Source organism: Pseudoalteromonas sp. BSi20652 (genome assembly GCF_000239855.1).
Lineage (GTDB): Bacteria > Pseudomonadota > Gammaproteobacteria > Enterobacterales > Alteromonadaceae > Pseudoalteromonas.
Genome location: NZ_BADT01000073.1, coordinates 1 through 46,863, shown reverse-complemented (window position 1 = coordinate 46,863; position 46,863 = coordinate 1). Strand labels below are relative to the sequence as shown.

Here is a 46,863-nt window from a genome sequence, read left to right as displayed (position 1 = left end):
CCCCCCCTTAAAATAGAACAAATATTAATCCAAAAATATCAACAAGCCCTAGTAACAAATCAGTCATTTCGAGATGCTGTTTTTATTGCTATGATTGAATAAATTTTTCAAATGGATTAATTCCCCTATGTGGTTTAGTAACCTTATTTGTTACCGCTTTAAGCAAGACGTTTCATATACTCAAGAAGCTTTTGATAAAGCACTAGAGCAAGATTTATTTCGCCCATGTACTGGCCAAGAACTAACTACATTTGGTTGGACGAAGGCGTTTGGAAAGCATGGTGAAACGTTATCGCACTTTTCTCAAAAAAGTATTTTAGTGTGTGCTAAGCGTGAAGAAAAAGTATTGCCTGCTTCTGTTATTAATGAACTTGTTGCTGAAAAAGTTGATTTAATTGAAGCCGAAGAAAATCGTCCAGTTAAAAAGAAAGAAAAAGATGAACTAAAAGAGAATATTCTTCACACTCTTCTTCCTCAAGCATTTAAAAAATCAAGTTTACAATTTGCATTTATTGACCAAGAAAATGGTTGGGTTGTTGTAAATAGTGGTAGCTTTAACAAAGCTGAAGAGTTACTCGCATTACTTCGTAAATCATTGGGAACATTACCCGTTGTACCTGCGTTTGCTAACTACGACCTAGATGTATTTTTAACTGATTGGTTAACTAACTTTAGTACGCCAGAGGGTTTTGCAATCGGCTCAGACGCAGAACTTGAAGAAGCAGACGACAGTGGCGCTCAAGTTAAGCTAAAAGGCCATGATCTATCATGTGACGAAGTTAAATCACACCTAGAAAGTGGTAAACGTGTTACTAAACTTGCCCTTGATTGGCAAGAACGCCTTAAATTTATGTTGCAAAACGATGGTTCAATTAAACGTTTGAGCTACTCAGAAACACTAAAAGAAGAAAATGCTGACATACCTAAAGAAGATATGGCAGTAAAATTAGATGCAGACTTTATTTTAGCTTCTGAAGAAATTAAGCAATTGCTTGAAGAACTAACTGCTGGCTTAGGTGATATTGAAGACTTAGCTAAATCATAACGTTAATCTTGTTTTAAGCATAAAAAAAGCACGATTAAATCGTGCTTTTTTTTAATTCATTTTAGGGGATATTCAGCTAAACATATCTTTTACATCTGTTAGCATTTCATTGTACTCATCACTTGTGAATAACTGCATAGAAGGAATAACCCCTTTATCTATGTATGTTTGCAACGCTGCTGACTTATCAGAAACTTGTAACGTCCCCTCTAATATTGCCCCTACGCGAATAAAGTCAACGTAACTTACTTGCTCTGGTTTATAGCTAGCATCAGCCCAGCTTTGAGCAACATCAACAAACTCTTTAGGAAACTCCCACGCAAACATAATTGAAGAGCCTATTTTGCCACTCAACTTTTGAATCGCATGAGCTAGAAAACTTGGATTAGCAAATACCTCAGGGTGGCGCTCAGCTTCTGTTAAAATTGGTAATACACCAATATTATAAACAAGCGCAGTAAGTGTAATTGAATCACGATTTAATGAAGTGTGTTTATTGTTTTTTAAATAAAACTCCATTAATGATATTGAATGACTAGCAACGATTAATGTTTTTTGCCACGCCTTGCCCATGTAGCCTTTAATCAGCTCATTGTTTGATACAAATAATTGCTCCATAGCCATAGCCGTTGCAATATTTTTAATTTGGCGCAACCCAATGCGAGTCACTGCTTGTTGTAAATTAGATACTTTTATAGAGCGTCCCATAATTGCACTATTAGCCACTTTAATCATACGAGCAGATAAAGCAGGATCTTGTGATATAACATCTGACATTTGCATTAAATTCACATCAGGGTTATCTGCAGCTTGTCGAACCTTAATCGCTACCTCTGGTAGCGTTGGTAAAACTAACGTATCGTTATTTATTCTATCAACTAAAATCGTTAATAAAGCATTTTCTGTAGACATAAAGCTGCCATCCTTTTGTGTTTAGTCTGTAAATTAACTATAAATTTGAGCAGTTAATTTTTGTATTATTAATAGAGTTAGTATTGCCTAACTTACCGATAAAGTTAATAAAATTATAGAAGTTTATTTTTATCTATCTTCCTTTGCCTCATCCATGTGCTTTACAACGCCAAATACTTGCTATTTACCATTCAGTTTTGCTTTAATGCAACCACAATAAGGAAGCGTTTGTGCCTTTTTTAGTGTTTTTCTAGCCAGTACAAATTATTAAACTTACTTTTTTAACGGGCAATATGATGATCTTAAATAAAATTAGCCAAGCAATTATGCTATCTGGTGTCGTTTTTCTTAGTGCATGTTCTGAACAAGCGCCGTCTTCTAGCGACAACACAGCCACAGAGCTTCCTCAAAAAAGCAATCCACAATCAGGCTCTGAGCCTATTAATGCAGATCAACAACGTTTAGATATTTACACCGACTTTAGCTTAAAAAGTGATTTATCACACTTAAGCGACAACCAACGAGCGATGGTTGCAAAGCTTATTGATGCTTCAAAAATAATGGACGCGTTATTTTGGAAGCAATCTTTTGGTGAAAATAAAGATGCTTTTTTAGCAAAACTAAACGACGACAAAGTACGTAAATTTGCCGATATTAACTACGGTCCATGGGATCGTTTGAATGGCGATGAAGCGTTTTTATCTGGTTATAAAGAAAAACCCCTTGGCGCACAGTTTTACCCTGCTGATATAACCAAAGAAGAGTTAAACAATGCAGATGTTGAAGACAAAACAGGCCTTTACTCTGTAATTAAGCGTGATGAGCAAGGTAAGCTTTACAGCGTGCCATACTCAAAAGAATACGCTAATAGGCTTTCAAAAGCCGCAGACCTTTTACGTCAAGCAAGTAAACTTGCTGATGACAAAGAGTTTGCTAATTACTTAAACCTGCGTGCTGATGCACTACAAAAAGATGACTTCCAAGCTTCTGACTTTGCTTGGATGGATATGAAAAATAACCCAGTAGATGTGGTTATTGGTCCTATTGAGACTTATGAAGATCAATTATTTGGTTACCGTGCAGCGTATGAATCTTACGTACTTATTAAAGATTTAAAATGGAGCGAGCGCTTAGCTAAATTTGCAGCATTTTTACCTGATCTTCAAAAAGACTTACCCGTTGATGCTAAGTACAAACAAGAAGTACCAGGCTCTGACGCCGACCTAAATGCATATGATGTCGTTTACTACGCAGGGCATTCAAACGCCGGCAGCAAAACAATTGCAATTAACTTACCAAACGATGAGCAAGTACAGCTAGAAAAAGGAACTCGTCGCCTGCAACTTAAAAATGCGATGCGCGCTAAGTTTGATAAAATTTTAGTACCAATTTCAGAGCAGTTAATCGTACCTGAGCAGCGTAAACACATTACTTTTGATGCATTTTTTGCCAACACCATGTTCCACGAAGTGGCTCACGGTTTAGGTATTAAAAATACAATCACTGGTAAAGGCACAGTTCGCCAATCACTACAAGAACACGCCAGTGCGCTTGAAGAAGGTAAAGCCGACATTTTAGGCCTGTATATGATTGAGCAATTGCTTAAAAAGGGCGAAATTACAGAAGGAACTATTGAAGATTATTACACGACCTTTATGGCGGGTATATTCCGCTCAGTTCGTTTTGGAGCATCAAGCGCGCATGGTAAAGCAAATATGATCCGCTTTAACTTTTTTGCTCAAGAAGGCGCTTTTTCTAAAAATGAAGAAGGCCTGTACCGCGTTAATATGGAAAAAATGAGCATTGCAATGGCCAAGCTTTCTCGCTTAATTTTAACCTTACAAGGTGATGGCGATTACGAAAAGGTAGATCAGCTAATTGCAACACATGGCGATATCAAAGAAGAACTTGCTGAAGACTTAGAAAAACTAAGCAAAGCAAATATCCCTGTAGATGTAACGTTTAAACAAGGTAAAGAAGTGCTAGGGCTCAAATAAGCTTAGTTAAACTTAGCTAAACCCTAAAAAAGCGTTGCAGTTTAAAACTGCAGCGCTTTTTTTAACTCTGTAATTTGTACATCTGTATAAGGCACTGCTGGATACTTACCCCAAATTGGCGCAGGCCAGGCAGCATCAGTCGTAAAACGTGCTATATGATGAATATGTAATTGCGGCACCATATTACCCAAAGCCGCTATGTTTAATTTATCCGGGCTAAACACATCCATTAATAATTTACTTAGCTTGGCTGACTCTTTTAAATACACAATTTGATCATCCTCAGATAAATCAATTATCTCTTTTAAGTTAGCCTGCCTAGGCACTAATACAAACCACGGATATTGGCTGTCGTTCAATAAAAGTACTTTACACAGTGGCCAATCGGCAAGCTCTATACAGTCGCGTTTAAGTTCTGGCGCTAGTTTAAATTCAGGGTGAGTCATTGTTATGTCCTACTTTGTCTTTAATAATCGCCACTTTATAGCATTTAGTTGCAGTTGCACACGCTTGGCTTTACCATCAAAGCAATATTTATAATAAGCTAAGGCAACCTTGTGCTAAAAAAAATAAAACACCTCTCACTAGCCCTACCATTAATGGTTGGCGCTATTAGTGTTCAAGCAAAACCTTTATCGTTGGAGCGTATTTTTGACGATCCGAGCCTTTCTGGTAAATCGCCTGTACAACTTAAATTTTCGCCTGACGGCAGCCGTGTAACTTATTTACAAGGCAAAAGCGATGACTACAACCGCTACGATTTATGGGAATACAATCTAAAAGATAACACCAACCGTGTACTAGTTGATTCGGCAAAGTTATTTTCAGGCCCAGAAAACCTATCTGATGAAGAAAAAGCACGCCGCGAACGCCAACGTATTTTTGGTAAAGGCATATTAGAATACAAATGGTCTAAAGACGGTAAAGCACTTTTATTCCCACTTAACGGCGACCTTTACTATTACGATTTAGCCTCTGCTAAAAGTAAAAAACTAACCGACACTGAAACATTTGAAACCGATGCACGCTTTTCACCTAAAGGTAACTACGTATCGTTTATTCGAGAGCAAAACCTATTCGCTTTAGAGCTTGAATCAGGTAAAGAGATTCAGCTTAGTAAAGATGGCGGCGGCGTAATTAAAAACGGCATGGCCGAATTTGTAGCTCAAGAAGAAATGAGCCGCATGACCGGTTACTGGTGGTCAGGTGATGAAACTAAAATTGCCTATACCCGCGTTGACGAAACCCCAGTTAAAGAAGCTATCCGTAACGAAATTTACGCTGACGAAGTTAAATTATTTAACCAACGCTACCCGTTTACTGGTACCGATAACGTAAAAATTCAACTCGGTGTGGTTAAGCTAAACGACCAAAAAGTAGATTGGATTGATTTAGGTAAAGATGAAGACATTTATATCGCGCGTGCAAAATGGCTAAATGACGGCAATACACTGTCGTACCAATGGCAAAATCGCTCGCAACATAAACTAGAACTGCGTTTTTATAACAGCGAAACTAAAGCCCAAAAAGTTGCGCTGACCGAAAACAGCGAAACGTGGATAAACCTACATTTTGATCTTGAGTTTTTTAAAAGACAAAAAACACTTTGTATGGGCATCTGAGCGTGACGGTTTTAAACACTTATATCTGTATCGCACAAACGGTCAACTTGTTCGCCAAATTACCTCAGGTGATTGGGCTGTTGATAGCTTAAAAGGTATTGATGAGAAAAAAGGCATTATTTACTTTGCCGGTCGAAAAGATACACCGCTTGAAAGCCATTTATACAGCGCGCCTTTATTTAAAAAAGGCGATGCCAAACGTATCACCGAAAAAGGCCAGTACCATAATGTTGTGCTAGCAAAAGACAGTAAAACCTTTATCGATAATAGCTCATCTGATAATAAACCAAACTCAGCAGCACTTCGTAAAGTAAACGGCGAATTTATTACCTGGCTTGAAGAAAACAAGCTTGATAGCAGCCACCCGCTTACCCCTTATTTAAGCGACTTAACAAAACCAGAATACGGCACAATTCAAGCCGATGATGGTCAAGTTATGCATTACCGTTTATTTAAGCCGAGCAACATTACTAATGACAAAAAGCACCCTGTTATTGTTAACGTATACGGCGGGCCGCATGCCCAACGAGTGACGAATAGCTGGCGCAGTAAAAACTTGTACTTTCAGTACATGGCGCAACAAGGTTACGTAATTTTTCAACTGGATAACCGTGGTTCGTACAACCGTGGTAAAAAGTTTGAAGATGCTATTTATAAAAACCTAGGTGTGGTTGAAGTTGCCGATCAAATTAAAGGCGTAGAGTTTTTACGTACACTTGATTACGTAGACCCACAACGCATTGGTGTTTATGGCCACAGCTACGGCGGCTACATGGCACTTATGACTATGTTTAAAGCAGGCGATTACTTTCAAGCCGGCGTATCGGGTGCTCCAGTAACCGATTGGGCTCTATACGATACGCATTACACAGAGCGTTATTTAGGTCACCCTGATACGAATGCTAAAGGCTACGAAGACAGCGCAGTATTTCCATATGCAGATGGCTTAAAAGGCCCATTAATGATTTATCATGGCATGGCTGACGACAATGTATTGTTTACGCATTCAACTAAATTGTTCAAACAACTGCAAGATAACGAAAAACAGTTTGAAATGATGACCTACCCAGGCTCTAAACACAGCCTACGTGGAAAACAGGTTCAAACACACTTACATCAAACAATTACAAACTTCTTTAATCGTCATTTTGATGTTAAATAGTTAAACGGTGTTAAAAAATAAACTAAAGGCTGATTGAGAAATCAGCCTTTTTTTTGCATTAATGAGTGGCAAACCTAGATTAAATTCTTTTTTTAGCTACGCTTATCCTATGCACTTTTTAGTGCAAACTTATAAAGGATAAATGTATGCTCAACCTTCGTCGTTTTAGTATCTTTCAACGTTTCGCTATTTTGGTAGGTATTGTTGTTTTTGGTTTGATCGTATTAAGTATTTCAAGCTTAACTCATCAATATGATGCACTTAAAAACGAGCAATACCTCAAAACACAAAATGTAGTAGAGACCGCATATAGCGTTATTGATCATTTTTATACGCTTGAAAAAAATAAAGAACTCACACAACAACAAGCACAATTACAAGCAATGCAAGCCATTCGCGCACTGAGGTATGACAACACCAATTATTTTTGGATTAATAGCTACCAACCAAAAATGCTAATGCATCCTATAAAACCAGCGCTCGAAGGCAAAGACTTAACCAATAACAAAGATCCCGACGGAAAGGCCCTCTTTGTTGATATGGTAAATATTGTCAAAAGCACTGGTGAAGGCTTTATCCCCTATAAATGGCCAAAAACCTGGAAATGATAACCCAGTCGATAAAATTGCATTTGTTAAAGGGTTTAATCAATGGCAATGGATTATTGGCTCTGGTGTTTATCTTGATTCAATCGATGTTGCGTTTGAGGAACAACGTAATTTAATAATTATAAATGCAATTATAATGATACTTGCCGTTATCTTACTTTGTTACTTTATAGGTAAGAGCGTTATTGTACCTACACGACTTGCAGCTGATATGATGAAAGATATTTCGCAAGGTGAGGGGGATTTAACACGCAGCTTAAACGAAGAAGGGAATGACGAAATTTCAGAACTATCTCACTCATTTAATTCTTTTATATCAAAAATGCGTAAATCTTTAATTGATGTATCGCAAAGCGCGACTGACGTAAATGAGCATGCATATACAGTGGATGAATCAAGCAAAACAAGTCATTCATTTATTGAACTACAAAATGACAGCTCAACACAAGTAGCAGCTGCTATGGAGCAAATGACCCACCAAATACATGACGTGAGCCAAAATGCAGAAGCCGCTGAACAAGCTGCAATTGATGCAGCGAAAAACGCTTCCACAGGTAAAAATGTAGTGGCTCAAACAATTACAGCCATAGAGACGCTTTCTAGCAACATAGAAACAGTAAGCCGGGTAACGGAAGATTTAGCCAACGAGAGCCATAATATAGGGTCAGTGCTTGATGTAATTAGGAGTATTTCGGAGCAAACTAACTTGCTGGCTTTAAACGCTGCGATTGAGGCTGCGCGCGCAGGTGAGCATGGTCGTGGCTTTGCTGTTGTTGCCGATGAAGTGCGTACTTTAGCAAGCCGTACAGGCCAAAGTACGGATGAAATACAAGCTATGATAACCAAACTACAAGACGGAACTAAAGCCGCTGTTGAAGCTGTAAAAGCCAGCCAAGCGCTCTCTATATCGACCGTAGAGCAGGCATCATTGGCTAATACCTCTCTTGATGAAATAGAAAGACTGGTGTCTATAATTACCGAAATGAATAGTCAAATAGCGCGCGCCACAGAACAACAAACACAAGCCGCTGATGAAGTTAATTTACGGATAAATGACCTATCACACTCCACAGAAAAATCATTAAATAATACGACGCAACTTACAGATGCAAGTGAAAAACTAAAACTAAGTAGCTCAGAGCTATCTAGTGTTGTTAAGCGTTTTAAATTAGACTAACTAACCTAAACTCTGGGTAATAAATCGCTTAAAAAACTCAGTTTAGATAGATATTTAGCAAAAAGCCCTGAAAATTCAGGGCTTTTTATTTACTTATAAGCAGTAACGTGCAAACAAGCTCGTTACTGATGCAGCTGTTGGCTTGCCATGTTGCCAATCACCGCCTTCTACACCGCTACCAGCAATATCCATATGCACATAGGGTAAAGGCTGTACAGAATCGTTACCATGCTTATCTAGCCCACCAACAATAGCCATAAACGCCATTGGGAACTGATGCCCACGAGCAGTAACTGCAGATGCCGCATTATTACTAGAGAGTACATCGTCAGCTAGCGTGCGTGGTTTAATAAAATCGTAATCTTCACGGCGAGAACGCGATACTTCTGCACCATCAGCCCATAAGTCACCCAAATCGGCTATTTGACGTGAAATACCAGCGCTACGAGCTGGACCATTTTCAACATACGCACCGTAAGGACCCATAGCACGAGCAGCATGTCCCGTTAATGTAGCAACAGTAAACAACGTTGGGTTTATTTCAGTTTTAGCTAAATCTTTCATTTCGCTTAGCAGGTCGCCCATTGCCAAGCGCCCTTCTGCATCAGTATTACCAATACGTACACGGATACCTTCGCGGCTAGTAATAATTTCATCTGGCACAAAACAATCTGAGCCAATAGAGTTACGAACAACGGCTAAGTACGATACCACTTTAACGCCTTTAGGCTGGTAATCAGCAACCGCTTTCATAAACCCCGCAACAGATGCTGCACCGCCTTTATCGCGACTCATGCCTGCCATATGACCACCCACTTTTAAATCAGCACCGCCTGTATCGTATACAAGACCCTTACCTACAAACATAAGTGTGCGAGTAATTTCGCCCTCAGGTACATATTCAAGCTTAACAACACGAGGGTGATGGCGCTCAACTGCATACGATGCGCGAGCAACCGTGCTTAACATTGGGTAATTTTTATCAATAGCTGCAATATCATCGATTACATCAACCGCAATGTTTGAGCCTTTAAATAAATCAACGCAGTAATCAGCAAACCGTGGTGGAGCCATGCGTTCAGGTTCAGTACCGCATAAATCACGCGCAGCATATTGACCAGCAGCAATTGCATTAACGGCTTTAATTGTTTGCCCACTTGCGCCAACTAAACCAATGCTTGTTATAGGTTCAATACTCTCGCCATGAAATTCACGTGCTTCTAACGGCTGCCACAATGCTTGGCAAGCACCTAAATAAGCAACTTCCAGCGCATGTTGGTAACGGCTATCACCATTTAAATTAGGTAAAAATAATGCAGGATTAACACTGCCCGATGCTTTAGCTTCATTAATAGCGAGTTTTGCCGCATCAAAATAACGGCGTACATCGTCATAATCTCTATTTAGCGGACCGGTTGGCGCAAGCACTACACGCTTATTTTCAATCACTAATAAAGTAACTTGTTTACCAATGCGAGAATCTACTTTTGCCTGCGCTAAAACAGCATCACGTAGCGAGTTATTTGGTAATTTAGAAAAGTCGTCACTAATAATGATTAATGCATCATGAGATGTGCAGTCAAGGCTAGCACTTACTGGCTGAGCCAACACGGCTTGTGGATATGCCATAAATAAAGGTCCTGTTAAAAAACATAAGCCCCTATTATCGTCGATTTGAATATTGAAGACCAGCAAGCAGGAATAAGTGTTTAGTTTAATTGGTTGTTTAATGGCAACTTGTGGTTACAGACTTTACAGTCTTAATCGAGAATACTAAGTTGGAAATTTTGATCTGGTTGGTTTTTAATACCCACCCCAATACCTAAAAGCCTGACCGGTTGCGATACACCTCGCTGATAAGCTTTAGTAAGTAGTTGTGCAAAAACCTCGGTATTTAATTGGTGGTATGCCTGATCGGCTGAGGTCACTATAAAATTAGCAAATTTAACTTTAACGCTCAGTTTATTAATCCGGTTTTGTAATTGCTGTTTATTAAGTCTTAAAACTAATTCGTCTAATAACTTTGGCAGCTCATCTAGGCACTCTTGCAAACTTGTTTTATTGTATTCGTAAGTATGCTCAACACTCAGCGACTTTCTGATGCGATCTGTTGATACTTTACCAACATATTCACCTGCACACTTTTGGTAAAGCGACACACCAAAATTACCCACATGTTGCTGCATCCAATTTACGCCTTTTTCACGTACATCTTTACCTGTATATAAGCCTTTTAAATTGAGTTTTTCGAGCGTTACTTTACCCACACCCGGAATTTTACCCAGAGGTAATTGTGCTAAAAAATCATCGACCTCATTAGGTAATACTACAAATTGCCCATTGGGCTTATTTTCGTCACTGGCTATTTTGGCAATAAACTTTATAGGCGCAATTCCTGCTGATGCAGTGAGTCCCGTTGCATTAAAAATATCAGCTCTTATTTGTTGTGCAATAAGCGTGGCACTGCCTTTACAAATATTGCTATTAGTTACATCAAGGTAGGCTTCGTCAAGGGAAAGAGGCTCTATTAAGTCTGTATAGCTGTTAAATACTTCGCGTATTTGATTTGAAGCTTCTTTATAAACAGACATACGCCCAGGTACAATAACTAAATCAGGGCACAATTGTTTAGCATGATAGTTCGACATAGCCGAGCGCACGCCATACTCTCTAGCTATATAGTTAGCGGTTGAGAGCACGCCTCGTCGGCTATTGCCTCCAATCGCAAGCGGTAAATGTGCAAGTTTTGGGTTATCCCGCATTTCTACCGCTGCGTAAAAGCAATCCATGTCTATGTGAATAAACTTTTTCATCACTGCAATTAAAACTGTTTATTTATACAGTTATTATTATAGAATCGGTTGTGATAAGCAAGCTTAGTTAACTATTAAAAAAAGCGTTTATTCTCTCCTGACTCTTTACAACTTCGAAGCCAGAAAATAACCTCAAAGAAAAATCCCGCTAAAATTAATATTATAGCGCCAGACTCATTACCCATTGCGTAACAGGTAAAAGAGGCTATAAAAACCAGACAAGCTAAAAGCCAATTAATTATATTCTGCATGTGTACCTCTTGTGTGTGTGTGTTTGTCATGTGTATTTTTTCTGTGTTTGCTAACTGTAGACCTAAAATTAATTCGGTACAATCATCTTATAAAAAACATGGAATTAATTACCTTGAGCTCATAACCCCATATTGATAATCTAAGTGTTTTAAAATTAAGGGCTAATAATGCAAACGTTTAAAGATCAGCACCTCATTCATACCGACATCACCGTAGCATGGGCTGATATGGACGCACTACAACACGTGAACAATGTAGTATATTTACGTTACTTTGAAATAGCCCGAATCGACTTTTTAAATAAAATAAATCTGTTCGACACAATAAGCCCTACTGGCGTGGGTCCGGTAATAAGCGAAAATAACATTCGCTACAAACGCCCAGTAACGTTCCCAGATACGCTTACAGTCGGTGTTACTATTTCCGATATAAAAACAGACCGATTTGTTATGAATTACACCGTATTTAGTCACGCACAAAACGCTATAACAACAACAGGCACTTCAAAAGTGGTTATGTTTGATTTTGAAACAGGCCAAAAAGCACTAATTGCAGAGCCTCTTTTATCAGCGTTAGTTAGCTACTCTCAAGACGAACAATAAGGAATTCTCATGCAATACAGCCCACTTGGCAGCAGTGGTATTAACGTTTCAAGAGCATGTTTAGGCAGTATGACTTGGGGTAAACAAAATACTCAAAGCGATGCTGATGAGCAAATAAGCTATGCACTTGAGCAAGGCGTAAACTTTATTGATACAGCCGAAATGTATGCTGTGCCTCCATCTCCAGATACCTATGGTAAAACAGAGGAAATTATTGGTAACTGGCTATCGCGTAATCAGCAAAGACGCAGCGATATCGTACTTGCTACTAAAATTGCAGGAAATGGGTTGTCGTGGGTACGCGATGGCGGCAATATTACTCGCCAAACAGTAGTAGAAGCCGTGGATGGCTCGCTTAAGCGCCTTCAAACCGACTACATTGATTTATACCAGCTGCATTGGCCAAACCGCTCTACGCCACATTTTGGCAGACAGTGGCCTGGTACACTTAAATTTACCGACGTAAATACACAAGAGCAGCAAGCCAGTATGCTTGATATTCTAGAAGGCCTTAATGAATGTGTTAAAGCAGGTAAAATTAAGCACTGCGGCTTATCTGACGACACACCTTGGGGTATAAGCCAGTTTTTAAGTTTAGCCAAAGAGCATAACTTACCGCGTATGGTATCTATTCAAAATGAGTTTAGCCTTGCGCATGCTAAAGATTGGCCGTATTTAATAGAACAATGTGTACACGAAGATATTGCCTACTTACCGTGGTCGCCTTTAGCTGCTGGTTTGTTAACAGGTAAATACTTAAACGGCGCTCGCCCAGAAGGTTCTCGTTGGACCTTTATGCAGCGCAACGGTATTTTTAGAGATACACCTAATGCAGAGCAAGCTACTAAGCAGTATGTTGAACTGGCTAATGCAAACAATATTACTCCAGCACAACTAGCACTAGCATGGTGTAACCAAGTAGATGGAGTAACCTCTTCAATTATTGGTGCAACAAGCATAGCCCAATTAAAAGAAGATATTGATGCGTTTAACCTAACGTTAAGTGACGAAATTTTAGCTGATATAAACACTATTTTTAAAAGTTACCCAATGCCTTATTAAGCATGTACCAGTTAAAAGCACCCTTAAATAAGGCTGCTTTTAACTAAAATATTGACCCTACTACAACCAATACTATACTTTAAATTCCTGTTATCAATTCAACGAATACTTATCAATGCTGAAAAACAGATACTATGCATTTTGCCTATTAGCTGTATTTAACACATATGCCAGTGAGCAGAAAGTGCAACCTATAGAAGAAATTACTTGGCTGCAAAGTTATACACCTCCATTTCACATAAGCAAAAGCGAAAATGCGCCACAGGGCGGCCTGTGCGATAACTTAACTGAACAACTAATTAGCACTATTACTGATGTAAAACATACTCGCTTAATTGTACCTCAGCAGCGTATAAATAAATATTTAAGTGAAGGAAAAAACGTATGTTTTCCATGTGTTATTTATAAAAAACACAATAACCAATTACTCAGCTACTCAAACCCAACAACGGTATATCCACCGTTTTCAATTATCACGACTAAAGAGCTAAAACCGCAAATAGAGAAAAAGCACGGCTCGCCTATTCACCTTATTAATTTATTAACCGACCCGCAATACGTATACGGGCAAGCGGCTGCACGTAAATTTACAACTAAAATTAATACAATTATCGATAATATAAAAAGAGACACTGATTCATCACTAAGTTGGAGCAGCGAAAATGAAAGTCAGGCTGTTATAGCGCGTTTAAACCATGGCTTTTTAGACTACTCAATTGATTACCCATTTATGGCCGATTATTTTAATCAACAAGAAAAGTTTACAAATATAGTCAGTGTGCCAATTGCAGGAAATAATGAGCAATTTATACGTGGGGCAATAGGTTGTGCGGCTAACGCACCTAATAATTTTGCACAGCAAGCGCTTAAAAAAATTAACCGCGCACTAAAAAATAATGTACTACAATCGCCTGAGTACCAACAAAGTCAGCATAATTGGCTTAAAACTACCTTTGCCGACTTCGATAAACACTACCAACAGCAAGTTATTAATTTTTACTTACTTGCCACTGACGCTCAAGCAAGCACTGATCGTTAGCATAAAGTGCGACAGCAAAAATACTTTTAGCTGTTACCTCACCTACGCCCGACGGTGTGCCTGTCATTACTACGTCACCATCTTCTAAGCTCATAAATTCACTAATTTCTTGTAAAATCGAGTCAGGGTTATGCAGCATAAAGTGAGTATCGCCTTGCTGAACTACTTCATTATTAATTTTAAGTTCAAACGTAAAGTGCTTCATTGCATCGGTCATCGCTACAAAATCAGTTAAAATAACAGAGCCGTCGAACGCTTTAGCGCGCTCCCATGGAAGCCCTTTATTTTTTAATTTACTTTGCACAGTACGCTTAGTTAAATCAAGGCCGAGCCCAACACCTACAAATTTTTTATTTTTAACTACAAAACATAGCTCGGTTTCATAATGCAGCGTATCGCCGTTGTGAGCTGCAAATAACGTATTAGTAAGTGCGCTATTTGGTTTGTTAAATAAAACCATTTGATCTGGCGTTTCGTTATTTAGCTCTGCAATGTGCGCGGTATAGTTTCGACCAACACAGACTACTTTTGATGGTGTTAATTCTTCCGATACTAACTTTATTGAATGCATATAAATAATGTCTCAGTTATTGGACCTGTTGACCTTTCAGGATTAAAATTTGTTCAATCTAGGGGCTATTTAATCGCGGCACGAGGTTTGTAGCCTAGTGGGCTAAGTAAAAACCGAGCAACAAAGAGTAAATAGCCCCTGGGCAGAACCCTTCGGGCAGCGCATGTTTGGCATTTGTGCTACGTTATCGCCTATTTATGGGGAATAACCACACTACACAGGCTCTGCCTTGCCTAAATACCAAACATACTGCTGCAAATTTAACCTCGAAAGATAAACAGGCCCTAGCTAATAAGCGTTTCAAGTAAGCTCAAATTAATAGGTTTAAGTAAAACTCGGTCAATATTTAAATCTTTTATTTCTCTAGGATCTGGCTCTGCCCCACTTACAATCACCAAGCGTAGCTCTGGATATCGCTCATAAATTTGCTGTCCCAAGTCAGTGCCACGCCCATCGGGTAAATGCATATCTAACAATACCTTATTAAATTGCTGGTCGTGATTAAGTATCTGCAAACATTGTGCGCAGCTAGACGCAATGACGGTTTCAACGCCTAAACTTTCTAAAAGTAGCTGCGTAATTTGCGCTGCATCGTGATCGTCTTCTACAAGTAAAAAACGCTGTTTTTTCTCGGTTAAGTCCTTACTGCAATTTATATCTTTAGCTTGCGGTGCATGCTCTGGCGCGACCAAGTAATCTTGCAAACATTGATATAAAGCCGCGCTATCAACAGGCTTTGGTATTACATCGTTAAAACCAAGTGCAGCAAGCTCCTCATGTATACCTTTCATAGTAGCGGCAGTAAGCGCGATTATTGGACCTTTATAGCCCATTTTTCTAAGCTCAATGGTCGCTTCCTTGCCGCCCATTACAGGCATATGAATATCAATAAAAATAATATCGTAAGGCGCTTTATATGCATCTGCAATACGTACTTTTTCAAGTGCTTGCTGACCATGTTCGGCGTAATCTACGCGCGCACCGCAAGAGCTGATCATGTGCCCTACTAGCATGCGTAAATCACGTAAATCATCAACTACTAATACTCGTCCATGCACTTTGCATGGAGCCGATTTATTTTGTAGATGCGGGGCACTACTAAAATTAAGTACTTGTCGTTCTACTTCGCTAATATCACCCGGGTAAACAGAAATCGTAAATGTAGAACCTTTGCCTATTTCAGAGTGCAAACTAATATCACCGTGCATACGCGCTAACAATTCAGCACATATTGCCAAACCTAAGCCTGCGCCACCTACTGAGCGTGATTCTACATCGGCTATTTGTTCAAATGGCTTAAATATGAGTTCTTGTTTTTCAGGGGCAATGCCCATACCTGAATCTTTAATGCTAAAAAATAGCATTTCGCGATCATCAACCCATTGCGTCCACGCATTAACAACAATTTCGCCTTTATCGGTAAATTTAACCGCATTGTTTATTAGATTTATTAAAATTTGGCGAACTCTTGTTGCATCCAGTCGTGCAACCAAAGGTAATGGCTGGTGAGATTCAAAGCGCAGCATGAGCCCCTTATCAAGCACCGATACGCGCATTAGCGTGTATACGTCGGCAAGCATGCTATCAAGGTTAACTTCGCTCAAGGTCAGCTCTAGTTTATCGGCCGCTATTTTAGATAAATCGAGCACATCGTTTAACAGGCTCAATAAATGCTTACCGTTTCGATAAATAACACCCAATTCATTTTCTGCTTGCTGACTAAAGTCGCTCTGCATTAATAGTTCGGTGTAACCTAAAATAGACGATAAAGGGGTACGTAATTCGTGGCTCAAATGAGCTAAAAAGCGGTCTTTTGAGCGATTTTCGGCTTCGGCTTTTAAACGCTCTACTCTCTCGCCTTCTACATCTTTACGCGCTAAAGCATAACGAATAGCGCGCGCAAAGCGGCTCGAACTCATTTCTGTTTTTATTAGGTAATCTACTGCACCAGCATCAAGCGCCGCCGAGTCTAACTCGTCGTTTGACTGCCCGGTAAGCATAATTATGGGGCCGCTAAAGCCATTAGCAATCGCTTCTTTTAATACATCTAAACCATTAGATGCACCCAAGCGGTAATCAAGCAAACAAATGTCGTGCTCATTTTTGCTAAGCGTTGCAATGGCCTGCTCTGGCGAGCTTATCCATTGAATGTTAAACGTGTGTGAATCCAATTGCTCCAAATAGTCACAGGTGAGTATATAATCATCTTCATCATCTTCTACAAGCAGCAACTGAGTCACTTTGTCTAACATAAAATCTCCATTAGTCGTTAAATGTGCTTGGTAGCTCTACAAATTCTACCCAATATTTGCCTAACGTTTTCATCAAATCGACTAAGCCATCAAACGTCACAGGTTTTGTTATGTATGATGCAGCACCTAAGTTATACCCTTTAACCATATCTTCTTCTTGCTTAGACGTAGTTAAAATAACAACCGGAATCCCCTTTAAATTAGGGTTTGCTTTTATAGCTTCAAGCGCTTCACGACCATCCATTCTTGGCATATTTAAATCGAGTAATATTAACCCTGGTCGAGGCGACACCGCTTTATCTTCAAATTTCCCTCTACGCTCTAGGTATTCTAGTAACTCAACACCATCTTCAACGAAATGAAGTTCGTTGAGCACACGACTTTCGGCAAGGGCATCTTGTGTTAACAAACGATCATCTTCATCATCGTCAGCCATTAAAATAGTAATTGGTTTTACTTTTGAATAGGGCATTTAAGCCTCTCCTTGCAATGTGAAAAGCGCAGCTTCCACAGGTAGTTTTATGATGAAGGCTGCACCTTCACCGTCTTTACTCTGGGCTGTAATTGTTCCACCGTGACGCTCTACAATACGTCTACAAACAGAAAGGCCAATACCGGTGCCTTTATATTGGGAGCGTCCATGTAATCGTTGAAACGGTACGAATATTTTATCGGCATAGTCTTGTGAAAAACCAATACCGTTGTCTTCTATTGTAATAACTTGAAAACTTAAATGTGCATTATGATCATCACTAAAAATGTCTTCATTTTGATAGCTAATTTTTATATGAGGGCTTATATCTGGACGCCTAAATTTAACCGCGTTCGACAACAAATTTAAAAAAGTTGCTGCATTTGGCTTTTGTCGGCTTGAATAATTGGGAGGTCTTCGACATCAAATTGTGCATTTGATTCATTTATAGCAATTTCTAAATCACTTAATATATCAGTTACCACTTCGTTTAAATTTGTATCATCAAAATCTTTACCGCGTGTAGTAATACGCGAAAATTCTAGTAAATCATTAATTAGGTTAGACATACGTTGCGCCGCATTTTTCATACGCCCAATGTAATCTATCCCTTTTTCACCGAGATCATCTTTAAACATTGTTTCGAGACGGTCACTAAATGCTTGAATTTTCCTAAGTGGTTCTTGTAAATCATGGCTTGCAACAAAAGCAAACTCTTCAAGCTCTCTATTACTTCGACTTAACTCATCAGAGTATAAAGTCAGCTCTTGCGTACGCTCAGAAACTTTGATTGCTAAACTCTCGTTTTGTTTTTCAAGCTCAAAACGATACTGTGCGGCATTTCTTAAATTTAGACGGGTCACCACAAACATACCAATAATAAGTAATGCACTTGTTACTGCCGTAATTGCAAAGGTAATCTTAGCCTCGTTTTTAATCTTAGCTAACTTAGAAAAATGGCTCACTTTAAAGAGCAATTCACGGTCTTGTATTTCATTAACACTCTCGCGAATTTGCTTATAGAGCTCCCTTCCCTTGTGTGTATTTAATACATACAGCGCACGTCGCTCTTTATCATCAAGCGCAAGATTAACCGTTTTTTTTAGCTCTTTAATTTTACTATCAACTAATGCTAACAACTGAGCAATACGCTCTGCTTGACCTTCTATTTCAGAATGAAGTGATTTAACATGATCTGTTTGCGCCTTAATTTGTCCTATAGCATCATAATAAGGCGTTAAATAATCAACTTCTTCTGTTAGTAAGTAACCACGTTGACCCGACTCAGCTTGCACTACAGATAGATGAATTTGCTCAATTGCCGTTGTCAGCATATTAGTATTGTCTAAACTCTTTTGGGTTTGCGTTAAACCTTGAATCGTATTCAATGCTAAAACTGCGTTACCTACAATAATACTTAACACAACAACTATAAAAGCTGCCCAAGTAACATTCGCTTTACCTTGCTGTTTTTGCTTGCTCATTTAGCTTCCCGAATTAGCGTTTATACAACACTTACTATTTATTGAGAGTCAGTTATTTTTTGTAAACTTTCGCTGCACTGCTGGCAGTTATTAATAATTTTATCAAGTGCATCTAGTGCTTTTTCTTTTGGCATATCGTTTTCAAGTACCAATTTAATAAGTTCTGCATTCATCGATATACGATTAAGCGGCGCTCTTGTATCGTGTACTAATTTATTTAGTTGCTCAGTTTTATTGTCCGATGTCATACCTTTCCTTTAAATCTATTTGTATTCGCCAATACCGCCATACGCATTTAAGCGGTTATAAAGTGTTTTAGTACTAATACCTAACATTTGTGCAGCAAGCGTTTTATTACCTTGAACTTTATCAAGCGTTGCATGAATAAGCTCTTTTTCGACTTCTTCAATGGTTTGTCCTGCTGATACTGGCTTTTCGGCAATTTGATTATTAACACGCGAAAAAGGCGACTCTAAGTTATCTGGTAGAATAATATCGCTGGTTTGCGGATCGCTCATAATAAACGCACGATGTATAGCGTGGCGAATTTCGCGCACATTACCTGGCCACTCGTAACTTTGTAGCTCTTTAAGCTGCGTTGGCGTCCAACTAAATGCAGTACCATTTTCATCATTAAGTTGATCTAAAAAAGCTTTAGCCAATAGAGGAATATCTTCTTTTCTATCGCGAAGCGGCGGTATATCAATAGGAAAAACAGCCAACCTAAAGTAAATATCTTCACGAATAACATTATTTTGCGCTAAATCGGTAAGCGAGCGGTTAGTTGCCGAAATAACACGGCAATTAGTGGGGATTTCTTTATTACCACCTACACGGGTTACTTTTTTAGTTTCAAGCACTCGCAGTAAATTTGGCTGCATATCAATTGGCATTTCGGTTACTTCATCTAAAAACAAAGTACCGTTATTTGATTGTTCAAACACACCTTCTTTGCGTGCAATTGCGCCTGTAAACGCGCCTTTTTCGTGACCAAATAATTCACTGCCAATTAGCTCTTTTGAAAGTGCACCACAGTTGCTCGCAACTAACGGGCCTTCACATTGGCTTGCATTATGAATAGCTTGAGCTACTACTTCTTTACCTGCTCCACTTTCCCCCATAAGCATCACGTTAGCATTTGTTTTAGCAACGCGTTCAATCATGTTGTATAGTTTTTGCATTGGCTCAGACTCACCAATTAACCCACCAAAGTGTCGTTTAATACCGCTCGATTTTGCTTTTTTAACTGTTTTTTTAGGGCCATTTAAAACCAGCTCTAAATCTTCACGTTGCAATGGCTTTAATAAATGCCCTACGTTTGGCTCGCACATGTCAGCTAAAATACCTTTAACTGAAGGATGACCCGATATAAGTGTAATTTTTGGGGATTGCCCAATCGTCTTTAAATGATCAAGCAAGTGCAGGCCGCTACCATCAGGCAACATAAAATCAAGCAGCACATGGTCAAAGGTATTATTTTCAAACCATTGATGTGCTTCTTTTAAGCTGGTAGCAGTGTTTATGTTGTGGCCGAGGAATTCGACTATGTGGCAAACAACGTCACTAAACTCAACGTCATCATCTACTAAAAGTATGTTTAACATGATAAATCCCTATGCTTTTTTATCATTCTACGCATCACAAATACTAATTTAAAGGCATGCTTAGAATCTATTTTTTGAGTGAGTTTAAATTATTAAATGCCACTTATGTTAACAGCCGAACATTTACGTAAGCTTAAACAAATCGATCACAAATTTTAAAAATAATTAATATCATTTCTATTTATATAATGGTAGCAACTGTTATTATTAAAAGCTTAAAAAAGGAGACGAAATGCAGCAATTAAAAACCCTAATTCATTCAGGGATTAATATTGACCAAGGTAGTCAATTTACGCGTTTAACGGCTCGCGCCATTGTCATTAAAAATAATAAAATACTTTTAATGTATACAAACCGCTATGAAGACTACAGCTTACCTGGTGGCGGAATCGATGAAGGCGAAAGTATTGAGCAAGGTTTAATTCGCGAACTAAGCGAAGAAACCGGTGCACAACAAATAAGTGTAGTTAAAGCCTTTGGGCTCTATGAAGAGTATCGCCCTTGGTATAAAGATGATTTTGATATTATTCATATCAAATCGTATTGCTATACATGCACTATTGCCGATGAGTTTGGCAAAGCACAGTTAGAACACTATGAGCTGCAAAATGGCATGACCGCTAAATGGGTTGATATCAACGATGCAATTGCACATAACGAGCGCACGCTAGCCAATAGCGAAAAACAAGGGCTCTCTATCTTACGAGAAACCTACTTATTAAAGCGCATTGCTAAAGAGCTCCTATAAGTTACAGAAATTAAATGTGTAACCTTGTAAATTTTGCATTAATCAGAATTTTTTACTGCCTTGAGTAATTTATTCATATCAGTAAAAAATTTTAGCAATTAAAAAAGCAAAAAATAAAATTTAAATTTCAATAGCTTAACTTTATTTAACACTATTTTTTTATATTGGCTCTCGTTTTGCACTATCACCATTACATAATTTGTAAGGAGATAGAAATGACTAACACAGTTAAAACGATTAATCCGGCAACTGAACAAACCATTAAAACCTACACACTACTTTCTCAAAAAGAAGCTGAACAGGTAATCGAAAAATCTCACGAAACATATTTACAATGGCGCTTAACGTCACTCACTGAACGAGCAAGATACTTCAATAAACTAGCTTCACTTTTTGAAGAACAAAAAGAAGCAATTGCAAAACTCATGACCGAAGAAATGGGTAAAGTATACGAGCAAGGTTTTCAAGAAGTTGAACTATGCGCAGGAATTTGTCGTTACACAGCCGAACAAGGCCCACAAGTACTTGCTGACGAAGAACGTGATATGGACGGCGGCCGCGCAATTATCAGCTACCAACCAACAGGTGTACTATTAGGTATTCAACCGTGGAACTTCCCGCTTTATCAGGTAATTCGTTACAGTGCCGCTAACATTATGGCGGGTAACACTACAGTACTAAAACATGCTGGTAATGTATTTGGCATGGCTGAAAAAATTGAAGCGCTATTTAAAGAAGCAGGTTTCCCAGAGTACTGTTTCAGCAACTTACTTATCGACGGTAAAACAGCTAGCTCATTAATTTCGCACAAAGCAATTTGCGGCGTAACATTTACAGGAAGTGACGCTACAGGTAAAAAAGTAGCTGAAGAAGCCGGTAAACACGTTAAAAAAACAGTTTTAGAGCTAGGTAGTAATGATGCGTATATTGTACTAGATGACGCTGACTTAGCACTTGCAGTTAAAACCTGTGTAACAGGCCGTATGATCAATAACGGCGAAACGTGTGTTTCGGCTAAGCGTTATGTTGTTGTTGAGTCACTTTATGATGATTTTAAAGCACAGATAAAAGAGCAGTTTGAAGCCATGAAAATGGGCGACCCAATGGCAGATGATACAGACTTAGGCCCAATGGCCCGTGAAGATTTGCGTGACGGCATTCACGACCAAGTTATGGAGTCTGTTAAAGCGGGTGCAAACATAGTAACGGGTGGTGAAATACCTCAAAAAACAGGTTACTACTACCCACCAACGTTACTTGATAACTTATCACCAGGAATGCCTGCGTATGACGACGAGCTATTTGGTCCGGTTGCCTCGCTTATAAAAGCAAAAGACAACGATGATGCAATGCGCATTGCTAACGACTCACGCTATGGGTTAGGCGGTGGTATTTTCTCAACTGATGTGGATAAAGCCATCGAACTTGCTAAATTTTATTTTGATACCGGTATGATCAACATCAACGGCTATGGTTTAGCACAACCTAACTTACCGTTTGGTGGTGTAAAAGGCAGTGGTTATGGTCGAGAGCACGGCGGTTTTGGTATGCGCGAATTCGTAAATGTTAAAAGCATTATGATCGCCAGCTAATTTTGCTAAGGCATTTAGATACGCGCATTGAATAAGTATTATTGATCCGCGTTCAAAAAAATACCAAGCCTAAAAGTGGGTAACCGCTTTTAGGCTTTTTTGTGACTTTTATCCTTTTATGTTGCACAAGCAAAATTACAGCATTATTTATTAACCAACAAATAAACAGCTAATAACAGAAAAATAGAAGCAAGTTTTTTATGCAAGTAGCTCAGCCTGCCCTTGGTCAACAAACTCACTAAAACATTGACTTATAAAGCATTAAAAATCACTTTATCTAGCACTTAAAATAGCTGCTTGGGATAGGCTTATTATCCAGAGCTCTAATTAAATAACGTATCGAAGGACTTATTTAGCGTGGTTTAACACAATGCGTTAATCATCGTGAACAACCTCATATCGGTTTTTACCATGCGCTTTACTTTGATATAACCCCTTATCCGCTTTTTTTATTAATTCAAAGGGGTCACGATTAACATTAGGGATAACTGACGCAATCCCTAAACTAATCGTTAAATGTTTATAAGAAGAACTACGGTGTTCTATTTGTAATTTACTGACAGCCACTCGCGCTTTTTCGGCGACAATTGTTCCTTCCTTCATATTGCCTTGCAACAAAATTACAAACTCTTCTCCACCATAGCGTGCAAAAAAATCAGTAGGTCTATTTACGCTGGTTTTTATTGCTTGAGTAACATTTTTTAAGCAATCGTCCCCTGCTATGTGTCCGTAAGTATCGTTATACTTTTTAAAATCATCGATATCAATAAGCAGTAGAGTCAACGGTTGCTGATTACGAGTTTGCACTCGCCAAGCGTGCCTAAGTGTTTCGTCAAAGTATCTTCTGTTTGCGATACCAGTTAATCCATCGGTTTGTGATAATGACTCTAACGCTGCATTTGCTATTATAAGATTAGTATTACGCTCATTAACTATGTCTATTAGCAAGTTAAACCCCTTGATAAGCCGACCTATTTCATCGTTTTTGTAAATATCTATGTGCGCTAAGGTATCGGGGTTTTCAATCATTTTCTTAACTGATTTGGCTGTTTTTCTCAATGGTATAAAAAACAAATACAAAGTAAACGTAATTGTTAAAAGTGCGACTAAACTAACCAGTACACCATTAACAATAGCGGAATAAAAATTATCATTTAAACGTTTATATACCGTTTCTATTGGTGCCCTTACAACAACAAACCAATTAGGGTTGTTAATATCAGCGGCGGCATTTAACATTTTATCGCCGCTGCTGAGAGTCAATTTATCGAAGCCGTTGAACCCGCTCATAGCTGCATCATAAAACTTATGCTCTGCTAAAAACGTAATTGGTTTCAGTAAAACAGCAGGATCACTTGAAGCGACAAAAATAGCATCATCTCTAGAAACCACTAAAACATCACCCTGTTGCCTATGATTTTCATCAAAAATATAGTCCATAAAACCAGGGGAATTTAAATATATTGGCGCAGCAAGTATACCCAGTACGTCTCCATTGTTATCCCTAATGGATTTTGCCATAGGCATTAATAATACGCCATTTACACCAGATATATAGGGAGTACCCATTACAACATGATGACTTTCTTTTGCTTTAATAAACCATTCTGATTGGGCAAATGAAAATGTACTTCTGCCTGCAATAAAAGGATGCTCGGCAATTACGCCAATTCCACTAGGCAAAAAAACAGCTAATCCTTGTGGAAAAATATTTGTAAGCTTAAGGCTATTTTTAATTTTATTAATAGTAACGCCTCTGACTGCATTGTTTTTGGTGAAATTGTATCGGCTAATCCAGATATAAATAGAGAACGCTTATTAATTTTATCTTGTATATCCTTTGCTATAAATTTTGCTTGAGCATATTGCTCTGTATTTATTTGGAGTGTAAGTTGTGATTTTTGATCTAAAAACTTATAAATTTCAAGTGACGTAAAAGCAAAAGTCACCACCAACGAAACAAGCAGCGATAGTTTAAAAGTTATATGTGATGGTAATAGCTTACTAAACACTTTTGTAATATGACCCACACCTAGTTACTTAAATGATTAAGTTTAGTTGCTTATCTTCAAAGTACTTACTTTTTTAAAACATTTAAAAGTACTTATCATTAAAATGAAAACGATATTGCTATGTTAGTAAGATACGGTATTGCCTAATAATAAAATTGCATAATAAGTTGCTCGGTATGACTTTTTAGATAGATATAAAAAAGCGCGTTTTGAAGTGACCGCTGTAATTAGTTTGTCCAACTATTGCTGGCACTTAATTGAGCGGATTTTTAATTTTGGAAAAGGGAGTAACCAAAACAATTAAATTACTACTAAAGTGGTCTATGGCTTAAATTTACTGCTCCTCAAATCTTGGCACTTTTCGCTTGTCAGCCTTACTCATTGCAAGCTCTTGAATTTCTTCTTGCTTGTGCTGCGCAGATTTAGTTTCTAATGATTGCTGATTAGCGTTTTCGTAAGAAAGCTCAGTAAGCAGTGCAAAGTGATCAGACCCATATTTAGCTAAGCGCTTAATACGCTTTACTTTAAAGCCAGGGCTGTGAAATAAGTGATCGAGCGGCCAACGCATAAAAAAGTAGCTTGCGTGAAAGGTGTTATAAAAACCACGGCCTTTTCGTGGGTCTAACAAGCCACTGATTTGCATAAACAAACGTGTGCTACGCGACCATGCTACGTCGTTTAAATCACCAGCAACGATGATTGGCCTGGTTGGGTTTTTAAGTGCTTTAGCTACCATTATTAGCTCCGAGTCGCGCGGGCGCGATGAGTCTTCTTCGGTCGGGCTTGGCGGTGCTGGATGAATAAAGTGCCCTTGCATTTGTAGGCCTTCATCGTTTTCAAACAAAATATGAATTGAGGGAATATCTTCTTCTATTAGCTCACATATTTGAGCATCAAGTATTTTAAACTTGCTGTATAAGTGCATGCCGTAACGATTGTCTTTAGGGCATTCTATGTAATACGGGTAATTTTTTTAATGACTGATAATTTATTTTCCCACCAGCTATCGCTTTCAAGTGTAATAAGTAGGTCGGGTTGATGCTCATCAACAAGGCTAATTAACTGCTCACTTTTATGGTTCGACATAAGTACATTTGCCGACATAATTCTTACACTATGCTCACTGTGCTTTGGCGAGCTTTGCACTTCTTTTTCAGCAAGCCACGTATACGGGTAAATCCATTTACCTTGTAAAATCATTATAAGTAATGAGGTTAAGGCTATAAACACATAACCTACTGCGCTACTTTTCCATAATAAAAACAATGAAGTAACGGCTACAAAACTGGCAATATAAAATACCTGTAAACGCACAAAATCGCAGCTACGCACTAAGTAATGCTGGCTGTACGACATAGGTAATAAGGTAACCAGTAAAAAAAGCCAATAATTATAGCCAGCGCAATGAGCATTAAAATATCCTTATAAGTTAACTTAGCGACTTAAAATTGAAAGTATTTCTCGGGTATCGTGCACCATATGAATAACTGTACGGTCTATTTCAATACTCACTGTACCATTATCTCTGGAGCGTTCAATCACTCTACCTCGTTTGTATAAATCACGATCTAAAAAGTCGCCTCGGTGATAGCTTTTACTTAGCCCTGGTGGCGTCCAACCTGCGCGAATTAACTGCTTTGCCTCTTTTTTAGAAAGATAGTCATTGTCGCTATGCTTTTTATGTCCATGTTTATTACTATGCTTATTACTATGTTTATGCTTATCTTTATGTGGATTTGCATCTGCGCTTATTGAAAATAAAGCCAATGCTACTAACGCCGTATATATAGGTGCTCTCATAAATAATCTCTAATGTAGTTAATAATTAAAGATTAACAAACACAGCTGAACATTGTATGAAACCGCTAACACCTACTTAACGTTGTTTATATTGTGTTTTGCAATGGCTGCGCATAATTGCGGGATCGCGTAGTTTTAAATGTTTTGTTTTACGACCAGCGTGGCGTTTACGCCAAACTTTAAAGCTCCCTTTAGAAACATTGTCTCGCATAAAAACCACCAGCTGTGGGTATTTTAATCCGTATAGCTGCTCTATTGCTTCATAAGGGGTTCTATCTTCCCACGCCATTTCGATAATGCGCGACTGCTGCTCTGCGTTAAACATAGTGTATCTCACAAAATTAATTATATACGCTAGGTAAAAATACTTAGATCAATGCAATTAAGTCCATTATCTGTATAATTAAATTCAAGTTACACACTTAAAAGGAATTGGATTTATATTTATGCGCGCAATAATATTATTTTTAGCGTTAAATTATCCCTCGCTTTTACTTGCAGCCCCAAGCCAAACTTTGCGCTGTGTAACAACTCATTACCCTCCCTTTACTGTGTATGATGAAAAAACAGATACATTTACAGGTTTAGATATTGAATATTTAACGTTTATTGAGCGTAACTTAAATCTAAAAATTGATGTTGTGCACTTGCCATGGGCGCGCGTTAAAAAAGAAATGACGCTAGGTTACTACGACTGCTATTTCTCCTTGACCAATAATCAAGAGCGTGCAAAATATTTAGATTTTACAAGCGTGCCTCTGCATACTACTAAGTTTGGTTTATTTACTTTAAGCGAAGATAAGCTACTCACAAACAATTTATCAAATGCCACAATAGCCATGCTTCGCGGTGTTGCCCTACCTGAGGTTATTGCTACAAAATACAATATTGATGAGAGTAACTTAATGCGTACACTCTTAACTACAGACACCTTTGGGCTACTAGAAAAAAACCGTATTGAATACGCAATAACTAACTATCAAGCGGGTTTGTGGTATTCAAAAGAATATAAAAAAGTCTATGCTCGACAATTAAATGAATTTACATTTCCCACTTACATTGCTTTTAAGCATGGCGTAATTGATACAAAATTAATTGATGAGCAAATAAAGCGTTTTAAAGCACAAGCGCAATAATTAACTCTGCATACATTAAGAGATAACCAATGTTTACAAAACTACCAAAATGGGTTGAATATGGCGCGTTTACGCTCGCATTTATAGCGGGCATAGTAAACGCTGTCGGCTTATTAGGGTTTGAACATCAGGCTATTTCACATGTATCTGGCTCTGTTACTTTACTTGGCATTAAAACAGTCACTAACACCAGCACTGCCTTATTACTACTTTCAATAATTACTAGCTTTATGTTGGGCTCGGCACTGTCTGGCTTTTTACTCAGCGGTGGCTCATTAAAACTTGGGCGTCATTACGATACCTTACTTTTTATTGAAGGATTGTTACTATTGGCGAGTGCTTATTTACTCAAAAACACATTCGTTTACGGCATTGTTTTAACGTCTGCTGCGTGTGGGCTACAAAATGCGCTAGCCACTAATTACAGTGGTGCTGTTATACGTACTACACATTTAACAGGTATTTTTACTGACCTTGGATTAATGATTGGCAAAACACTAAAAGGTGAGGCATTTGATACTCGCAAATGCGTTGTTTTTTTACTCATTATTAGCGGCTTTTTATTAGGTGGGATTATTGGTTATATTTTATTTAAGTACTTTTTAGTGCTCGCGTTATTACTTCCGGCGGCTGCGTGCTTTGCATTATCTTTTATATACAAAATATATAGGTTACGTACGCTTTAACGCAACGAGTTTAAAAGCACTTAAAAACCGCATATTATAGAGGCAATGCACTATAGTTTATTTTCAAGGAATGTATGAAACCTTATTTTTTGCCGTTGTTATTACCCTTTAGCCACACTGCGTTTGCCAATAATACAAACAACGATGTAATAGAAACCATAACAACTACCGCATCACGTATTGAAGCGCTATCAACCCCGTTGCCTTTATCAATAAGCACTCTCAGTGAAGCACAACTAAATAGCATAGCGCCTACGCATATTGAAGAAGCTCTGCAACGTGTAGCGGGCGCTAATATTCAACGCGGAAATGGCCAAGAGTATTTACCCGCACTGCGCTCACAAGTACTCTCGGGCGCGGGCGCTTGCGGCGGTATACTTACACTAGAGGATGGCATACCACTTCGAGCCGCTGGGTTTTGTAACATAAACGAGCTATTTGAAGCGCACAGCGAAATGGCGCAGCGCATCGAAGTGTTAAAAGGCCCTGGCTCTGCACTTTATGGCTCAAACGCTGTGCATGGTGTTATCAATGTAATCACACCCGACACCACTCAAGGCGGTGGCTTAGTAGGTTTAGATTATGGCTCGTACGGTTATACCCGTTATAAATTACGTGCAGGGCAAGATTACGGCAACAGCGGTATAGGCATTAATGCAAGTATTACCGACGACAGCGGTTACCGAGACGACGAAAGCGTAGAGCAACAAAAAGTAAATATTCGCCATCGCTATTCAAATAATAATTTATTACTTACCTCAGGCCTTACTTACACAAACCTAGATCAGCAAACAGCGGGATTTATTACAGGCTTTGAAAGCTATAAAAACGAAGATCTCGCGCAAAAAAACTTTGACCCTGACGCATTTAGAAAAGCACGTGCATTTAGAGCGTGGAGCAACGCAACATGGCAATTAAATAACGATGATGTGCTCTCTACTACGTTATATTTTCGCGACCAAAGCATGGACTTTTTTAAGCACTTTTTACCTGGTACACCACTTGAAAAAAACAGCCAAACCGGCTTTGGCGTGCAATCGCTTTATCAGCATAATTTACAAAGTAATGTAAAAGTAAACCTAGGGCTTGATGGCGAATACACGCAAGCCGACTTTACTCAAAGCCAAAATGAGCCCACTCAAGGCTCTGCATTTTTAGTTGCTACAGTACCACAAGGTAAGCATTACGATTACGATGTAAACGCCACGCTTTACGCCCCTTTTGCATCTGTTGATTGGCAATTAAATAAGTGGTTGCTAACAGCCGGTGTACGCTACGAGCATATGCAGTACGACTACACCAATAATATGCTAGCAGGTAGAACAAAAGACGATGGCACAGAATGCGGATTTGGTGGCTGCAGATACAGCCGCCCAGCGAGTGCTAAAAATAGCTTTAGTAATTTATCGCCAAAGCTTGGGGTAAGTTATCAGTACAATACAAATAACACGCTTTATGCCAATTTTTCTCGCGGTTACCGAGCACCACAAGCGGCTGAGCTATACCAATTACAACGCGAGCAAACTACTGCAAATTTAAGCGCCGAAATAGCGAATAACGCAGAGCTGGGTATTAAAGGAATTTACGAAAAATTGCGTTATGGCGTGTCGGTTTACGCTATGAGTAAACACAATACGATTTACCGCGATAGCGACTTTTTTACGGTCAATAATGGCAGCTCTCGCCATCGTGGTATTGAGCTTGAACTTGATTACCAGCTCACGGACTCGCTTGCGCTTAACTTTGCAGGCACCCACGCAAAGCATACTTATACTAACAATCAAGTACTCAACGGTTTAAGTATAAACGGCCACGACATAGATACCGCACCGCGTAATATTGCTAATCTCGATTTAACATGGCAAGCACTCAACAATACGCAAATTGCTTTGCAGTGGCATCGTGTTGGTAACTACTACACCGACCCAGAAAACTTAAATAAATACCAAGGGCATGATGTTTTAAGCCTGCGCGCACAATGGCAAGTTACGAAAAACATTGAAGTGCTTGCCCGCATTATTAACTTAACCGATGAGGCTTATGCAGAGCGCGCCGATTACACCAGTTTTACCGGCGACAGATACTTTCCAGGTAGACCTCGTAACGCGATGCTTTCGGCAACTTATACGTGGTAATACCAATTATATTAAAAACAGGCCCATACTATCGCATTAAATAGCGCACTCACTAGGTTAAAAATAATTCACGTACGACTGCATGGATGCAAAAGGTAGAGTAATGTAGGGAGCAATTAGTGATAACAACACTATGTCATAAGTTTCGCCTTGTTATTGTGCTATTTTCTTAGTGCTATAATAGATCACTAACTTAATGCAATTGGTAGTTCGTTTATTTGAGGGCCAAGTTGATTTAAATCGCTCATGTATTTCATAGGCGATTTTTTAATCACTTTTTTAAATATAGTAATAAACAAACTCACCGACTCATACCCTAGCAACTCAGACACCTGCTATACACTTTGCTTATCAGAAAACGCTTTTAAAGGTCATGATCATACGCAGTTGCGTACACCATTTCCCAGATATCAGGCCGTTTTTTTAATTAGTTAATTAGTTGCTGTAACCACGAAAACAAACCAGATGAAGGTTTACTATTAGTGTGTTTTTGCTCGTAGCGTTTATTCGTTGCTTCGCGCTGCTCACGGCGCTCTTGTGCTAAATTAGCTTTTGCTGCAAAATTCAGGCGCTGCTCTTGCGTTAATTCGTTATTAAAATTTATTACTGTTTTATTTATTGCACGGCTACTTTTTGGTGAACTACACATGATCTTTCCTCTGTTGTGTCACTCTTTAAATAGACAGCACTTTTACTCATTAAATTTCAAAAAATTTAAATCGCGTTATTTTTAATAAATAACGTCGTTTATATTGGTAAGCATCACTGTGCACTTAACTATGTTATTCATGCTGTAGTTGTGCTGCTCTAAAGTTACCATCAAATTAAAACAGCCAAGTTAAACCTATCCTTTAACGTGGTATATTTCACTTATTTTTATTTGCGTTTAAATAGTCGATTGCTAACTGACTAAGCGCTTTAGTGCCTACTTTAAACGATGATTCATCGGCATAAAAATACGGTGAGTGATTACTTGCAACCGTTGCTAAATCTTGATCAGCAGGGGTTCCACCCAGAAACACAAACACACTTGGTATTTCAAGTGCATAAAACGAGAAGTCTTCTGCGCCCGTTATCTTACTCATTTCGATTACATTGTTTTCACCTGCCGCCTTTTTTAGGCTCGGTAACATTTCTGCTGTTAACACTGGATTGTTAACCGTTACTGGGTAACCTTCGTGAATATGCACATCTGCAGTAGCACCCGATGCTTGAGCAATGTGCGTAGCAGTTGTTTTTATTTTTTCAAAAATTTGCGCGCGGTTATCCATATCAAAGTTACGAATTGTACCCACCATTTCAACTTCTTCTGGAATAATGTTATTTCGCACACCACCTGCTATTTTACCAAATGAGACAATTGCAGGCTCTTTAGTAATATTAATTTGACGACTTACAATATGGTTTACACCTGTTACTATTTGTGCAGCTGCGGCAATTGGGTCAACCCCAGTCCACGGAGCAGAGCCATGAGCCTGACGACCATGTACCGTAATTTCAAAGCGGTCGGAACTTGCCATAAACGGACCGCTTCTGTAGCCTATTTGCCCGCTGTGTAAACCTGATGTTATATGTAAGCCAAATGCAGCATCGGGTTTATATTTTTCAAATATTCCCTCTTTTAACATAAGCTCAGCACCGCCTTCTTCTCCCTCTGGTGCGCCTTCCTCTGCTGGTTGAAACACAAACATAACATTGCCATGTAATTCGTCTTTAATATTAGCAAGCACCTCTGCGGCCCCCATTAGCATAGCCACATGAGTATCGTGCCCACACGCATGCATAACTCCTACATCAACGCCGCGATAATTGGTCGTTTTGGTTGATTTAAATTCTACATCAGCTTTTTCGGTTACTGGAAGTGCATCCATATCGGCGCGAAGCATTACGGTTGGACCTGGTTTACTGCCTTTTAAAATACCGATGACACCAGTATAAGCAATGTCAGTTTGAACTTGCATACCGAGTGTTTTTAGATGTTTAGCCACTATACCCGCAGTACGCGTTTCACGATTGCCTAGCTCTGGATTTTGATGAAAATCGCGTCGCCATTTTATAACTTGCTGTTCAACACTTTTTATTTGTTGATCTAAGTTTGCGCTTGCATTAAAAGTACCAAATGCAGCCAACCCTATTGCGAGTGAAATTAATGAACGTTTCATGTTCCATCCTTTATTTTTATTGTAATTAAGCCAACAGTGACCTTTGTATTTTTAATATATGCGCCCAAATATAAAAAGTAAATTAAGATTCACATTGAATTAAAATGCCAATCCTTGAATGCTTTTACAAGTATGCTCAGACAAAGCACTTTATAATCACATAATAAATAGTTATTTCAGCTGTTGTATCATCTTTTGGAGTTGTTAATGGCTTTACCGCATTTATTGCCATGGACAGTAATGCCGGGAATTATTTACAGTACACTGCCTTTAAGCAATCGAATTTACAGTATTTTTTTATGAGCACTATTAATTACAAAATTTGTATCTTTAGTCTTTGATTACCCCGATAGCTACAAGTGGTTTAAAGGGCAAAAATAAATCGCTGGTAGGTAATATAAATGAGATTAAAGAGTTGACCCGCTAGATTGGGTAAGCCTACTTTTACCTGCCCAATAAAACCAAACTTTATTACTTAGGAAATCTTGTGATTACGCTTTTCGCATAAATAACATTTACCTTTGACGTCTGATTCAGACTTAATATCTTTTTGCTTTAATAGACTAACTCACCTATCAAACTCTTCATTTTCAAAATAAATAACTGCGTCGTTAGTTAATGATTCAGGGGAGAGTTGTAGTGAAAAATTCGCCTGATTGGCGCATTAAAACCATCGGTGATGATTTGTTTTAACTATTTGCGTAAAGCCTAAAGTTAAATAAAAACGATAGCTTGTTGTATATCGTTAACGGGTAATGTCATTTGATTGAAGCTCATAGTGTTGCTTTATAAAATAAAACAGCACTATAAAACCTCAACCTATATTAGGTTCAAGTAATTAATTTGCCTGTGCGTTATAGGCATTAGCGTTTTTAATACTATTAAAATCGTTAAACCGTACGTTGTGTTTACGCATCACTTTAAGAATATTTTTACTTAGCATTTGGCGTAAGTAAAACGGCTGATTTGGAACAAAATGATGAATAGTATGCGTTTTACCGAAGTTAAAACAAAATAGATTAAAAGGCATGAATAAGCGACTGGTAATTACATGCGTTTGCTCTAGCATATTATTAACACCGCCGTAGTAATGCATACTTGATGTGACAAAATTTAATGAGCTAGAACGCACTATATTTGGCAAAATTAGCACAACCATCAAAAACTCAAAAACATTCATAATATCGAGCACTAACGCAGGTGAACTAGCCTCAAGTGGCGCAAATAAGCTAGCTAAATGGAATACAATTACACTGTATAAAACAGCAAAATACGCTGTAGTAACAGGAAAACCTGCATTAAACACACTCGCAAAGCTAAAACCTTTGATTTCTTTACTAAAACGCCTTGTATTGATGAGCAACCCTAGTAAGCCGTCAATAATTACCAACGCGCGTAAAAATGGGTTTTTAATGCCGTTCCCCACCAAGCGCTCTTCTAGGTCTTGCTCAGTACCTGATGTTTTATGATGGTGCAAATGCATTTTACGTCTGTACCACGGACTAATAGTATTTGGGCGCATTAACCATACAGTTAACATCATAAAATTATGCATTAAAGGCTGATTACTAAAGTACTGTTTATGAATTAGGTCGTGCTCAAGCTCGTGAGAAATAGACGCCGCAATAGCGGCAAGTACAATACATGCCCAGGCAGGAATGATGGCAAGGTAATATAAAATCCCAACACCAATTAAAGCACTCAATGAGAGCAGTAATATAATGAGCCCTAAGGTATTTTGATGAGCAAGCAAAGGATGTTTTTGACGAAGTAATGCTTCTTCTGTCTTTATCGCTTTAACAATCGCTTGAATGTTTTGTTTAGCACTTAACTGAGTCATATAAGAGTTCTTAGCGGTGTTATATTCATAATACTTAATAATGTTATACGTTAAAAAGTTCGAATTGGATTTCATGATACTTGTCCACGAACCAATTATTAAATTGTACCCCCAACACGTAGTACGGTACACCCACTAATTTAAAAAAGCAGACAGTGATAAGTTTGTGAGACAAAAACAGACATAAAATACATTAATTAAACACAAGCAATATGGGTTTACCTATTTTTACTCTATAATCTATATTTTAAATAACATATTTGCACATGGAAGCCTTTAAGTTATGCACACATTTCAATCTATTTATAAAGAAAGCAAATGGCAAAATGTTCTACCAATAGACTCTAATGCAGCATTAATTTTCGCTTTTGGCGATCGCCATGCCATAGCAACACCCAAAATACAGGCGCAGTTAAACGCCGCATTTCCTCACGCTGAAATTATTGGTTGCTCTACTAGTGGCGAAATCCAAGGCAGTGAGTTACATGACAAAAGCATAGCGCTAACGGCAGTAAGCTTTGAAAAAAGCCATGTTATAGCCAAGTCAGACAACATTAGTAACCACGCTGATTCGTATTCATTAGGGAGCTCCCTTGCAGAAAAACTAGAGCATGAAGGATTACGTTATGTATTCGTGGTTTCCGATGGGCAACTTATAAACGGCAGCGAGCTAATTGATGGTATAACCAAGGCGTTACCTGAAAGTGTACTGATAACGGGTGGCTTAGCGGGTGATCAAGACCGCTTCACTGAAACTGTTGTATGGCACAACGCAGATATAGCTAAAGGCTTAGTCATACTTGTCGGATTTTATGGTGAAAAGTTAAGTATAGGCCACGGAACAATGGGCGGATGGAAACCATTTGGACCCATGCGCGAAATCACTAAGTCAAACAAAAACACTTTATTTGAAATCGACAACACCCCATCACTCGAATTGTATAAAATGATGTTAGGGGAATATGCAAATGAGTTACCCGGCTCAGCCTTATTATTTCCATTATCCGTACAAGAAAGTAAAAATGATCAAGCCGTAGTCAGAACTATTTTAAGTATTGACGAAGACGAAAAAAGCATGACCCTTGCGGGTAATGTACCTGAAAGTGCTAAATGCCAATTAATGCGAGCAAATTACGAAAACTTAGTTGATGGCGCACAACAAGCTGGTGAATTTGCGATCAACATGATGAGCAATGACCAACCAACGCTTGCATTATTAGTTAGCTGTGTAGGGCGAAGAATAATCCTTGATCAACGTGTTGAAGAAGAGCTTGAAATAATTGCCGATTTACTTCCAGCAGAATGTACCCAAACAGGCTTTTACTCCTACGGTGAATTGTCGCCTCTTGTGCCATTTGGCCCCTGTCGTTTGCATAATCAAACCATGACAATCACTTTATTAACTGAAAACTAAGAGGTCCCTCGTTGCATAAACTGTTAGCCCGCCAGTTAAAACGCAGTAAAGTTGATGATAGCTTCGCTCAGGAGTATAGCGATATTGTGTCGCGAATATCTGATGCGTATGAGCAAAATGAGCGCGAGATAAATATTTTAGAGCGCACCTTGTTTATTACGTCTAACGAATTAAACGAACGTAATGACTTACTTAAAAAGCAGCTCAATGAGCTTTCTGACACACAACAACAATTAGAACACTCTATTAGCGTACTTAACGCAACATTTGATGCCATTGGTGAACAAATTACAGTATTAGATTTACAAGGAAATGTGGTTAGTGCAAATAAAATGGCTAGAAGTTTTTTTAAACATTTTAATTTAAACGCTTTTAATTACTTCGGGCAAGTCGATACAATAATAAAAAAGGGAAATAAAAGCACTCATATCATCGCGCAATTAAAAAAAGACCCAACACAATCATTAAGTGGTGAATTTGAGTCTATTGATAACAAACACTATAGCTATCGCTCACTACCTCAGCTAAAAAATGGCAAGCTGATTGGCCGAGTATTTTGTATTCGCGACATTAGTGTTGAAAAACAACACAAAGAAATAATACATTTTCAAGCCTATCATGATGCGCTAACAGGCTTGGCAAACCGCCAATTATTTATGGACAGACTTGAGCATTCATTAGCACTTGCACGACGCGATAACTCAATGACTGCTTTATTGTTTCTTGATTTAGATAACTTTAAACGTATTAACGATACTGAAGGCCACAAAGGCGGAGACGAATTACTGATAAAAGTGGTCGAACGTATACAACAGCGCTTAAGAAAACAAGACACACTCGCACGCTTAGGGGGTGATGAATTTGTTATCTTAATTGAGTTAGTGAAATCCAAAAACAGTATAGAAGTATTATGTGAGGCGCTTTTAGAGACTATCAATAGTGAATTTATAATAAACGGTCGACCTCAGTATGTCTCTTCAAGTATTGGTATTTCTATGTTTCCAAAAGATGGAAATACGCCCGATACATTAATTAGTAATGCCGATATGGCAATGTATGATGCTAAAAACAATGGCAAAAACTCATATAGTTTCTATCACAGTAAACTTGAGGCGCACGCCCGTGAGCAGATGGAAATTGAACGCAAATTACGCAAAGCCATAGACAACGAAGAGTTAGAAATATATTTGCAACCCAAAATCGGATTAAGGTGCAAGCAAATTGTGGGTGCCGAAGTATTAATGCGTTGGTTTACGGATTCTGGTGAGCCTATCCCACCAGACATATTTATTCCGATAGCTGAATCCACGGGATTAATAAAAAAAATAGGTGCATTTGCTATAGACTCGGCAATATCGCAATTAGAACAATGGCATAAAAACGGATTCCCTCCTCTTCAGCTCGCAGTTAATTTATCAATTATTGAGTTTCAAGATGAAAGTTTTATCGACTACATCATTGAAAAAATCTCAAAATCATCCATCCGCGGTGAACAATTAATTATTGAGTTAACCGAATCCATATTTATGGAAAACAAAGAGAAGATGAGCAAAATAATGCATAAACTAAAACGTTATGGTGTTGCGTTTGCATTAGACGATTTTGGTAAAGGATACTCTTCCTTTAGTTATTTACAGTTATTGCCTATTGATTACTTAAAAATTGATAAGTCTTTTTTACAAAACGTAATAACTGACGAGCAAAGCGATGCTATTGCCAAATGTATTATTGATATTGGCCATAACTTAGGGCTTGCAATTATAGCTGAAGGTATTGAAGATCAAGAAACATTAGATTATGTGTCAAAAGCGAACTGTGAAATGGCCCAGGGTTTTTATATGTATCGCCCCATGCCATGTGAAGCATTTACAAATTTACTACGAGACAAATACAATAAGGTCGGCGGGCTTTAACTTATACCAACACAGCCTTGAGTGACGCTCAGACCCGCCTTCATGAATTTAAGACATAAAAAAACCCCAACCAATTTGGTTGGGGCTATAAAAAGTGGTACCAGCGGCCGGACTTGAACCGGCACGCCTTTCGGCAGGGGATTTTGAATCCCCCATGTATACCAATTTCATCACGCTGGCGTCATTTTTCTTTAACCTTCTAAACACGAGAAGATAAAGAAAAACCACTTTAGAGCTAAGAATCATGTATGCGCCTTCGTCTCTATGCAAAGCATTATACAAACAATAAGGTTAGCAGCAAGCGTTTTATTACATTCACCCCATCAACCGCTTAACAATTGAGCAACTATTAACATTTAAAAGCGAATGTAGTGCCGCAAAGCCTTTTACAAAGCGTATAGAACGTAGTGTGTATAATGTTTTTGAATTGAAATTTGTCCTTCCTAAGGACAGCGCATGTTTGGCATTTATACTGCGTTATCGCCTATTTATGGGGAACACCACATACCATAGACTCTGCCTTACCTAAATACCAAACAGACTACTGTAAATTCAACCACCAAAGATCAACACGCCCTAGTATTTGTTAGCTTATTTGCTAAACTAGCGCGCATATTAATAGTGAGAGTGTATTTATGTCTGGTAAGTTTCCTCGTGCGAGTTTTTGGCGTCGTTTTGCGTCTTTGATCTACGACGCTTTAGTTGTAATTTCTTTATCTATGCTTACAGCCATACTTTATTTTGCAGTAATTCAGAGTCTAATTGCATTAGATTTTATTGCTCAAACAGAGGATCCTGCGGCCTATATACAAAATTCTCCGCTGCTTTACGGCATTAGAAGTGCTTTATTTGTAGGTATAAACATTTTCTTTTTTGCTTACTTTTGGACTAAAAGCGGTCAAACCATTGGTATGCGTGCGTGGCGTTTAAAAGTGCAAACATTGGACGGTAAGCTCATTAGCTGGCCTCAAGCAATTATTCGCTGTGTAAGCTCACTACTTGGTTTGGGTAACTTAATAGTGTTAGTTGATTTTAAAAATAAAAATGCATTGCAAGATTACATCTCAAAAACTGAAGTAATTGCATTAACAAAAGAAGAAAACAAGCGTATTTACCGCGAGCTCGATTAGACTCAATATCCGGTTTATGTGAGTATTAAAACGTAAAAAAAAGCGTGACTACTCAGTCACGCTTTTTATTTTATCTAGCTTATTATTTTGTAATTAAAACGAACCTTATACTCGCTTATTCATCAAGTATGTCGCAAAGCCTATAAATATAACACTTGGAAATACTGCGCCTATAATGGCTGGGATCTGATAAACCATTACTACAGGACCAAATATTTCGTTAGTTAAATGAAACACAATCCCCGTTACAACACCCATAATTATTCGAGCGCCCATAGTAACTGTACGTAATGGGCCAAATATAAACGAAAGCGCCACCAACAGCATTACAGCAACTGATACAGGCTGCATAAGCTTGCGCCAAAGGGCAAGTTCGTAGGTGCTAGTATCTTGCTCGTTTTGCTCTAAATAACTTAAATACGACCAAAGCCCAGTAAACGATAATGACTCTGGCTTGACCGAAACAACCCCTAGCTTTTCAGCGGTAAGTTGTGAAGGATAGAACTCTTCTGGCATTTGTTCTGTTGCGGTTTTTTCAGGAATAATAATAATTTTATTAACGTCCCGAAGTAGCCAGCCTTCTTTTCTACTCAGTGCATCTCTAGCCTTGGTAATTTGGGTAAGCTCTAGGGATTTATCAAAGTGGTAAATATGCACCCCATTAAGTCTGCCGTTCTCGTCAACATCTTCTATATTAATAAAGTTGTTGCCATCTTTAGCCCATACACCTTTTTGTGCATTAAATACATCCCCTCCGTGTATTGCTTGATTACGCATTTCTTTAGCGTGCAACTGTGTCTCAGGTGCCCCCCATTCACCTAGTGCCATCATGCAAACAGCCATAAATACAGCGGTTTTCATAACAGAGCCAATTATTTGCAGACGCGACATACCTGCAGCTTGCATAACCACCAGCTCACTATTTGAAGCAAGCGCTCCTAAACCGGTTAAACCTCCAATCAATGCTGCCATAGGGAAAAACACAACAAGATCACCAGGTATTGTATACAAAGTGTAAAGCATGGCGGTCATTAGATCGTAACTACCACGCCCAACAGATTTTAGCTGTTCAATAAATTTAATTAAGGTACTAATACCTACAAGCACCAACAGTGCAAAGCCCGTTGTTTGTAAAATACTGCGACCCAAATACCAATCTAGCGTTTTCATCATGAGCCTAACTCCCGCTTGGTTACAACAGCTTTAAGCCAAGCGCCCAATGGTCGCCCTTTTATAATTAATAATCCACCAATAAAGAGTGCGCTTAGATGAATCCACCATAAACCAATTGAAGGCGGAATTTTTCCATCTTCAACGGCAAACTTAGCGGCATTTAGTAAAATGAAATAGCCTAAGTACAAGCTAATAGCAGGCACTAATTTTGCAAATTTACCTTGGCGAGGATTAACTACACTTAGCGGTACTGCCAATAGGGTTAGTAACGGAATAGAAAGCGGTATGGCAAGTCGCCACTGCCACTGCGCTATAGACTCTGGCGTATTAATCGCTAGTAACTGATTGGTAGGTACGGCTTCTAACTTACGGCGTTGATGCTCTATTTCTTGTTCTCTAATTTGCACGCTGTAACCGTCAAATTGAGTTAAGTTGAGCGCTGGTGTAGCCCCATCTGTTTCGTATCGCTTACCGTCTGTTAGTACTAATTGTTGCTCGCCATTTTGCGCTTCAACAACAACACCTTGCTGTGCATAAACAAGGCGTGCAAGGTTATCTTTTTCACTATTAGGTAGTTGCGCCACAAATACTTTGTTTAATTCTTTACCGCCATTTTCGATGTTATGAATAAACACCACCGCTTTTTCATTCCCTGTCTCTTGAAAGCGCCCTGCTCTTAGTGCTGATAAACCTGCATCAGCTTTTGCTTGTTCTTTTAATTGATATTCTTGCTCGCTCGCCCAAGGTGCTAAATACATAGTGAGCGCTGCAGCTAAAAAAGCAAGCCCTGCACTGGATATAAGCGTTACTCGAACAACATACCATTCACTTACACCACAGGCTTTAAGTACAGTCATTTCGCTGTCGGCATAAATACGGCTGTAAGCCAAAATAATACCTAAAAATATACTCAAAGGAAGGATTAATGAAGCAAGTTGCGGCAATTTTAGTGCGATCATCGACAGCACTAATTTGGCCGGAATGCTCCCCTCAGAGGCATCACCTAAAATAACCACTAACTTTTGCGACAAAAAGATGGTCATTAAAGTTAAAAATACGGCGACCTGCGATTTTAAAACCTCTGAGGTCAAATAACGGAAAATTAGCAATGCTCGCCCCTGTTAAACATGGAATTTCACTACGATAGTGATAATTGAATAGTCAAATAGCTATTTTACCCAGTCTTTACTGGCAAATAGGCTATTATTATAAGCCATCAAAATTAATTATCCTACCTAAGTGCACGATATAATGTTGCATTAGTGGCCCTTATGCATATAAAGTTCAATTACATAGTAAGAGTCTAGCAAAATCAGCTAATATTAGAGTTATTAGACTAGAAATCTTTTTTAGCCCCTACTTAATAGCTTAATAGACTCAAAACCAGGAGTGACAATGGAATTTAGCGTAAAAAGTGGTAGCCCAGAAAAACAACGCAGCGCATGTATTGTGGTTGGCGTTTACGAGCCGCGTAGGTTATCCCCCATTGGTGAACAACTCGATAAAATCAGTGACGGTTACATCTCAAATTTACTTCGCCGTGGCGACTTAGAAGGTAAACCAGGTCAAGTTTTATTATTGCATCATGTACCTAATGTATTAAGCGAGCGCATATTGCTTGTAGGCTGTGGTAAAGAACGCGAACTTGACGACAAGCAATACAAACAAATAATTTCTAAAACAATAAATACCTTAAATGATACTGGTTCAATGGAAGCGGTATGTTTTTTAACAGAACAGCACGTTAAAGGTCGTGACACGTACTGGAAAGTACGCCAAGCGGTAGAAACTACGCAAGATTGTTTATACACGTTTAACCAATTAAAAAGTAAAAAAGTAGACCCGCGTCGTCCACTTCGTAAAATTGTATTTAACGTACCAACGCGCCGCGAATTAACTATTGGCGAAAGCGCTATTGAGCATGGCTTAGCCATAGCAGCAGGTAGCAAGCTTTGTAAAGACGTTGCCAATATGCCACCAAATATTTGTAACCCTGCATATTTAGGCGAGCAAGCACAAGAGCTTGCGGCTAATTTTGACAACATCACAGTTGACCTAATTGGTGAAGATAAAATGGCAGAGCTAGGTATGAACTCATACTTAGCGGTTGGCCGTGGCAGTGTTAACGAATCAGTTATGTCGATTATTAACTACAAAGGTGCAGCCGCTGACCAAGCTCCAATTGTGCTTGTTGGTAAAGGTTTAACGTTTGACTCAGGTGGTATTTCATTAAAACCAGGCGAAGGCATGGATGAAATGAAATATGATATGGGCGGGGCAGCAGGCGTTATTGGTGCAATGCGTGCACTCGCACAAATGCAATTACCCATTAACGTTATCGGTATTTTAGCTGGCTGCGAAAACATGCCAGGTCCAAATGCATATCGACCTGGTGATATTTTAACAACCATGTCGGGACAAACGGTTGAAGTATTAAACACTGATGCCGAAGGGCGTTTAGTATTGTGTGATGCGTTAACGTATGTTGAGCGCTTTAATCCTGATACAGTTATTGATGTAGCAACCTTAACAGGTGCCTGTATTGTAGCCCTTGGCGCGCATGCGACTGGTTTACTATCAAACCATAACCCACTTGCACACGATTTATTAAAAGCGTCTGAGCAAAGTGGCGACCGCGCATGGCAGTTACCGTTATGGGATGACTATCAAGATCAACTAGAAAGCCCATTTGCTGATTTTACAAACTTAGGTGGTCGTTCTGCAGGCACTATTACCGCAGCTTGTTTTTTATCTAAATTTACCAAAAAGTACAACTGGGCACATTTAGATGTAGCCGGTACAGCGTGGCGCAGTGGCGCTAAAAAAGGCGCAACCGGTCGTCCTGTTCCAATGCTTACTCAGTATTTATTAAACAGAGCGGGTGTAAGTGAAGCGGCTCAGGATTAACAACCTGTTTAGCTAAAATAAGGCGCCACACGGCGCCTTATTTATTTGTGTATTAATTGAAGCAAACCCCGTTATATGGCAAAATCTGCCTCCTAATTTGTGTATATCAATTTGGTATACATTCAATGTCATGGGAAACCCCGATACAATGAACATGAACGCTAAATTTTTCGTTCTAAAGCAACAAGATGAGTCTAAAGCGAAGGCTGACGATCATTTTGCTTTGGCTGCCCAAATTGCGGCCGATCAGTATCGAAATGGGCAGCGTGTGTTTATTTGTGTTAACGATAACGAAACTGCCTGTGCCATTGATGAAATAATTTGGGCGTTCGATCCAGATAGTTTTGTGCCACATAATTTACAAGGTGAAGGCCCTAAAGGCGGCGCACCTGTAGAAATTGGTATTACGCCACCTGTTGGCAATCGTAAAGTTTTAATTAACTTGGCTACCCTGTTACCGGATTATATTCGTCGGTTTAACCAAGTTTTTGATTTTGTACCCGTAGAAGCAGCGGCTAAGCAAGCAGCCCGCGAGCGTTTTAAAAAGCTACGCCAACTCGGTGCCAATCTCACCACGCAAGATATTAATAGCTAGCCAATCAGGCAAACTAACCAACTAATTTAAGTACTTATTTAAGGTTCTGTGTAATGGATAAAACCTACAATCCGCAAGATATTGAACAGTCTCTATATCAAGACTGGGAACAAAAAGGCTACTTTAAGCCATCTGGCAAAGGCACCCCATATTCAATTATGATCCCGCCGCCAAATGTCACTGGTAGCTTACACATGGGCCACGCCTTCCAAGATACAATAATGGATACCCTAACGCGTTTTAAACGTATGCAAGGTAACAACACATTATGGCAAGTAGGTACTGACCACGCAGGTATTGCAACGCAAATGTTAGTTGAGCGTAAACTGCATGCCGAAGAAGGTAAAACACGCCACGATTTAGGCCGCGAAGATTTTATTAATAAAATCTGGGAATGGAAAAAAGAATCGGGCGGCACTATTACCAAACAACTTCGTCGCCTTGGCGCATCGGTTGATTGGGATCGTGAACGCTTTACCATGGACGATGGCCTATCTGAAGCCGTTAAAGAAGTGTTTGTACGCCTTCACAAAGAAAACCTAATTTACCGTGGTAAACGCCTAGTAAACTGGGATCCTAAATTACACACTGCTATTTCTGATCTTGAAGTTGAAAACAAAGACAAGCAAGGCCACATGTGGAACTTACGTTACCCACTAGCTGATGGCGTTACAACACAAGACGGAAAAGACTACATTGTAGTCGCCACAACTCGCCCAGAAACCATGCTTGGCGACTCAGGTGTTGCAGTAAACCCTGATGACGAACGCTACATAGATTTAATCGGTAAAGAGATTTTATTACCCATCGTTAATCGTCGTATTAAAATTGTTGCCGATGAACATGCCGATAAAGACAAAGGCACGGGTTGTGTAAAAATAACCCCAGCGCACGACTTTAACGATAATGAAGTGGGCAAGCGTCATCAAATGCCGATGATCAACATTTTCGATAAAAACGCCGCTATTCTTACCCAAGGTGAAACATACACCTTTGACGGTAAAGAGCTTGAGTTTGATGCGCCAATTCCTGAGCGCTTGCACGGCCTTGATCGTTTTGCTGCGCGCAAAGCGATTGTGGCAGAATTTGAAGAACTAGGCCTACTTGAAAAAATTGAAGACCATGGTTTAACGGTTCCTTACGGCGACCGCTCTGGCGTGGTAATTGAGCCACTACTTACCGACCAATGGTATGTACGTGTTGCACCGCTTGCTGAACCTGCAAAAGACGCAGTTAAAAACGGCGACATTCAATTTGTTCCTAAGCAATACGAAAACATGTACTTCTCGTGGATGAACGACGTACAAGATTGGTGTATTTCACGCCAGCTTTGGTGGGGTCACCGCATTCCAGCTTGGTACGACAGCGAAGGCAACGTATTTGTTGGTCGCGACGAAGCTGAAGTACGCCGCGAAAACAACATTGCAGATAGTGTAACGCTAAGCCAAGACGAAGACGTACTTGATACGTGGTTCTCATCAGCGCTTTGGACTTTCTCTACACAAGGTTGGCCAGAAAATACCGATGATTTAAAAACCTTCCACCCGTCTGACGTGTTGGTAACTGGTTTTGATATTATTTTCTTCTGGGTTGCACGCATGATTATGATGACGCTGCACTTTGTAAAAGACGAAAATGGCAAACCACAAGTTCCGTTTAAAACCGTATATGTAACTGGCTTAATACGTGACGACAATGGCGATAAAATGTCTAAGTCAAAAGGTAACGTACTTGACCCACTAGACATGATTGACGGCATTGAACTTGAAGACCTAGTACAAAAACGTACTGGTAACATGATGCAGCCAAAACTTGCCGCTAAAATCGAAAAAGATACGCGTAAAGTATTTGCAGGCGGTATTGAAGCACACGGTACCGACGCGCTTCGCTTTACCCTTGCTGCAATGGCATCTACCGGTCGTGATATTAACTGGGATATGAACCGCCTTGAAGGTTACCGTAACTTCTGTAACAAATTATGGAACGCGAGCCGTTACGTATTAATGAATACAGAAGAGCAAGACTGTGGTTTTGCAAACGGTGCTCAAACAGAGCTTTCATTAGCTGACCGCTGGATTTTAGGTCAATATGAAGCAACCGTTAAAACCTACACAGAACACCTAGATAACTACCGTTTTGACTTAGCTGCTAATACGCTTTACGAATTCACTTGGAACCAATTTTGTGATTGGTATTTAGAGCTTACTAAGCCAGTATTATTTAAAGGTAATGAAGCGCAGCAACGTGGTACACGTAATACACTTATTACCGTACTTGAAAGCTTACTGCGTTTAATGCACCCAATGATGCCATACATCACAGAAACTATTTGGCAACGTGTTGCACCACTTGCAGGCCTTGAAACAGCAAACACCAGCATTATGGTTCAGCCGTTCCCTGTCTATAATGCAGCAAGCGTTGATGCTAAAGCGATGGACGATTTAGAGTGGGTTAAACAATTCATTTTAGCTATTCGTAATATTCGTGGTGAAATGGACATAAGCCCAAGCAAGCCACTTAGCGTATTACTTGCTAATGCATCGAGCGACGACGTGCGACGCATTGAAGAAAACAAATCATTTTTAGCATCACTTGCAAAAATTGAAGAGTTTACAATGCTTGAAAACAAAGACGACGCACCTGCGTGTGCAACGTCTTATGTTGGCAACCTTGAGATCATGATCCCAATGGCAGGCTTAATTGATGTAGAAGCCGAGCTTTCGCGTATTAACAAGCAACTCGAAAAAGCAGAAAAAGGCCTAGCACAAGTGCAAAATAAACTCGCTAACGAAAAGTTTGTAAACAACGCACCTGAAGCCGTACTTGCTAAAGAGAATGCAAAACTGGCTGAGTTTAGCGATGCTAAAACTAAGCTACTTGAGCAAAAAACTAAAATAGAAAGCTTATAAACTTTCGTAAAAATAGCTATTAAAGCATTTAATAGCC

35 protein-coding genes, 1 tRNA gene and 4 pseudogenes are annotated in these 46,863 nt (G+C 39.0%); 18 read left to right on the top strand and 22 right to left on the bottom strand.

The window, feature by feature from the left end; translation table 11 throughout:
• The first annotated feature begins 127 nt into the window (after window positions 1-127).
• On the top strand, window positions 128-1,045 hold the full coding sequence (gene rdgC / locus P20652_RS12130) for a recombination-associated protein RdgC (protein WP_008167477.1): 918 nt from the start codon (window positions 128-130) through the stop codon (window positions 1,043-1,045).
• Window positions 1,046-1,117: 72 nt separating this feature from the next.
• On the opposite strand, the gene P20652_RS12135 is transcribed toward rdgC, so the two are convergent.
• Window positions 1,118-1,957 (bottom strand): HDOD domain-containing protein, encoded by an 840-nt coding sequence (locus tag P20652_RS12135; RefSeq protein ID WP_008167475.1) that lies wholly within the window; start codon window positions 1,955-1,957, stop codon window positions 1,118-1,120.
• A 296-nt stretch (window positions 1,958-2,253) separates the two neighbouring features.
• On the opposite strand from P20652_RS12135, the gene P20652_RS12140 reads away from it, so the two are divergent.
• Entirely contained in the window at window positions 2,254-3,954 is a 1,701-nt protein-coding gene (locus tag P20652_RS12140) for an NUDIX hydrolase (protein WP_008167474.1), read from the top strand.
• Between the two features lie 41 nt (window positions 3,955-3,995).
• Here P20652_RS12140 and P20652_RS12145 read toward each other — a convergent pair whose 3' ends face one another.
• Window positions 3,996-4,400 (bottom strand): HIT domain-containing protein, encoded by a 405-nt coding sequence (locus P20652_RS12145; RefSeq protein ID WP_008167473.1) that lies wholly within the window; start codon window positions 4,398-4,400, stop codon window positions 3,996-3,998.
• A gap of 111 nt (window positions 4,401-4,511) precedes the next feature.
• On the opposite strand from P20652_RS12145, the pseudogene P20652_RS17800 reads away from it, so the two are divergent.
• Window positions 4,512-6,738, top strand: a pseudogene (locus tag P20652_RS17800) (DPP IV N-terminal domain-containing protein).
• A 146-nt stretch (window positions 6,739-6,884) separates the two neighbouring features.
• A pseudogene (locus tag P20652_RS17795) lies at window positions 6,885-8,523 on the top strand (methyl-accepting chemotaxis protein).
• Between the two features lie 93 nt (window positions 8,524-8,616).
• On the opposite strand, the gene P20652_RS12150 reads toward P20652_RS17795, so the two are convergent.
• Both P20652_RS12150 and dinB read right to left on the bottom strand, forming a co-directional pair.
• Window positions 8,617-10,152 (bottom strand): leucyl aminopeptidase family protein, encoded by a 1,536-nt coding sequence (locus P20652_RS12150; RefSeq protein WP_008167467.1) that lies wholly within the window; start codon window positions 10,150-10,152, stop codon window positions 8,617-8,619.
• Window positions 10,153-10,283: 131 nt separating this feature from the next.
• Window positions 10,284-11,336, bottom strand: a complete 1,053-nt coding sequence (dinB, locus tag P20652_RS12155; RefSeq protein WP_008167466.1) for a DNA polymerase IV — start codon at window positions 11,334-11,336, stop codon at window positions 10,284-10,286.
• Window positions 11,337-11,755: 419 nt separating this feature from the next.
• Between dinB and P20652_RS12160 the strand changes: the two genes are divergently transcribed.
• The 3 genes from P20652_RS12160 to P20652_RS12170 all read left to right on the top strand — a co-directional run bounded on the left by P20652_RS12160 (window position 11,756) and on the right by P20652_RS12170 (window position 14,291).
• Complete coding sequence (locus P20652_RS12160; protein ID WP_008167465.1) at window positions 11,756-12,190, top strand: thioesterase family protein; 435 nt, start codon at window positions 11,756-11,758, stop codon at window positions 12,188-12,190.
• Between the two features lie 9 nt (window positions 12,191-12,199).
• On the top strand, window positions 12,200-13,252 hold the full coding sequence (locus tag P20652_RS12165; protein ID WP_008167464.1) for an aldo/keto reductase: 1,053 nt from the start codon (window positions 12,200-12,202) through the stop codon (window positions 13,250-13,252).
• A 115-nt stretch (window positions 13,253-13,367) separates the two neighbouring features.
• Window positions 13,368-14,291 (top strand): ABC transporter substrate-binding protein, encoded by a 924-nt coding sequence (locus P20652_RS12170; protein ID WP_033017276.1) that lies wholly within the window; start codon window positions 13,368-13,370, stop codon window positions 14,289-14,291.
• Here P20652_RS12170 and P20652_RS12175 read toward each other — a convergent pair.
• From P20652_RS12175 to P20652_RS12195, 6 genes and pseudogenes are all read right to left on the bottom strand, one after another.
• Window positions 14,242-14,862 (bottom strand): fumarylacetoacetate hydrolase family protein, encoded by a 621-nt coding sequence (locus P20652_RS12175; protein ID WP_008167462.1) that lies wholly within the window; start codon window positions 14,860-14,862, stop codon window positions 14,242-14,244. The genes P20652_RS12170 and P20652_RS12175 overlap by 50 nt on opposite strands.
• Before the next feature lie 284 nt (window positions 14,863-15,146).
• Window positions 15,147-17,114 (bottom strand): hybrid sensor histidine kinase/response regulator, encoded by a 1,968-nt coding sequence (locus tag P20652_RS12180; protein ID WP_008167461.1) that lies wholly within the window; start codon window positions 17,112-17,114, stop codon window positions 15,147-15,149.
• Between the two features lie 10 nt (window positions 17,115-17,124).
• A complete protein-coding gene (locus tag P20652_RS12185) occupies window positions 17,125-17,586 on the bottom strand; it encodes a response regulator (RefSeq protein WP_008167460.1) in 462 nt (153 codons plus the stop codon).
• A pseudogene (locus tag P20652_RS17790) lies at window positions 17,587-19,070 on the bottom strand (CHASE3 domain-containing protein).
• 38 nt (window positions 19,071-19,108) lie between these two features.
• A complete protein-coding gene (locus P20652_RS12190) occupies window positions 19,109-19,318 on the bottom strand; it encodes a histidine kinase dimerization/phospho-acceptor domain-containing protein (protein WP_008167456.1) in 210 nt (69 codons plus the stop codon).
• 15 nt (window positions 19,319-19,333) lie between these two features.
• On the bottom strand, window positions 19,334-20,674 hold the full coding sequence (locus P20652_RS12195; protein WP_008167453.1) for a sigma-54 dependent transcriptional regulator: 1,341 nt from the start codon (window positions 20,672-20,674) through the stop codon (window positions 19,334-19,336).
• Window positions 20,675-20,906: 232 nt separating this feature from the next.
• Between P20652_RS12195 and P20652_RS12200 the strand changes: the two genes are divergently transcribed.
• Both P20652_RS12200 and P20652_RS12205 read left to right on the top strand, forming a co-directional pair.
• Window positions 20,907-21,422, top strand: coding sequence for an NUDIX hydrolase (locus tag P20652_RS12200; protein ID WP_008167451.1), 516 nt, complete (start codon window positions 20,907-20,909; stop codon window positions 21,420-21,422).
• A gap of 215 nt (window positions 21,423-21,637) precedes the next feature.
• A complete protein-coding gene (locus P20652_RS12205) occupies window positions 21,638-23,014 on the top strand; it encodes an NAD-dependent succinate-semialdehyde dehydrogenase (protein ID WP_008167449.1) in 1,377 nt (458 codons plus the stop codon).
• A gap of 375 nt (window positions 23,015-23,389) precedes the next feature.
• On the opposite strand, the gene P20652_RS19490 is transcribed toward P20652_RS12205, so the two are convergent.
• The 5 genes and pseudogenes from P20652_RS19490 to P20652_RS12220 form a co-directional block, all read right to left on the bottom strand.
• Window positions 23,390-24,697: a diguanylate cyclase gene (locus P20652_RS19490; protein ID WP_008167447.1), complete on the bottom strand. Its 1,308-nt coding sequence runs from the start codon at window positions 24,695-24,697 to the stop codon at window positions 23,390-23,392.
• Between the two features lie 8 nt (window positions 24,698-24,705).
• On the bottom strand, window positions 24,706-25,044 hold the full coding sequence (locus P20652_RS12210; RefSeq protein ID WP_008167445.1) for a hypothetical protein: 339 nt from the start codon (window positions 25,042-25,044) through the stop codon (window positions 24,706-24,708).
• Between the two features lie 316 nt (window positions 25,045-25,360).
• Window positions 25,361-26,438 (bottom strand): annotated as a pseudogene (locus P20652_RS19760) (endonuclease/exonuclease/phosphatase family protein).
• A 22-nt stretch (window positions 26,439-26,460) separates the two neighbouring features.
• A complete protein-coding gene (locus P20652_RS12215; protein WP_033017274.1) occupies window positions 26,461-26,826 on the bottom strand; it encodes a hypothetical protein in 366 nt (121 codons plus the stop codon).
• Between the two features lie 76 nt (window positions 26,827-26,902).
• The gene (locus tag P20652_RS12220; RefSeq protein WP_007581511.1) at window positions 26,903-27,151 is read right to left on the bottom strand and encodes a TIGR03643 family protein; all 249 of its coding nucleotides are present in this window, start codon (window positions 27,149-27,151) and stop codon (window positions 26,903-26,905) included.
• Between the two features lie 121 nt (window positions 27,152-27,272).
• Here P20652_RS12220 and P20652_RS12225 point away from each other — a divergent pair, with 121 nt between their 5' ends.
• The 3 genes from P20652_RS12225 (at window position 27,273) to P20652_RS12235 (ending at window position 30,783) form a co-directional block, all read left to right on the top strand.
• Window positions 27,273-27,962 (top strand): ABC transporter substrate-binding protein, encoded by a 690-nt coding sequence (locus P20652_RS12225; protein WP_008167436.1) that lies wholly within the window; start codon window positions 27,273-27,275, stop codon window positions 27,960-27,962.
• A gap of 29 nt (window positions 27,963-27,991) precedes the next feature.
• Window positions 27,992-28,648 (top strand): YoaK family protein, encoded by a 657-nt coding sequence (locus tag P20652_RS12230; protein ID WP_008167434.1) that lies wholly within the window; start codon window positions 27,992-27,994, stop codon window positions 28,646-28,648.
• Window positions 28,649-28,722: 74 nt separating this feature from the next.
• Window positions 28,723-30,783, top strand: coding sequence for a TonB-dependent receptor (locus tag P20652_RS12235; protein WP_008167432.1), 2,061 nt, complete (start codon window positions 28,723-28,725; stop codon window positions 30,781-30,783).
• A gap of 188 nt (window positions 30,784-30,971) precedes the next feature.
• Here P20652_RS12235 and P20652_RS20800 read toward each other — a convergent pair whose 3' ends face one another.
• From P20652_RS20800 to P20652_RS12250, 4 genes are all read right to left on the bottom strand, one after another.
• Entirely contained in the window at window positions 30,972-31,115 is a 144-nt protein-coding gene (locus P20652_RS20800) for a hypothetical protein (RefSeq protein WP_237707105.1), read from the bottom strand.
• Window positions 31,116-31,210: 95 nt separating this feature from the next.
• Window positions 31,211-31,432, bottom strand: a complete 222-nt coding sequence (locus P20652_RS12240; RefSeq protein WP_008167427.1) for a hypothetical protein — start codon at window positions 31,430-31,432, stop codon at window positions 31,211-31,213.
• 217 nt (window positions 31,433-31,649) lie between these two features.
• On the bottom strand, window positions 31,650-32,945 hold the full coding sequence (locus tag P20652_RS12245; protein WP_008167426.1) for an amidohydrolase: 1,296 nt from the start codon (window positions 32,943-32,945) through the stop codon (window positions 31,650-31,652).
• 838 nt (window positions 32,946-33,783) lie between these two features.
• On the bottom strand, window positions 33,784-34,785 hold the full coding sequence (locus P20652_RS12250; protein ID WP_008167424.1) for a fatty acid desaturase: 1,002 nt from the start codon (window positions 34,783-34,785) through the stop codon (window positions 33,784-33,786).
• Window positions 34,786-35,068: 283 nt separating this feature from the next.
• On the opposite strand from P20652_RS12250, the gene P20652_RS12255 reads away from it, so the two are divergent.
• Window positions 35,069-36,199: an FIST signal transduction protein gene (locus P20652_RS12255; RefSeq protein ID WP_008167422.1), complete on the top strand. Its 1,131-nt coding sequence runs from the start codon at window positions 35,069-35,071 to the stop codon at window positions 36,197-36,199.
• Window positions 36,200-36,210: 11 nt separating this feature from the next.
• Complete coding sequence (locus P20652_RS12260) at window positions 36,211-38,112, top strand: EAL domain-containing protein (RefSeq protein WP_008167421.1); 1,902 nt, start codon at window positions 36,211-36,213, stop codon at window positions 38,110-38,112.
• A 95-nt stretch (window positions 38,113-38,207) separates the two neighbouring features.
• Here the strand turns inward: P20652_RS12260 and P20652_RS17775 are convergent.
• Window positions 38,208-38,292 (bottom strand) — tRNA-Leu (locus P20652_RS17775).
• Window positions 38,293-38,747: 455 nt separating this feature from the next.
• Between P20652_RS17775 and P20652_RS12265 the strand changes: the two genes are divergently transcribed.
• Window positions 38,748-39,242, top strand: coding sequence for an RDD family protein (locus tag P20652_RS12265; protein WP_008167419.1), 495 nt, complete (start codon window positions 38,748-38,750; stop codon window positions 39,240-39,242).
• A 105-nt stretch (window positions 39,243-39,347) separates the two neighbouring features.
• On the opposite strand, the gene lptG is transcribed toward P20652_RS12265, so the two are convergent.
• A complete protein-coding gene (gene lptG / locus P20652_RS12270; RefSeq protein ID WP_008167417.1) occupies window positions 39,348-40,415 on the bottom strand; it encodes an LPS export ABC transporter permease LptG in 1,068 nt (355 codons plus the stop codon).
• Window positions 40,412-41,524: an LPS export ABC transporter permease LptF gene (gene lptF, locus P20652_RS12275; RefSeq protein WP_008167414.1), complete on the bottom strand. Its 1,113-nt coding sequence runs from the start codon at window positions 41,522-41,524 to the stop codon at window positions 40,412-40,414. The genes lptG and lptF overlap by 4 nt, the downstream gene beginning before the upstream one ends.
• Before the next feature lie 286 nt (window positions 41,525-41,810).
• Here lptF and pepA point away from each other — a divergent pair, with 286 nt between their 5' ends.
• The 3 genes from pepA to P20652_RS12290 all read left to right on the top strand — a co-directional run bounded on the left by pepA (window position 41,811) and on the right by P20652_RS12290 (window position 46,826).
• Window positions 41,811-43,322 (top strand): leucyl aminopeptidase, encoded by a 1,512-nt coding sequence (gene pepA / locus P20652_RS12280; protein ID WP_008167412.1) that lies wholly within the window; start codon window positions 41,811-41,813, stop codon window positions 43,320-43,322.
• A 148-nt stretch (window positions 43,323-43,470) separates the two neighbouring features.
• Window positions 43,471-43,917 (top strand): DNA polymerase III subunit chi, encoded by a 447-nt coding sequence (locus tag P20652_RS12285; RefSeq protein ID WP_008167410.1) that lies wholly within the window; start codon window positions 43,471-43,473, stop codon window positions 43,915-43,917.
• Between the two features lie 53 nt (window positions 43,918-43,970).
• Window positions 43,971-46,826: a valine--tRNA ligase gene (locus P20652_RS12290; RefSeq protein ID WP_008167408.1), complete on the top strand. Its 2,856-nt coding sequence runs from the start codon at window positions 43,971-43,973 to the stop codon at window positions 46,824-46,826.
• Window positions 46,827-46,863 lie beyond the last annotated feature (37 nt).

Bases quoted from the DNA above. Each gene is read 5' to 3' on its own strand.
- rdgC (WP_008167477.1), top strand. From the start codon at position 128: ATGTGGTTTAGTAACCTTATTTGTTACCGCTTTAAGCAAGACGTTTCA.
- P20652_RS12135 (WP_008167475.1), bottom strand. From the start codon at position 1,957: ATGTCTACAGAAAATGCTTTATTAACGATTTTAGTTGATAGAATAAAT.
- P20652_RS12140 (WP_008167474.1), top strand. From the start codon at position 2,254: ATGATCTTAAATAAAATTAGCCAAGCAATTATGCTATCTGGTGTCGTT.
- P20652_RS12145 (WP_008167473.1), bottom strand. From the start codon at position 4,400: ATGACTCACCCTGAATTTAAACTAGCGCCAGAACTTAAACGCGACTGT.
- P20652_RS12150 (WP_008167467.1), bottom strand. From the start codon at position 10,152: ATGGCATATCCACAAGCCGTGTTGGCTCAGCCAGTAAGTGCTAGCCTT.
- dinB (WP_008167466.1), bottom strand. From the start codon at position 11,336: ATGAAAAAGTTTATTCACATAGACATGGATTGCTTTTACGCAGCGGTA.
- P20652_RS12160 (WP_008167465.1), top strand. From the start codon at position 11,756: ATGCAAACGTTTAAAGATCAGCACCTCATTCATACCGACATCACCGTA.
- P20652_RS12165 (WP_008167464.1), top strand. From the start codon at position 12,200: ATGCAATACAGCCCACTTGGCAGCAGTGGTATTAACGTTTCAAGAGCA.
- P20652_RS12170 (WP_033017276.1), top strand. From the start codon at position 13,368: ATGCTGAAAAACAGATACTATGCATTTTGCCTATTAGCTGTATTTAAC.
- P20652_RS12175 (WP_008167462.1), bottom strand. From the start codon at position 14,862: ATGCATTCAATAAAGTTAGTATCGGAAGAATTAACACCATCAAAAGTA.
- P20652_RS12180 (WP_008167461.1), bottom strand. From the start codon at position 17,114: ATGTTAGACAAAGTGACTCAGTTGCTGCTTGTAGAAGATGATGAAGAT.
- P20652_RS12185 (WP_008167460.1), bottom strand. From the start codon at position 17,586: ATGCCCTATTCAAAAGTAAAACCAATTACTATTTTAATGGCTGACGAT.
- P20652_RS12190 (WP_008167456.1), bottom strand. From the start codon at position 19,318: ATGACATCGGACAATAAAACTGAGCAACTAAATAAATTAGTACACGAT.
- P20652_RS12195 (WP_008167453.1), bottom strand. From the start codon at position 20,674: ATGTTAAACATACTTTTAGTAGATGATGACGTTGAGTTTAGTGACGTT.
- P20652_RS12200 (WP_008167451.1), top strand. From the start codon at position 20,907: ATGCAGCAATTAAAAACCCTAATTCATTCAGGGATTAATATTGACCAA.
- P20652_RS12205 (WP_008167449.1), top strand. From the start codon at position 21,638: ATGACTAACACAGTTAAAACGATTAATCCGGCAACTGAACAAACCATT.
- P20652_RS12215 (WP_033017274.1), bottom strand. From the start codon at position 26,826: ATGAGAGCACCTATATATACGGCGTTAGTAGCATTGGCTTTATTTTCA.
- P20652_RS12220 (WP_007581511.1), bottom strand. From the start codon at position 27,151: ATGTTTAACGCAGAGCAGCAGTCGCGCATTATCGAAATGGCGTGGGAA.
- P20652_RS12225 (WP_008167436.1), top strand. From the start codon at position 27,273: ATGCGCGCAATAATATTATTTTTAGCGTTAAATTATCCCTCGCTTTTA.
- P20652_RS12230 (WP_008167434.1), top strand. From the start codon at position 27,992: ATGTTTACAAAACTACCAAAATGGGTTGAATATGGCGCGTTTACGCTC.
- P20652_RS12235 (WP_008167432.1), top strand. From the start codon at position 28,723: ATGAAACCTTATTTTTTGCCGTTGTTATTACCCTTTAGCCACACTGCG.
- P20652_RS12240 (WP_008167427.1), bottom strand. From the start codon at position 31,432: ATGTGTAGTTCACCAAAAAGTAGCCGTGCAATAAATAAAACAGTAATA.
- P20652_RS12245 (WP_008167426.1), bottom strand. From the start codon at position 32,945: ATGAAACGTTCATTAATTTCACTCGCAATAGGGTTGGCTGCATTTGGT.
- P20652_RS12250 (WP_008167424.1), bottom strand. From the start codon at position 34,785: ATGACTCAGTTAAGTGCTAAACAAAACATTCAAGCGATTGTTAAAGCG.
- P20652_RS12255 (WP_008167422.1), top strand. From the start codon at position 35,069: ATGCACACATTTCAATCTATTTATAAAGAAAGCAAATGGCAAAATGTT.
- P20652_RS12265 (WP_008167419.1), top strand. From the start codon at position 38,748: ATGTCTGGTAAGTTTCCTCGTGCGAGTTTTTGGCGTCGTTTTGCGTCT.
- lptG (WP_008167417.1), bottom strand. From the start codon at position 40,415: ATGATGAAAACGCTAGATTGGTATTTGGGTCGCAGTATTTTACAAACA.
- pepA (WP_008167412.1), top strand. From the start codon at position 41,811: ATGGAATTTAGCGTAAAAAGTGGTAGCCCAGAAAAACAACGCAGCGCA.
- P20652_RS12285 (WP_008167410.1), top strand. From the start codon at position 43,471: ATGAACATGAACGCTAAATTTTTCGTTCTAAAGCAACAAGATGAGTCT.
- P20652_RS12290 (WP_008167408.1), top strand. From the start codon at position 43,971: ATGGATAAAACCTACAATCCGCAAGATATTGAACAGTCTCTATATCAA.